General features: G+C 64.9%; 57 protein-coding genes, 1 tRNA gene and 1 pseudogene (2 of these 59 cut by a window edge). 40 read left to right on the forward strand and 19 right to left on the reverse strand.

Annotation, left to right across the window (positions count from 1 at the left end; genetic code table 11):
• Positions 1 to 714 carry the 5' portion of an aq_1923 C-terminal domain gene (locus tag DEM25_RS11515; protein ID WP_109765907.1) on the reverse strand. It extends 468 nt beyond the left edge of the window, so only the first 714 of its 1,182 coding nucleotides appear in the window; its start codon is at positions 712 to 714; the stop codon falls past the left edge of the window.
• Between the two features lie 224 nt (positions 715 to 938).
• Here DEM25_RS11515 and DEM25_RS11520 point away from each other — a divergent pair, with 224 nt between their 5' ends.
• The 3 genes from DEM25_RS11520 to DEM25_RS11530 all read left to right on the forward strand — a co-directional run bounded on the left by DEM25_RS11520 (position 939) and on the right by DEM25_RS11530 (position 3,495).
• Entirely contained in the window at positions 939 to 1,835 is an 897-nt protein-coding gene (locus DEM25_RS11520; protein WP_245412883.1) for an alpha/beta hydrolase, read from the forward strand.
• Between the two features lie 67 nt (positions 1,836 to 1,902).
• Positions 1,903 to 2,502 carry an MOSC domain-containing protein gene (locus DEM25_RS11525; protein ID WP_109765908.1) on the forward strand — a complete coding sequence of 200 codons (600 nt, stop codon included), beginning with the start codon at positions 1,903 to 1,905 and terminating at the stop codon, positions 2,500 to 2,502.
• Between the two features lie 81 nt (positions 2,503 to 2,583).
• On the forward strand, positions 2,584 to 3,495 hold the full coding sequence (locus DEM25_RS11530) for a DMT family transporter (protein WP_109765909.1): 912 nt from the start codon (positions 2,584 to 2,586) through the stop codon (positions 3,493 to 3,495).
• Positions 3,496 to 3,500: 5 nt separating this feature from the next.
• Here the strand turns inward: DEM25_RS11530 and DEM25_RS11535 are convergent, their stop codons facing one another.
• Entirely contained in the window at positions 3,501 to 3,827 is a 327-nt protein-coding gene (locus DEM25_RS11535) for a DUF2293 domain-containing protein (RefSeq protein WP_109766154.1), read from the reverse strand.
• Positions 3,828 to 3,916: 89 nt separating this feature from the next.
• On the opposite strand from DEM25_RS11535, the gene DEM25_RS11540 reads away from it, so the two are divergent.
• The 4 genes from DEM25_RS11540 to DEM25_RS11555 all read left to right on the forward strand — a co-directional run bounded on the left by DEM25_RS11540 (position 3,917) and on the right by DEM25_RS11555 (position 7,217).
• The gene (locus DEM25_RS11540) at positions 3,917 to 4,951 is read left to right on the forward strand and encodes an ArsR/SmtB family transcription factor (protein WP_245412905.1); all 1,035 of its coding nucleotides are present in this window, start codon (positions 3,917 to 3,919) and stop codon (positions 4,949 to 4,951) included.
• Positions 4,952 to 4,967: 16 nt separating this feature from the next.
• The gene (gene metF / locus DEM25_RS11545) at positions 4,968 to 5,879 is read left to right on the forward strand and encodes a methylenetetrahydrofolate reductase [NAD(P)H] (protein ID WP_109766156.1); all 912 of its coding nucleotides are present in this window, start codon (positions 4,968 to 4,970) and stop codon (positions 5,877 to 5,879) included.
• A 48-nt stretch (positions 5,880 to 5,927) separates the two neighbouring features.
• Positions 5,928 to 6,536 carry an FMN-dependent NADH-azoreductase gene (locus tag DEM25_RS11550; protein WP_196780365.1) on the forward strand — a complete coding sequence of 203 codons (609 nt, stop codon included), beginning with the start codon at positions 5,928 to 5,930 and terminating at the stop codon, positions 6,534 to 6,536.
• Positions 6,537 to 6,971: 435 nt separating this feature from the next.
• Positions 6,972 to 7,217, forward strand: coding sequence for a hypothetical protein (locus DEM25_RS11555; RefSeq protein WP_109765911.1), 246 nt, complete (start codon positions 6,972 to 6,974; stop codon positions 7,215 to 7,217).
• A gap of 8 nt (positions 7,218 to 7,225) precedes the next feature.
• Here DEM25_RS11555 and DEM25_RS11560 read toward each other — a convergent pair whose 3' ends face one another.
• Positions 7,226 to 8,032 carry a glycoside hydrolase family 25 protein gene (locus DEM25_RS11560; protein ID WP_109765912.1) on the reverse strand — a complete coding sequence of 269 codons (807 nt, stop codon included), beginning with the start codon at positions 8,030 to 8,032 and terminating at the stop codon, positions 7,226 to 7,228.
• A 136-nt stretch (positions 8,033 to 8,168) separates the two neighbouring features.
• Between DEM25_RS11560 and DEM25_RS11565 the strand changes: the two genes are divergently transcribed.
• A complete protein-coding gene (locus tag DEM25_RS11565; RefSeq protein WP_109765913.1) occupies positions 8,169 to 9,542 on the forward strand; it encodes a serine hydrolase domain-containing protein in 1,374 nt (457 codons plus the stop codon).
• Positions 9,543 to 9,601: 59 nt separating this feature from the next.
• On the opposite strand, the gene DEM25_RS11570 is transcribed toward DEM25_RS11565, so the two are convergent.
• The 4 genes from DEM25_RS11570 to DEM25_RS11585 all read right to left on the reverse strand — a co-directional run bounded on the left by DEM25_RS11570 (position 9,602) and on the right by DEM25_RS11585 (position 11,642).
• Positions 9,602 to 10,009, reverse strand: coding sequence for a curlin (locus tag DEM25_RS11570; RefSeq protein WP_109766157.1), 408 nt, complete (start codon positions 10,007 to 10,009; stop codon positions 9,602 to 9,604).
• 176 nt (positions 10,010 to 10,185) lie between these two features.
• On the reverse strand, positions 10,186 to 10,578 hold the full coding sequence (gene csgH, locus DEM25_RS11575) for a curli-like amyloid fiber formation chaperone CsgH (protein WP_109765914.1): 393 nt from the start codon (positions 10,576 to 10,578) through the stop codon (positions 10,186 to 10,188).
• A gap of 81 nt (positions 10,579 to 10,659) precedes the next feature.
• Positions 10,660 to 11,091, reverse strand: a complete 432-nt coding sequence (locus DEM25_RS11580; RefSeq protein WP_109765915.1) for a curlin — start codon at positions 11,089 to 11,091, stop codon at positions 10,660 to 10,662.
• Positions 11,092 to 11,258: 167 nt separating this feature from the next.
• On the reverse strand, positions 11,259 to 11,642 hold the full coding sequence (locus DEM25_RS11585; protein WP_158585251.1) for a MarR family winged helix-turn-helix transcriptional regulator: 384 nt from the start codon (positions 11,640 to 11,642) through the stop codon (positions 11,259 to 11,261).
• 255 nt (positions 11,643 to 11,897) lie between these two features.
• Between DEM25_RS11585 and DEM25_RS11590 the strand changes: the two genes are divergently transcribed.
• Both DEM25_RS11590 and DEM25_RS11595 read left to right on the forward strand, forming a co-directional pair.
• Complete coding sequence (locus DEM25_RS11590; protein WP_109765917.1) at positions 11,898 to 12,332, forward strand: EF-hand domain-containing protein; 435 nt, start codon at positions 11,898 to 11,900, stop codon at positions 12,330 to 12,332.
• 28 nt (positions 12,333 to 12,360) lie between these two features.
• A complete protein-coding gene (locus tag DEM25_RS11595; protein WP_109765918.1) occupies positions 12,361 to 12,912 on the forward strand; it encodes a cytochrome b in 552 nt (183 codons plus the stop codon).
• Positions 12,913 to 12,915: 3 nt separating this feature from the next.
• Here the strand turns inward: DEM25_RS11595 and DEM25_RS11600 are convergent, their stop codons facing one another.
• Positions 12,916 to 16,554, reverse strand: a complete 3,639-nt coding sequence (locus DEM25_RS11600; protein WP_109765919.1) for a hydantoinase B/oxoprolinase family protein — start codon at positions 16,552 to 16,554, stop codon at positions 12,916 to 12,918.
• Positions 16,555 to 16,743: 189 nt separating this feature from the next.
• Between DEM25_RS11600 and DEM25_RS11605 the strand changes: the two genes are divergently transcribed.
• Positions 16,744 to 17,577, forward strand: a complete 834-nt coding sequence (locus tag DEM25_RS11605) for an META domain-containing protein (protein WP_109765920.1) — start codon at positions 16,744 to 16,746, stop codon at positions 17,575 to 17,577.
• Here the strand turns inward: DEM25_RS11605 and DEM25_RS11610 are convergent.
• The gene (locus DEM25_RS11610) at positions 17,574 to 18,458 is read right to left on the reverse strand and encodes a DMT family transporter (RefSeq protein WP_109765921.1); all 885 of its coding nucleotides are present in this window, start codon (positions 18,456 to 18,458) and stop codon (positions 17,574 to 17,576) included. The genes DEM25_RS11605 and DEM25_RS11610 overlap by 4 nt on opposite strands.
• Before the next feature lie 104 nt (positions 18,459 to 18,562).
• On the opposite strand from DEM25_RS11610, the gene DEM25_RS11615 reads away from it, so the two are divergent.
• The 5 genes from DEM25_RS11615 to DEM25_RS11635 all read left to right on the forward strand — a co-directional run bounded on the left by DEM25_RS11615 (position 18,563) and on the right by DEM25_RS11635 (position 22,071).
• Entirely contained in the window at positions 18,563 to 19,273 is a 711-nt protein-coding gene (locus DEM25_RS11615; RefSeq protein WP_109765922.1) for a J domain-containing protein, read from the forward strand.
• Complete coding sequence (locus DEM25_RS11620; protein WP_109765923.1) at positions 19,270 to 20,049, forward strand: peptidoglycan recognition protein family protein; 780 nt, start codon at positions 19,270 to 19,272, stop codon at positions 20,047 to 20,049. Before DEM25_RS11615 ends, DEM25_RS11620 begins: the two co-directional genes overlap by 4 nt.
• Before the next feature lie 117 nt (positions 20,050 to 20,166).
• Positions 20,167 to 20,733, forward strand: coding sequence for a lytic transglycosylase domain-containing protein (locus DEM25_RS11625; protein WP_109765924.1), 567 nt, complete (start codon positions 20,167 to 20,169; stop codon positions 20,731 to 20,733).
• Positions 20,734 to 20,966: 233 nt separating this feature from the next.
• Complete coding sequence (locus tag DEM25_RS11630) at positions 20,967 to 21,275, forward strand: hypothetical protein (RefSeq protein ID WP_109765925.1); 309 nt, start codon at positions 20,967 to 20,969, stop codon at positions 21,273 to 21,275.
• Positions 21,276 to 21,387: 112 nt separating this feature from the next.
• Positions 21,388 to 22,071, forward strand: a complete 684-nt coding sequence (locus DEM25_RS11635) for a response regulator transcription factor (protein WP_109765926.1) — start codon at positions 21,388 to 21,390, stop codon at positions 22,069 to 22,071.
• Between the two features lie 24 nt (positions 22,072 to 22,095).
• On the opposite strand, the gene parC is transcribed toward DEM25_RS11635, so the two are convergent.
• On the reverse strand, positions 22,096 to 24,369 hold the full coding sequence (parC, locus tag DEM25_RS11640; protein ID WP_109765927.1) for a DNA topoisomerase IV subunit A: 2,274 nt from the start codon (positions 24,367 to 24,369) through the stop codon (positions 22,096 to 22,098).
• A gap of 92 nt (positions 24,370 to 24,461) precedes the next feature.
• Positions 24,462 to 24,878 carry a large conductance mechanosensitive channel protein MscL gene (gene mscL, locus DEM25_RS11645; protein WP_109766158.1) on the reverse strand — a complete coding sequence of 139 codons (417 nt, stop codon included), beginning with the start codon at positions 24,876 to 24,878 and terminating at the stop codon, positions 24,462 to 24,464.
• Between the two features lie 180 nt (positions 24,879 to 25,058).
• Between mscL and DEM25_RS11650 the strand changes: the two genes are divergently transcribed.
• The 3 genes from DEM25_RS11650 to DEM25_RS11660 all read left to right on the forward strand — a co-directional run bounded on the left by DEM25_RS11650 (position 25,059) and on the right by DEM25_RS11660 (position 30,529).
• Positions 25,059 to 28,565, forward strand: a complete 3,507-nt coding sequence (locus tag DEM25_RS11650; protein WP_109766159.1) for a PAS domain-containing hybrid sensor histidine kinase/response regulator — start codon at positions 25,059 to 25,061, stop codon at positions 28,563 to 28,565.
• Positions 28,566 to 28,701: 136 nt separating this feature from the next.
• On the forward strand, positions 28,702 to 29,721 hold the full coding sequence (locus tag DEM25_RS11655; RefSeq protein WP_109766160.1) for a glycoside hydrolase family 25 protein: 1,020 nt from the start codon (positions 28,702 to 28,704) through the stop codon (positions 29,719 to 29,721).
• A 94-nt stretch (positions 29,722 to 29,815) separates the two neighbouring features.
• A complete protein-coding gene (locus DEM25_RS11660) occupies positions 29,816 to 30,529 on the forward strand; it encodes a glutamine amidotransferase-related protein (RefSeq protein WP_147393316.1) in 714 nt (237 codons plus the stop codon).
• Here the strand turns inward: DEM25_RS11660 and DEM25_RS11665 are convergent.
• Positions 30,508 to 31,227, reverse strand: a complete 720-nt coding sequence (locus tag DEM25_RS11665; protein WP_245412884.1) for a GntR family transcriptional regulator — start codon at positions 31,225 to 31,227, stop codon at positions 30,508 to 30,510. The genes DEM25_RS11660 and DEM25_RS11665 overlap by 22 nt on opposite strands.
• Before the next feature lie 153 nt (positions 31,228 to 31,380).
• On the opposite strand from DEM25_RS11665, the gene DEM25_RS11670 reads away from it, so the two are divergent.
• From DEM25_RS11670 to DEM25_RS11680, 3 genes are read left to right on the forward strand one after another with little or no spacing between them, the layout of a single operon-like run.
• Positions 31,381 to 32,538 (forward strand): LLM class flavin-dependent oxidoreductase, encoded by a 1,158-nt coding sequence (locus DEM25_RS11670; protein ID WP_109765930.1) that lies wholly within the window; start codon positions 31,381 to 31,383, stop codon positions 32,536 to 32,538.
• On the forward strand, positions 32,538 to 33,446 hold the full coding sequence (locus tag DEM25_RS11675) for an aldo/keto reductase (RefSeq protein ID WP_109765931.1): 909 nt from the start codon (positions 32,538 to 32,540) through the stop codon (positions 33,444 to 33,446). The genes DEM25_RS11670 and DEM25_RS11675 overlap by 1 nt, the downstream gene beginning before the upstream one ends.
• A gap of 11 nt (positions 33,447 to 33,457) precedes the next feature.
• The gene (locus DEM25_RS11680; protein WP_109765932.1) at positions 33,458 to 33,955 is read left to right on the forward strand and encodes a flavin reductase family protein; all 498 of its coding nucleotides are present in this window, start codon (positions 33,458 to 33,460) and stop codon (positions 33,953 to 33,955) included.
• Here DEM25_RS11680 and DEM25_RS11685 read toward each other — a convergent pair.
• From DEM25_RS11685 to hemB, 4 genes are all read right to left on the reverse strand, one after another.
• Positions 33,931 to 34,818, reverse strand: a complete 888-nt coding sequence (locus DEM25_RS11685) for a DMT family transporter (protein WP_109766161.1) — start codon at positions 34,816 to 34,818, stop codon at positions 33,931 to 33,933. The two genes, DEM25_RS11680 and DEM25_RS11685, sit on opposite strands and share 25 nt — an antisense overlap.
• 41 nt (positions 34,819 to 34,859) lie before the next feature.
• Complete coding sequence (locus DEM25_RS11690) at positions 34,860 to 35,609, reverse strand: arginyltransferase (protein ID WP_109765933.1); 750 nt, start codon at positions 35,607 to 35,609, stop codon at positions 34,860 to 34,862.
• A gap of 91 nt (positions 35,610 to 35,700) precedes the next feature.
• A complete protein-coding gene (locus DEM25_RS11695) occupies positions 35,701 to 36,186 on the reverse strand; it encodes an RDD family protein (protein ID WP_109765934.1) in 486 nt (161 codons plus the stop codon).
• 46 nt (positions 36,187 to 36,232) lie between these two features.
• Positions 36,233 to 37,249 carry a porphobilinogen synthase gene (gene hemB / locus DEM25_RS11700; RefSeq protein ID WP_109765935.1) on the reverse strand — a complete coding sequence of 339 codons (1,017 nt, stop codon included), beginning with the start codon at positions 37,247 to 37,249 and terminating at the stop codon, positions 36,233 to 36,235.
• A gap of 122 nt (positions 37,250 to 37,371) precedes the next feature.
• On the opposite strand from hemB, the gene DEM25_RS11705 reads away from it, so the two are divergent.
• Positions 37,372 to 37,803 carry a DUF6163 family protein gene (locus tag DEM25_RS11705; RefSeq protein WP_109765936.1) on the forward strand — a complete coding sequence of 144 codons (432 nt, stop codon included), beginning with the start codon at positions 37,372 to 37,374 and terminating at the stop codon, positions 37,801 to 37,803.
• 188 nt (positions 37,804 to 37,991) lie between these two features.
• Positions 37,992 to 38,504, forward strand: a complete 513-nt coding sequence (gene ldtR, locus DEM25_RS11710) for a transcriptional regulator LdtR (protein ID WP_109765937.1) — start codon at positions 37,992 to 37,994, stop codon at positions 38,502 to 38,504.
• Positions 38,505 to 38,577: 73 nt separating this feature from the next.
• Here the strand turns inward: ldtR and DEM25_RS11715 are convergent, their stop codons facing one another.
• The gene (locus DEM25_RS11715; RefSeq protein ID WP_109765938.1) at positions 38,578 to 39,393 is read right to left on the reverse strand and encodes a DUF1295 domain-containing protein; all 816 of its coding nucleotides are present in this window, start codon (positions 39,391 to 39,393) and stop codon (positions 38,578 to 38,580) included.
• Between the two features lie 124 nt (positions 39,394 to 39,517).
• On the opposite strand from DEM25_RS11715, the gene DEM25_RS11720 reads away from it, so the two are divergent.
• The 9 genes from DEM25_RS11720 to DEM25_RS11760 all read left to right on the forward strand — a co-directional run bounded on the left by DEM25_RS11720 (position 39,518) and on the right by DEM25_RS11760 (position 49,014).
• Complete coding sequence (locus DEM25_RS11720; protein WP_109765939.1) at positions 39,518 to 40,792, forward strand: L,D-transpeptidase family protein; 1,275 nt, start codon at positions 39,518 to 39,520, stop codon at positions 40,790 to 40,792.
• A gap of 169 nt (positions 40,793 to 40,961) precedes the next feature.
• Entirely contained in the window at positions 40,962 to 42,278 is a 1,317-nt protein-coding gene (gene glyA, locus DEM25_RS11725) for a serine hydroxymethyltransferase (protein ID WP_109766162.1), read from the forward strand.
• A gap of 13 nt (positions 42,279 to 42,291) precedes the next feature.
• Complete coding sequence (gene nrdR / locus DEM25_RS11730) at positions 42,292 to 42,774, forward strand: transcriptional regulator NrdR (protein ID WP_109765940.1); 483 nt, start codon at positions 42,292 to 42,294, stop codon at positions 42,772 to 42,774.
• Positions 42,761 to 43,867, forward strand: coding sequence for a bifunctional diaminohydroxyphosphoribosylaminopyrimidine deaminase/5-amino-6-(5-phosphoribosylamino)uracil reductase RibD (gene ribD, locus DEM25_RS11735; protein WP_245412885.1), 1,107 nt, complete (start codon positions 42,761 to 42,763; stop codon positions 43,865 to 43,867). The genes nrdR and ribD overlap by 14 nt, the downstream gene beginning before the upstream one ends.
• Complete coding sequence (locus DEM25_RS11740) at positions 43,867 to 44,493, forward strand: riboflavin synthase (RefSeq protein ID WP_109765942.1); 627 nt, start codon at positions 43,867 to 43,869, stop codon at positions 44,491 to 44,493. Before ribD ends, DEM25_RS11740 begins: the two co-directional genes overlap by 1 nt.
• 34 nt (positions 44,494 to 44,527) lie before the next feature.
• Positions 44,528 to 44,971, forward strand: coding sequence for a 6,7-dimethyl-8-ribityllumazine synthase (locus tag DEM25_RS11745; protein ID WP_109765943.1), 444 nt, complete (start codon positions 44,528 to 44,530; stop codon positions 44,969 to 44,971).
• Positions 44,968 to 45,438 (forward strand): transcription antitermination factor NusB, encoded by a 471-nt coding sequence (nusB, locus tag DEM25_RS11750; protein WP_109765944.1) that lies wholly within the window; start codon positions 44,968 to 44,970, stop codon positions 45,436 to 45,438. Before DEM25_RS11745 ends, nusB begins: the two co-directional genes overlap by 4 nt.
• Before the next feature lie 19 nt (positions 45,439 to 45,457).
• Positions 45,458 to 46,711 carry an MFS transporter gene (locus DEM25_RS11755; RefSeq protein WP_109765945.1) on the forward strand — a complete coding sequence of 418 codons (1,254 nt, stop codon included), beginning with the start codon at positions 45,458 to 45,460 and terminating at the stop codon, positions 46,709 to 46,711.
• Positions 46,712 to 46,878: 167 nt separating this feature from the next.
• A complete protein-coding gene (locus DEM25_RS11760; protein WP_109765946.1) occupies positions 46,879 to 49,014 on the forward strand; it encodes a sodium-translocating pyrophosphatase in 2,136 nt (711 codons plus the stop codon).
• Between the two features lie 105 nt (positions 49,015 to 49,119).
• On the opposite strand, the gene DEM25_RS11765 is transcribed toward DEM25_RS11760, so the two are convergent.
• Positions 49,120 to 49,638, reverse strand: a complete 519-nt coding sequence (locus tag DEM25_RS11765; RefSeq protein ID WP_109766163.1) for an outer membrane protein assembly factor BamE — start codon at positions 49,636 to 49,638, stop codon at positions 49,120 to 49,122.
• Between the two features lie 109 nt (positions 49,639 to 49,747).
• On the opposite strand from DEM25_RS11765, the gene DEM25_RS11770 reads away from it, so the two are divergent.
• The 7 genes and pseudogenes from DEM25_RS11770 to DEM25_RS11800 all read left to right on the forward strand — a co-directional run bounded on the left by DEM25_RS11770 (position 49,748) and on the right by DEM25_RS11800 (position 54,151).
• Entirely contained in the window at positions 49,748 to 50,302 is a 555-nt protein-coding gene (locus DEM25_RS11770) for a ubiquinol-cytochrome C chaperone family protein (protein ID WP_109766164.1), read from the forward strand.
• On the forward strand, positions 50,299 to 50,865 hold the full coding sequence (locus DEM25_RS11775; RefSeq protein WP_109765947.1) for a YceD family protein: 567 nt from the start codon (positions 50,299 to 50,301) through the stop codon (positions 50,863 to 50,865). The genes DEM25_RS11770 and DEM25_RS11775 overlap by 4 nt, the downstream gene beginning before the upstream one ends.
• A 102-nt stretch (positions 50,866 to 50,967) precedes the next feature.
• A complete protein-coding gene (gene plsX, locus DEM25_RS11780) occupies positions 50,968 to 52,053 on the forward strand; it encodes a phosphate acyltransferase PlsX (protein ID WP_375567224.1) in 1,086 nt (361 codons plus the stop codon).
• Positions 52,050 to 53,021, forward strand: a complete 972-nt coding sequence (locus tag DEM25_RS11785; RefSeq protein WP_109765948.1) for a beta-ketoacyl-ACP synthase III — start codon at positions 52,050 to 52,052, stop codon at positions 53,019 to 53,021. The genes plsX and DEM25_RS11785 overlap by 4 nt, the downstream gene beginning before the upstream one ends.
• A 130-nt stretch (positions 53,022 to 53,151) precedes the next feature.
• Positions 53,152 to 53,457, forward strand: a pseudogene (locus tag DEM25_RS11790) (integration host factor subunit alpha); the annotation flags it as partial.
• Complete coding sequence (locus DEM25_RS11795) at positions 53,444 to 54,007, forward strand: MerR family transcriptional regulator (protein WP_109765950.1); 564 nt, start codon at positions 53,444 to 53,446, stop codon at positions 54,005 to 54,007. The pseudogene DEM25_RS11790 and the gene DEM25_RS11795, both read left to right, overlap by 14 nt.
• Before the next feature lie 67 nt (positions 54,008 to 54,074).
• Positions 54,075 to 54,151: transfer RNA gene (locus tag DEM25_RS11800), tRNA-Pro, on the forward strand.
• Between the two features lie 35 nt (positions 54,152 to 54,186).
• On the opposite strand, the gene DEM25_RS11805 is transcribed toward DEM25_RS11800, so the two are convergent.
• On the reverse strand, positions 54,187 to 55,086 hold the 3' portion of the coding sequence (locus tag DEM25_RS11805) for an O-antigen ligase family protein (RefSeq protein WP_342633482.1). It continues 339 nt past the right edge of the window; only the last 900 of its 1,239 coding nucleotides appear in the window; its start codon lies off the right edge, out of view — the gene reads right to left on this strand; it ends in the stop codon at positions 54,187 to 54,189.

The following is a 55,086-nucleotide window of genomic DNA, read 5'->3' on the forward strand; positions in this document are numbered from 1 at the left end:
GGCATCGTCGACGTCGTAGATCATCTCGTCGAGCGCGAGACGGCCGGTGCCGGTGTCCCAAGATCCCTTCGAAGTGACCGTGCCGCGCAGTTCCTCGTAGCCGAGCGCGGCCATGGTTTCGCGGGCCTGTGCCTCGGGCAGCTTGGTCATGTCGGCAACCATGCCGTCCACATTGGCATCGAACGTCATGACGCCGCCCGGCTCGTACCCGTCCATGGTCGTGCTGGCGCCTTCCATCGAGAAGATCGTGCCCTCGGCGTCCGAGATGGTCAGCGCGCCCGCTTGGGCCGATTCGAACAGGCCGGACCGCAGGATCGGATCGGACACTTGGGGGCCGGCAATCAGATAGTCATTGATCTCGCCGCCCTCGAACTCGACCGTCACGCCGTCCGTTGTTTGCGAGATCGGCGCAATGGCGATCCGGTCGACGAGATAGGAACCGCCATCTGCCTCGGTGACGTTCTCGAGCACATAGTCGCCCAGCGGGAACGGGTCGGTCTCCGGTGTCGCGCGCATCTTCAGGCCGGCAATCGCCACATCGTCACCATTGGTCTGAACACCCGCCGCTTCCAGCTTGATGCCCTGCAGCGCAAACTGCGTCGCCAGTTGCTCGAAGACATCGGCACCGTCGATATCGGCAAGGGCCGGCGGCGCGAATGCGGTCATTGTCAGCGCAATGGCCGATGCGGACAGCAGCGGGCGGGAAAAGATCATCGGTTTATCCTTCATTTGAACCAGAGGTGTGTCCTATCCGATCCCGATCCGGACCGGCTGTGCACAAGCACACACAGACTTGGCATGCGTCAACGCGATCTAAAGGGCGGAATCCAACACCAATATGGCAGCCATCGCGCCGCTTGTCTTTTGTGATGTGACACGGGCCGCAGGGAGGTTCCAACACTTGCCGCAAATCAGCTATAGGAAAAACGGTTGAACCCATGGGCGCACTTACTGAGATGAGCATCTTCCTGTCCGCACGCATCATGCCGGCCCTGCGGCCGGTTACGGTTTGGCTGGTGGCCGTCTTGGCTGTCGCCGTCGTGGCCCTGGCCGCCACGCCGCCGGCAAACGCGATGCGCACCATTGACGGGGTGACCTACTCGCAAGGGCTCAAGCTCGACGTGCACGTGCCGGAAAATGCGCGTCGCGGCCTGTTCGCCCGCAAGCATCCGGTGGTGCTGTACGTGCATGGCGGCGGCTGGGTGAAGGGGGACCGCAAGCGGGTCTTCTCGATGCCGCAATGGCTGACCTCGCGCGGCTACATCTTCGTTGCCATCGACTACCGCAAGGTGCCACGGACCGACATTGACGGCCAGGTGCGCGATGTGGAGGCGGCCATAAGCTGGGTCCGCCGCAACATTCGCCGCTACAATGGCGATCCGAACCGGGTGGTCCTCATGGGGCATTCCGCCGGCGCGCATCTGTCCGCACTCGTTGCAGCGCAGGGCAAGGCCAACGGGCTGCGCGGCGTAATCCCCAACGACGTGCAGGCCTACGATCTTCTGGCCTATGCAACCAAGCGCGGCTCGATCGGCCCGATGTTCGGCACGGCCTTCACCAACGAACCGCCCAACTGGATTCGCTGGTCGCCGGCCACCCATGCCAAGCGCAACGGACGCCTGCCGCCGCACCTGATCCTTTATTCGCGCAGCCAGGGCGAACGGCGCCGTTCGATCTCGATCGGCTATGCGAACCTGCTCAAGGGGCGCGGCACCGACGTGACCGTCTTCCACGGTACCGCCTATTCTCACGGCGCCATCGCGGCCCGGCTCGGCCGGCCGGGCGATCGTGCGACCGCCGCGATCGAGCAGTTTCTGGCACGGGTGACACGCTAGCCCTTGTCGACAGCCCTTTTCGGGTCGGCTACCAATCGGCATCAGCGGTTCGAACGGGAGATTCGCCATGGACACGGTGATGCCGGACATCCACCCCGCCAAGCGCATCGAGGCGCGCGTCAACGGCCTCTTCAAGGCGGCGGGCGACGATTTCGTCACAAGCCCCGTCGAGACGCTGGAACTGACGTTCGAGGGTGTTCCCGGCGATCTGCACGCCGGCATGACGCGGGGGTCAGGCGGTCGCGAACCCTGGTACGAGCGCGGCACCGAAATGCGCAACGAGCGGCAATTGTCGATCGTCGCCCGCGACGAGCTGGAAGCGGTCGCCGCCGACATGGAGCTGCCGATGATCGCCCCCGAATGGATCGGCGCCAACATGACGCTGGCCGGGGTGCCAATGCTGTCCATGCTGCCGGCCTCGACGCTTTTGTTCTTCGAGGGCGGCGCGACGGTCAAGATCGACATGCAGAACGGCCCGTGCCGAATCGCCGGCGACGCCATCGCCCGCCATGTGGGGCGCGAGGGCGACCAGCATATCGCGCTCGGCTTTCCCAAGATCGCCAAACGCCGCCGCGGCGTCGTCGCCTGGGTGGAAAAGCCGGGTACGGTCCGGATGGGCGAGAGCGTCCGCGTGCAGCTGCCCGAACAATGGGTTTATCCCGTCTAGCGACGCCGGGAGTCACCTGAGGCGGGATCGCAATGCGCGGGCGGACACTTGATCCGCTTGCGCCAAGAGGCAGGTCGTCGGATGAAACAGAAGGCAGACCCGGCGCGGGCCGACAGGGTGCCTTTCGCCGTCACGGTCATCGTCTTCACCGTGCTGATGCTGTCGCTGGGCGATGCGCTGATCAAGTTCGCCAGCGGCGAGTTCGTGATCTGGCAGATCTTCGTTCTGCGCTCGCTGATCGTGCTGCCGGTTCTGGTTGGCCTTTTGTGGTGGACCGCGCGCGATTCGCTTTCCCTGCCTCCGTCGCTGGGCTGGGCCATTATGCGCAGCGCCCTGCTGGTCGGCATGTGGATCGCCTATTATCTGGCGCTGCCGAGGCTCGATCTGTCCGTGGCAGCGGCGGTCTACTACACGCTACCCATCTTCATCACGCTGTTTTCGGCGTTGTTGATCGGCGACCGCATCAGAGCGGCAGGGTGGGGCGCGGTCTTTCTGGGCTTTGTCGGCGTGCTCCTGATTTTGCGCCCCGACGCGGGCGACTTCAACCCGTACGCCCTGCTGCCGCTGGTGGCCGCCATATTGTATGCGTTGGCAATGATCCTGACACGGACGCGGTGCCGCGCCGTCCATCCGCTGATGCTGTCCCTGCTTTTGAATGTCACCTTCGTCGTGGCCGGTCTGGTCGCCACGGCGGTGATTGGGCTGTCGGTCGTTGACACGCGAGACGGGTTCCTGCTGGGGCCCTGGGCCGCCATGGGGGCTGGCGAATGGGCTGCCATGGCGCTTCTTGCCTGTGCGATTCTTGTCGGCAGCGTCGGTGCCGCGATCGCCTATCAGAACGCGCCGCCGGCGGTGATCGGGACCTTCGATTTCGGCTATGTGGCCTTCGCGCTGGTCTGGGGATTCGTTTTCTTCGCCGAGGTGCCGGACGTCTGGTCGCTGACCGGCATGGCGCTGATCGTCATTGCCGGCGTGATCGCGCTGCGGCAATAGCCGGCCTATCCGTCCGCGCCGACACCGTCTTCGTCCGCATCGAGGAACCGCGTCGCCTGCCACCGCCGCAGCACCGCATTGACCTCGTCGAGCACGAAAAAGCGCGCCGCATCCCTGTCATAGCCCTCGTCGAGCAACGCGTCATAATCACTGTGCGTGTGCCTGATATGGGTGATGGTGGCGAGCCAGACGGCCCGTTGGGCCGGCAGGCCGCGCATGTGCGGTCGGGCGACCAGCGCCTTGATCGCCAGCGCGTCCTCAAGCGGCATCAGCGGCGCCAGCCTTTCAAGCGCTTGCGAGACGGCGGCCTGGCGCTTTGTCGTCATCGGCATGACCCGGCAGCGGAGCAGGGCACGCAATTTGCCGGCGATGTCGCATTTGCATATTGTCGGCGTCGCCGAAATGATATAAACATATGCTTATGTCTTTTTCGAACGACAATGAAACCCTGTTCGGCGTCGATGCGATGGTCGAGCACCTCAAGTCGGCCGCCGAGCCGAGCCGGCTGCGCATGCTCAAGCTCTTGGCGGAAGCGGATCTGACCGTGTCCGACCTCACCACGATCCTCGGCCAGTCGCAACCGCGCGTGTCGCGGCATCTCAAGCTGCTGCTCGAAGCACGGCTCATCCGGCGGCGCCAGGAAGGGTCCTGGGCGCTGTTCCGGCTGGCCCATGACAGCCCGCAGGGCGCGCTCGCCGCCGACATACTGACGCGCATCGATCCGGCCGATCCCGTTCTGGCGCGCGATGCCGAGCGGCTGGCCGACGTCAAGCGCCGCCGCCGCGACGAAGCGTCGGCCTATTTCTCCGCCAATGCCGAAAGCTGGGATTCGATCCGCTCGCTGCACGTGCCCGAGCGCAAGGTCGAGCAGGCGCTTGTTCGCCTTGCCGGTGACAGGCCGTTCAACGCGATGCTGGACATCGGCACGGGCACCGGTCGCATGCTCGAAGTGTTCGCCCCGCGTTTCCGCTCGGCGGTCGGGATCGACACCAATCGCAACATGCTCAACGTCGCGCGCGCCAATCTCGATGCGGCGGGTCTGGTCAATGCCGAGGTCCGGATGGGCGATGTGTTCAACATGCCCGTCGAGCGCGACGCATTCGATCTGGTGACCATCCATCAGGTGCTGCATTTCCTCGACGACCCTGCCGCGGCGGTGGCCCAGGCCGCGCGCAGTCTTGCGCCCGGCGGGCGTCTGATGATCATCGATTTCGCGCCGCACGATCTCGAGTTCCTGCGCGAGGAGCATCAGCATCACCGGCTCGGCTTCGACACCGAGACCGTCGCCTCATGGTTCGAAACCGCCGGCCTTGAGAACATCCGTGCCGAGGCGCTGCCGTCGGCCAAGAGCGATGGCGACGGCCAACTGACGGTGATGATCTGGTCGGCCGACGATCCGCGCTATGTCATTGCAGATGAAAACGGTCCCGCTCGGGACACAACGGAGGCGGCGTGAAAGCCGCGGCGACATCATGACCGGAAGTGTTTTTTCAAGGACCCAGCGCGTCGCCCTGAACGACGACATCCGTGTGTCTTTCGAATTCTTCCCGCCCAAGAACGAGGCGATGGCGGCAACACTTGCCGACACGATCGAGAAGCTCGCCCCGCTCAACGCCGATTTCGTCTCGGTGACCTATGGCGCGGGCGGCTCGACGCGCGAGCCGACGCAGCGGACGCTGGCCCATGTGCAAAAGCAGGGCGGCATGGACGCCGCCGCGCACATCACTTGCGTGGGATCGACGCGCGACGAGACCGATGCCGTCATCCGCGAATTCGCCGCGATGGGCATTCGCCGCTTCGTGGCGCTGCGCGGCGACCCGCAGACCGGCATGGGCACTCGCTACGTGCCGCATCCGGGCGGTTACGAGAATGCCGCGCATCTGGTGGCCGGCCTCAAGGCTTTCGGCGACTTCGACATTTCCGTCGCCGCCTATCCCGAAAAGCACCCAGAAAGCCCCGATTTCGCAACCGACATCGACATGCTCAAGCGCAAGGTCGACAATGGCGCGGCGCGCGCGATCACCCAGTTCTTTTTCGACAATGACGGCTATGAGCGCTTCGTCGAGCGTGTGCGGCGCGCCGGCATCTATGTGCCGATCGTGCCCGGTATCCTGCCGATCCACAATTTCCGCGCGGTCTCCAACTTCGCCGGCAGGTGCAAGACGCACATTCCGGCCTGGCTGGCCGAGCGGTTCGAGGGGCTGGAGAACGATCCGCAGACCCATGCGTTGATCGCATCGGCCATCGCCGCCGAACAGGTGCTTGATCTCGTCGATCGCGGCGTGCGCGATTTTCACTTCTACACCATGAACCGGCCCGATCTCGTCTTTGCCGTCTGCCGGCTGATCGGCGTGCGCGAAGAGCATGTCGATGCGGCCGCCTGAGCGCCGTTCACAATTCGCAGACATTGTGTTGCTGAATCCCGATCTTTCGTGAACGGCCAGAGTGGCTATCTCTCCGCCCATCGCCCGCACCCGGCGGGCCTAACGGAGATCAGAGCACGATGGCCCATATTCTTTCTGTCCAGTCGTCCGCGCGGAACGNTTGTTCGCGATCTGGCCGAACCGATCCCGCAACTCGACGAGAAATGGCTTGGCGCAAACTGGACGCCGGCCGAAGAGCGCAGCGACGAACAGGCGCGGGCGCTTGCCCTGTCGGACACGCTGATCAGCGAACTCGAAGCCGCCGACACGATCGTCATAGGCGTACCGCTCTACAATTTCTCCGTGCCCGCTGCGCTCAAGGCCTGGATCGACCAGGTCGCCCGCGCCGGACGCACCTTCCGCTACTCCGAGAACGGCCCGCAGGGGCTTCTTGAGGGCAAGCGCGCCTTTGTGGTCGTCGCCAGCGGCGGCGTGCCGGTTGGCAGTCCCGTCGATTTCGCGACGCCCTATATGCGCCAGGTGCTCGGTTTCATCGGCATCACGGATGTGACCGTGATCGCCGCCGACCGCCTCGTCCAGAATGCCGATGGAAGCCTCGCTGCCGCGCGCGCGGCGATTGCCGAGGCCGCTGGCGCACGCAGCGCAATGGCCGCCTGACATAAGCGGCCCAAACTCTCTGACGATTACGGGCCGTACGCGCGTTTCATCGCGCGTACGGCCGTGTTGTTTTGATTGTGTGGATTTACAGGACGCCGAATACCAGCGCGCCGACAAAGACAAAGGCTGCACACACAAGTACGACGTTCAAAGAGCGTGTCAGATCCATCGGGACCTCCCTCGTGTATTACCCCTTTAGTGTAGGTTCTGTGACGGGCCACGCAACACAAATCGTTGCTGCAATGCAACAGACAAGCGGGAAAAATCTGTCTCCATTTGGCACAACTGCCCGAAATTGCTGGGCGTGCGCGCCTGCTGCCGCTGTGGGAAAACTTTTGTTCCCGCGTGTGGACATCCGTGAAAGATGTCGCATTGACCGGGCCGGTGGCAGGTCTAGTTTCGAGACAGTGATCCTCGGCAATCGCAGGCCCGTCCATGCCCAAACTGATAAGGTTCGTGGTGATAAATTCCGCCATCGGCGTGTTGATCGGTTGGGCGATCGCCGCAAGCCTTCTGTGGATGAACATTTCCGGCCTTGGCGACATGTTCATGCATTCCGACGCCAAACCCGTTGTCATCGCCCTCTTGTTCATGAGCTTCGGCGTCACGTTCGGCTTCGCCTACCTGGCGACTGCGGTGATGCTGATGCCGACCGGCAAGGACGATTTCGACCGGTTGTAATCGGCTGGTTAGCGCGTTGCCACGTCCAGCCAGTCGCGCCACTGGTTGCGATTGCCGGCAAAGACGTTGATGTCGGTGTCGCCATTGACGCCCGGCACCAGGCCGGTGCCCGTATATTGCCAGAACGCCCAGTCGCGGCCCGGATAGGTCACGCGCGGATGCGCCTTGACAGAGCGTAGCCAGAAGACCTCCTCGTCCATGTGTCCGGCCAGATTGTCCCGGTGGAAATCGACGGTCGTATAGATGATCGGCCGCTTGCCGTAATGGCGCTCCAGCATGTTGAGAAAGATCGTCATCTCGCTGCGCACCGTGTCGGCCGGCGGACGCAGCCGGCAGGTCGGCGACTTGTGGTTCCACTCGACATCGAGCACATGCGGCAGCGCGCCGCGCTCGCGCGGCACGTTGCGGATGAACCAGCGCGCCTGCCGCCTGGCTGACGTGCAGAAATAATAGAAATGATAGGCGCTGCGCGGCATGCCCGCCCGGCGCGAATCGTGCCAGTTGCGCATGAAGGCGTCGTCGAGCATGTCGCCGCCTTCGGTCGCCTTGATGAAGGCGAACTCGATGCCTGCCCGGCGCACCGTGGGCCAGTCGATCACACCCTGCCATTTGGAGACATCGATCCCGTGCACCGGAAAGCCGAACGGCGCGCCGCCTTCCCATTCATGCACCGGATCGCTGTCGCCGTAGCGCGGCGTCGCCGCCGCATAGGTGGAATCAAGCGATTGGGTGAGCGCGGAATAGTCGACCTTGGTGCAGCCAGCGGCTGCCACGGCCATGATCGCGGCACAAATGAGCCCGGCCAGTCGCGTCATGAAAACGTCCGTTTGGTTGTCGCCCCGAAAACGGTTTATAGCGCCCAGCCGGGTGAAATCCAGCCTGTGCGCCGCAGTTGACCTTGCAGGCACCACCGTTAAACCTCCGTTAACCATAAATGAAGGCGCAACGCCGATGCGTATCCTCAAAGCCCTCGTTCTGATTGTGGCAGTGCTCGTGGCCGGAGGGTTCGGCTATCTGTTTTTCGCGCCGCCCGACCTCATTCGTGTCGGCGCCAACTATGCGGCCAAGATCGTCTGTTCGAACGTCTTCCTCGCCGGCCGCGATGCGCAGGAGGTGCTGACCGTCGATGTGCAGGCGCCCGGCCATCCGCTGCTGAGAATGATGCGCGTCGATGTGGACGAAGAGGCTGGCACCGTGCGCACCGGCCTGTTCGGGCTGATCGGCGGCGGGTTGGCGGTGCGCCGGCCGGGGCAGGGCTGTTCGTCGGTGCCCGAGGGCGGCGTGGATCGCCTGATCGAACGGCCGGCACCCAATCGCACAGCGCTCGCCACCGGTTCGATGTGGCCTGCCGGCAGCCAGGTGGAATTGCCGGTGAACGAGGCACTCGATGCCGTTCTTAACGATCCGGCGCTGACGGGCCCGGGCATGCGGGCGATCGTGATCGTCAAGGGCGGTGCGATCATCGGCGAGCGATATGCGGACGGGTTCGCACCCGACACGCCGCTTCTGGGCTGGTCGGTTTCCAAGACCGTGACCGGCGCGCTGATCGGCCGGGCGATCCGCGAGGGGCGGCTCGACCTCGATCAGACGGCCAGCTTCGAGGGCTGGGACGGCGACGGGCGCGGCGGCATCACCCTGCGCGACATGATGGGCATGGCGCCGGACCTTGCGTGGAACGAGGGCTATGGATCGGTCTCCGACGTCACGCGCATGCTCTATCTGGAGCGCGACATGGCCGGCTTCGTCGCCGGCCAGCCGCGCGACGATGATTCGCCCGAAGGTGTCGGCGATGTCTTCGAGTATTCCTCCGGCACCACCGTGCTTCTGTCGCGCCTGTGGCAGGATAGTTTCGACGATCCGGCCGAAGCGGTCTTTTGGCCCTATGCGGCGCTGTTCGACCCGCTCGGCATGACGAGCGCGGTGATGGAAATGGACGCATCGGGCACATTCGTCGGCTCGTCCTACATCTATGCGACCGCGCGCGACTGGGCGCGTTTCGGCCAGTTCATGCTGCAGCGCGGCGTCTGGAACGGACGGTCGCTGCTGCCGGTCGGCTTTGTCGACTGGATGGTGACGGCGCATCCGGCGTCCGATGGCGTCTATGGAAACGGGCAGGTGTGGCTTCGCGCTGCCAATGCCTGGATGGAGGGCGACAATCCGGACCTGCCCGGCGACGGCTTTTTCATGAACGGCCATGACGGCCAGTCCGTGTCGGTCATTCCGTCCGAGGATCTGGTCGTCGTCCGGCTGGGGCTGACGCCGACCGATCAGCGCTACAAGGTTGCCTATCTGATCGAGGCGGTGATCGGCGCGTTGGACCCCTAGGGTCAGGACCGCCGCCGAGGTGAGGTCGGCGGCGGCGCGGCTGTTGGCGGAAGAGGGGCCTACCAGCCGAACTGGAACGTCGCGCCGGTCTGGCCGCCGGACTGGCTGACATGGCCGCTCGTGCCTTGGCCGAACTGGAACAGGCCATGGGCGTTGCCGTTGCCGTTCTGCGTCAGCGTGCCTTCATGGCCGTTACCTTCCTGATGGACGATGCCCAGATTGCCCGAACCGTTCTGGATCAGGCCGGCCGCATTGCCGATGCCGTTCTGGGTGATCGAGCCGTTCTTGATGCCGTTGGCGATTGCAAAAAGGCCAAGCCCGGCGCGCATGGCATGTTCGGCATCGGCCGAGCCCGGCGCAATCGAGATCGAGACCGAGCCGCCGGCATGGGCCGGCGCCAGCGGGGCGAGGGTGCCTGCGGCGATGGCGGCGGCAGCGGCAAGGGCGGTAAGGCGGGTGCGGGTCATGGGATAGTCCTCCGATGGGTTTTGCGATGTTGAAGCCACCTTGCAGGCCATCGGCTGAACCGGTCTGGAACCGTCCGTTCATCGGGCGTTAACCAAGTTCCTTAACCCGCCGTAAACGAAAACAGCCCCGCCGATGGGGCGGGGCATTCCTGTTTACGGTGCGAGATGGGTGTCGGTCAGATCACTCCGCCGATCCGTTCGGCGCAGCGGTAGCGCTGGCCGTCCGCCTTGACGTCGAGTTCGACATCATAGGCGCCGCCGGCCGACAGCATCACCATGCCGAGCGTGGTCGGTCCGCTGGGGCCGGCATAAAAGCTCGAGCCCTGCGAGATGTTGGTGCTGCCGCCGCGTCCGACGCTTTTGACTGTGAACGTGTAGGTGCCGTTCACGTCGGTATCGGCATGCATGACGCCCTGAAGGCGCACCATGCCGCGCTGGTCGTCGGCCTGGATTTCGCAGCGCACGGGGTCGGCGTTGGCATTGTCGGTGTCGCTGGCTATGGCCGAGCAGCCGGTGGCCAGCGTTGCCGCCAGAAGTCCGGCGGCTGCCGTGAGACGTTTGTCGGTCATGTCGTTCTCCTTTCGTGGTGCGGGTTGGCCGGAGGAAGCGGTCCGCTCCCCCCGGCGCTCGCGATGGGCGTTTGCGTGCCGTTAGGGGCAGGTCTGGACGAAGGCGGCGACATTGCCGCTGCCGGCCTGGGTGACGTCGGCGTCGCACCCGTTGCCGACCTGGACACCGGCGGCGACGTTGCCGTTGCCGTCCTGGGTCAGGATTGCGTTGTGGTTGTCGCCGAACTGGCCGATGCCGCCGGCATTGCCATGGCCGTTCTGGCTGGTTTCGGCATTGTTGTTCCAGCCGCTTTGGCCGGTTGCGGCGGTGTTGTTGGAGCCGAACTGCTCAATGATCGTGTTGTTGAACACGCCGTCCTGGAAGACGCCGAGCTTGTTGTTCCAGCCGGTCTGGCCGCCGCCGGCGGAATTGCCGAAGCCGAACTGGTCGATGCTGACGTCGTTGGCCATGGCGGGAGCGGCGAAGGCCGAAGCGATGGCAACGGATGCTGCGATGATGAGTTTGCGGGACATGGACGTTCTCCTTTGACTTTGGTTTGCGACGCTCGTTTTCGAGGCGTTAACCATGTCTAGGAGAGGCGGGCGGAACCGCCGCTGAACCGGTCGTTCAGTTTGCGTTCACCATGTTCGGACGGCGGCCCTCGGTCCGGCGCCGGCGGTGAGAAACCGAAAAGCGGCTGTCAGATCGCGGCGGTCTCCACCACCGTTGCAAGAAGGCGCCGAAGCTCGCCCGCCTCCTTGTCGCCGAGCCCCTGCGTCAGGTCGGCATTGACCGCCTTGACGATCGCGAACATCGCCGGTGCCATATCCAGCGCCTTTTCGGTGGCGTGGATCTGGTGGGCGCGGCGTGAGGAGGGATGGGCGTCGCGCACCAGGAGCCCGTCCGCCTCAAGCCCGTCGATCGCCCGGCTGATCGCATAGGCCGGCATGGCGAACAGCCGCCCGATTTCGGCCTGGGTCATGCGCCCGTGCTCGATGACGGTCATCAGGATTGCGAATTGCTGTAGGGTGAGCCCGTGTTCGGCCAGCCGCGCATTCATTGCGTCGTCAAGCCGTCGCGCCAAGCGCTGTATCATCCATCCCATCGAGTTTTCGCGACTGAGACGCGCGCGCATCGAGATATCCATACTCCGGTTCTTTCAGATTGCGTCAGACTCACAACATTTGCAATTGCAACAGTTGCATATGCATGATAAGAGCTGTCCGTGACTTTAAACCCGGCGGCGCGGGCTGCCCCCAAAAGGAAATTCCCATGAAGACAGTTTCGCTTGCCATCGCCGTTTCACTGCTCGGCGCGGCCATGCCGGCCCTGGCCGCGGATGGAACGCCCGGTCGTGATGTGGCCGGTCACCTCGTTCAACGCGGTCGATGAGGATGCCAAGGGCTACGCCCACATGGGCGACATGGAGAAGTTCCGCCAAGGCGTCTTTGCCGGTATGGACTATGACAATGACGACCGCGTGGACTTCGCGGAGTTTTCCGCCTGGGATGTCGGCTTCGAAGAGGCTGCGGTGGAAGAAGGCAAGCCCGAGGCGATCTTCACCGCACGGCGCATTCTGTTCGCCCTGTGGGACCGCAACGGGGATGGCCAGTTGACCCAGTCAGAGCATCGCTTCGCGCTGTCGCAGGATTTTCGCCGCGCCGACATCGATGACGATTCGGTGCTCGATCAGGACGAATATCTGATCGGCTACAGCGTCAATCTCGTCATGCGCGCGGCGATCCGGCCCGACATTGACGTATCCGCACAATAACGCCAACCAAAGACCGGAGGCCATTGCCATGTCCGCACCGACCCAACCGACACGCTATCATCCCTTTTTGGTCACCCTGCACTGGCTGCTGGCGCTGATGATCGGCGTAGCCTTGTTCGCCGGGGGCGTTCTGCTTGCCGAAACGCCCAACTCCGATCCCGACAAGATCTTCATGCTGCGGGCGCACATGTCGATCGGTATCCTGATCCTGCTTCTGATGCTGGTTCGTCTGTTCGTCCGGCTGCGCACCAGCAAACCCGCCCACGCCGCCACCGGCAACCCGATGCTCGACAAGGCCGGCACCTGGACCCATTGGGCCTTCTATCTTTTCGTGATCCTGATGGCCGGCTCCGGAATCGGTATTTCGGTTCTGGCCGGCCTGCCGCCGATCGTCTTCGGCGGATCGGGCGATCCGCTGCCAGCCGATTTCTGGGCTTATCCGCCGCGCTATGCGCACGCTATCATCGGCAATCTTCTGCTGGCGCTGATCGTCCTGCACATCGCTGCCTTCGCCTGGCACCAATGGATCAGGAAGGACGGCCTTTTCCGCCGCATGTGGTTCGGCGACCGTCAGTCTTGACGCTCACGGGGCGGGTCGTGCCGCCCCGTAGCCGCCCGGCGTTGGCGTGGTCACGATCACCGCTTCGCCCTCCGTGACAGACGTCTGGTCGGCATGCTTGAGTTCTTCGAGCGTGCCGTCCAAGCGTCTGATCTCGGTCTTGCCCAACTGCCCGTCGCCGCCGCCGTCCAGCCCCTTGGGCGGCACCGTCCGGTGTGACGAGACAATGGCGCATTCCATTTCCTCGAGAAAGCGCAACACGCGCCGTGTGCCGTCGCCGCCGCGCCATGCGCCTTTGCCGCCCGAGCCGGGCCGGATCGAGAACTCCTCGACGACGATCGGATAGCGCATTTCGAGAATCTCCGGGTCCGTCATGCGGGTGTTGGTCATGTGCGTGTGCACGCCCGAGGCGCCGGCGAAGGCATGGCCGTCATTCATCACGCCCGCCGGCGATCCCGAACAGATCGTCTCATAGTTCTGGTGGCGCGCATTGCCGTAGGTCAGATTGTTCATCGTGCCCTGGGCATTGGCCAGAGCGCCCAGCGCCTGGAGCAGGCAGTTGGTCACGTGCTGGCTGGTCTCGGTGTTGCCGGCGACGACCGCTGCCGGATAGACGGGCTTGAGCATCGAGCCGTCCGGGATCACGATCCGGATCGGCTTGAGGCAGCCCGCATTCATGGGAATGCCTGCCTCAACCATCAGCCGGAACACATACAGCACCGCCGCCCGCGCCACCGGCTCGGGCGCGTTATAGTTGTTTTTCGCCATCGCCGAGGTGCCGGTGAAGTCGACGGTTGCTTCCCGCTTGTCGTGGTCGACGGAAATCCGCACCCTGATCTGCTGGCCGGTGTCGGTCGGATAGGTCGCCTCGCAATCGGCGAGCCTGTCGATCACCCGCCGCACGCTCTCTTCGGCATTGTCCTGCACGTGCTTCATATAGGCCTGAACGACCGGCAGCGTGAAATGGTCCACCATCCGGCGCAGTTCGGCGACACCCTTTTCGTTGGCCGCCACCTGGGCGACGATGTCGGCAAGGTTCTGCTGCGGATTGCGCGCCGGCCAGGCATGGCCGGTCATCAGATCGATGAACGCGTTCTCGCGCAGCGTTCCCCGGTCGACCAGCTTGAAATTATCGATCAGGACGCCTTCTTCGTCGACATGGGTGGCGCGCGGCGTCGCCGACCCCGGCGCCATTCCGCCGACATCGGCATGGTGTCCGCGCGAGGCGACGAAGAACAGGATGTCTTTTCCGGCATCATCGAACACCGGCGTCACGACGGTGATGTCCGGCAGGTGAGTCCCGCCATTATAGGGCGCGTTGAGCGCATAAACGTCGCCGGGCCGCATGTCGGGGTTCTGGCGGATGATCGATTCCACCGAGCGGTCCATCGAACCGAGGTGAACAGGCATATGCGGCGCATTGGCGACCAGGGCGCCCGAGGCGTCGAACACCGCGCAGGAGAAGTCGAGCCGCTCCTTTATGTTGACCGACGATGCCGTGTTCTGCAGCGTCACGCCCATCTGTTCGGCGATCGACATGAACAGGTTGTTGAACACTTCCAGCATCACCGGATCGGCGTCCGTGCCGACCGGGGCGGCCGTCGTCCGCGCCTCCACGCGGCGCATCACCACCGTGTCGCGTTCCGTCACCTGCGCTTCCCAGCCCGGTTCGACGATGATCGTCTGGTTGGCTTCGACGATCACCGCGGGCCCGGCGATCCGCGCGCCCGGGCCGGCGCCGTCCCTGTCGCGCCGGTAGACACCCGCCTCGCGCCATGCGCCGCCGGTGAACATGCGGCCCTGCTGCGCCGGTTCGGGCCGGTGCTCGGTTGCATCGTGCGCATCCAGCGGCGGTGTGTTGTCGGTCGAATCCTCACCCTCAAGACCCACGGCCTCGACCACCATCGCCCGCCCCGGGCTGATGAAGCCGAATTGCGCCTTGTGGGCCGTTTCGAACGCTGCGCGGGCAGCCACGATGTCGTCGCCGTCGAACGGCACTTCGAGGCTCGTATCGGTTCCGTCATAGCGGATGTGCAGCGTCGCACGGGTGGCGATCGCCTCACGGGAGACGCCCTGGGATTCGAGCTCTTGTTCAACCTCGGCGCCCAACCGATTCAAAAGAGTCTCGATTTCCGGTTTCGTCGCTTCTTCGAGCGGTTTGACAAGCGCGTGCTGGCGGGATGCGAACGTCCTCGACAGGCCGATGCCGTAAGCGGACAAAAGGCCCGACAGAGGATGGATCAGCACGGCGTCCATGCCCAGCGCATCGGCGACCAGACACGCATGCTGCCCGCCGGCGCCGCCGAAGCAGTTCAGCGCATATTCGGTCACGTCATAGCCGCGCTGCACGGAGATCTTCTTGATCGCATTGGCCATGTTTTCGACCGCGATCGTCAGGAACCCTTCGGCCACTTCCTCGGGCGCTCGTCCGTCGCCGATCAGGTCGGCCAGCGCGGCGAACTTGTCGCGCACGATGTCGGCGTTCAGCGGCTCGTCCCGGCCCGGCCCGAAGATCGCCGGAAAGAAGGCAGGGTCAAGCTTGCCGGTCATCACATTGGCGTCGGTCACCGTCAGCGGGCCGCCGCGGCGGTAGCAGGCGGGACCGGGATTGGCGCCGGCGCTGTCCGGCCCGGCCTGAAACCGCCCATCCTCATATTTTAGGATCGAGCCGCCGCCGGCAGCCACCGTATGGATGTCCATCATCGGCGCGCGGATGCGCACGCCCGCCACCTCGGTTTCGAACGCGCGTTCATAATCGGCGGCAAAATGCGCGACATCGGTCGACGTGCCGCCCATGTCGAATCCGATCACCTTGCCGAAGCCCTCGGCGCGCGCCGTCTCGACCATCCCGACCACGCCGCCGGCGGGTCCGGACAGGATCGCATCCTTGCCCTGGAAGGTTTCTGCCGCCGTCAGCCCGCCCGATGACATCATGAACTGAAGGCGGGTTTCGGCCTTGTCGGCGCCGATCCCCAGCTCCCCGGCCACCTGATCCACGTAGCGGCGCAGGATCGGCGACAGGTAGGCATCGACGACGGTCGTGTCGCCGCGTCCGACCAGCTTGGCGAGCGGCGAGACCTCATGGCTGACCGAGATCTGCGCAAAGCCCGTCTGGCGGGCGAGATCGGCCGCCGCCTGCTCGTGCGCCGGAAACGCCCAGGCATGCATGAACGCGATGGCGACGGCATCGATGCCCGCTTCGCGAGCCGCCGTCAGCCCCGGCCGCAGCCATTCGGGATCGAGCGCATGCTCGACCGTGCCGTCGGCCAGCACCCGTTCGGGCACTTCGATGACGTTCTCGTAGAGCTGCTCGGGCAGCACGATCTTTTTGGCGAAGATATCCGGCCGCGCCTGGTAGGCGATGCGCAGCGCGTCGCCGAAACCCTTGGTGATCAGCAACAGCGTCCGGTCGCCCTTGCGCTCGAGCAGCGCGTTGGTGGCGACCGTCGTGCCCATCCGCACCGTGCGCACCAGGCCGGGCGGCAGCGGTGCGCCGGGCTCAAGGTTCAAGAGATCACGAATGCCCTGCACGGCAGCATCGAGATAGGCTTCGGGATTTTCCGAAAGAAGCTTGTGGGCATGCAGCGCGCCGCCCGGATCACGACCGATCACATCGGTGAAGGTGCCGCCGCGATCGATCCAGAAATCCCACTGCCCAGACATTCTTGGTCCTCCGTTTCGCGTCCAGTCTTGGCGGAAATCGTCGTCAGCGGCAACCGGCGGATGGTCCGGGTTCCGTCGTCGACAGCCGCTCGTTTTGCAGTGCACATTTTTTGAACACAGTTGGCCGCAACCACATCGCGGCCCGGCGCGTTGCTGCCGGATGACTGGTCCAAAAGAGGATGACATCCCATGAAGAAGGCACTCATTTCATCGGTCAGCGTGCTGGCGCTTCTGGCGCTTGCCGCCTGCGGCGAAGACGAGGAAGCGGCTCGCGCGTCCGCCGAAACCGCCGTCGAGCAGGCGGCCAACGAAACCCGGGAAGCAGCAGAAGCAACGGGTGAAGCCGTTGCGGAAACCGCGCAGAATGCTGCAGATGCGGCGTCCGAGGTGGCCCAATCCGCAAGCGAAACGGCATCGCGGCTGGCGGACGACGCCACGCAGGCCGCTGAAGATGCCGCCGACACGGCCGCGCAAATGGCCGACGATGCCGGCGAAGCGGTGCAGCAGGCAGCCGAAGATGCGGGCGCCATGGCCGGCGAAGCCGGTGACGCGCTCCGCGACGCCGCCGGCAATCTCGCCGACGCAGCAAACGAGACAGCCGAAGGCGCGGGCCAAATGCTCGAAAATGCCGCCGAAGGGGCTGGCGAAGCGCTGGAAGGCATTGCGGACACCGCACAAAATGCTCTGGCGGCGGCCGGTCTGGCCGGTCCGCTCGCCGGCACGCGCTGGGTATCGCCCGACAGCGACACGGCGTTCGTCGCCTTCGATGCCGGCACCGTCTCCGGCAATGGCGGCTGCAACACCTTCACCGGCAGCTATGAGACCGGCGAGGACGGCGCCCTGACGGTCGGCCCGCTGGCATCGACCAGGAAAGCATGCGAGGCCGAGATCATGACGGCGGAGACTGCGTTCCTTGCGGCGCTGGGCTCGGCGAGCGCTTATTCGGTCGAGGGCGACACGTTGACGCTGAACGACGCCTCGGGCAGTCAGCTCATCGCGCTCAGCCGCGCGGCGCAGAACTAACCGATACGCGCGCGGCGGCCGAACCACACGGTCGCCGCAACCGCGCATGCGAAGATGAGCGTGCGCAGCGTCACGGTCTCGCCCAGAAGCCAGACTGACAGGCCGATGGTCACGAAGATCTGCATGAGCTGGATCTGACCGACGCGCGCGATCCCGCCAAGGGCAAGCCCCGCATTCCAGGCGAAAAATCCCAGAAACATCGAAAAGACGGCGTGATAGCCAAGCGCCAGCGCCGGCACCGGTTCGATGAAGGCGTATTCGGGCTCCCACAGGAACCAGGAGATCGCCAGATTGAACGGCAGGCAGGCGATCAGCACGCGGCAGATCACCTCCCAGCCCGGCATTGTCCTGGTCAGCTCCGCCATGATCACATAGCCGAGCGCGGCGGAGACCGCAGACGCCAACAGCCACAGATAGCCCGGATTGGAAAAGTCGCGCACGGCGCCGCCGTCCTGGCCGACGACGAACCAGACGACAAGGACCGAACCCGCAACGGCCCACGCCCAGAACACGGCGCCGGGCCGTTCGGCCGTCAGGAGCGCTGCGAACATGGCAGTTGCAAGCGGCAGGATGCCCAGAACCACGCCGCCATCGCTGGCCGGTACGCTGACCATGCCGAGCGATGAAAAGGCGGGGAAGCCGAACGTGACCATCGCGCCGGCCAGGAGCAGGCGCCAACTCGGCCGGAAGAGCCGCGTACGTCCGTGGGAAAGCAGAACGATGAGGGAAAGGACGCCTGCGACCACCGCCCGCGCCGAGGCGATGAACAGCGGGCCATAGACTTCGAGCGCAAAGACGGTGGCCGGAAGTGTCGCGCCGAAGATGACAATGCCCACCAGACCGAGCGCAAAGCCAAGCGGCACGTTTCTGTCCTGACTCATCGCTGTGACAAACCGCCTGGGCAAAGACCAGCCGGCCTTGTGTCACGACACCGGAAGGGGCGCAACGCCCTTACATTTGCGCGGCCATTGGACTATCAGGCGGCATGTCGATCTGGGTGCGCATCTCCGACTTCGTCTCCGGCACGGCGGGCCAGGCGCTCGGCGCGCTGGTGGAGCAGGTGCGCACCGTCTTCGAGGGCGATCCGGAAACCCGCGCCCGCGTTGCGTTCTCGGTCGCGATGATCGCGCTGTCGGCCAAGATGGCCAAGGCCGACGGTGTCGTCACCACCTCGGAGGTCGACGCATTCCGGGAGATCTTCGAGATCCCCGACGAGGAGGCAAAGCGCGTCGCCAGCCTCTACAATCTCGCCAAGCAGGATGTTGCGGGCTACCAGAGCTATGCCGCCCAACTGGCCGGCCTGTGCGGATCGGGCCAGCCCGATTGCCCGATGTTGCGCGACATTCTCGACGGCCTGTTCCACATCGCCAAGGCCGATGGCGTCATCCACCAAAAAGAGCTCGAGTTCCTTGCCGACGTGGCGGCCATCTTTGCGATTTCCGACGCCGAGTTCGACCGCATCCGCGCCCGCCATGTCGATGCGGGCGACGCAGACCCCTGGCGGGTTCTGGGCATCGCGCCCGGCACGCCGTTCGACGAGGCGCGGCAACGCTATCGCGAACTGGTCCGCGACAATCATCCCGACACGATGGCCGCGCGCGGTGTGCCGGCCGAGTTCCACGCCATCGCCCATGAGCGCGTCGCGGCGATCAATGCGGCCTGGGATGTCGTCGAACCGGAGTTGAAGCGGGCATGAGCGGGGACGCGGAGCCGACGACGTTTGCGCCTGACCATCCCGGTGCCATCGTACGCCCGTCGCCCAGTTTCGGCGAGCGCCGGGGCCGTGCGGGGCCCTCGCTGATCGTCCTGCACTATACCGGCATGGCAACCGGCGAGGCGGCGGAGAACTGGCTGTGCGCGCCCGAAAGCGAGGTGTCCAGCCACTACCTCGTGCATGAGGATGGCCGCATCGTGCAGATGGTCCGCGAGCAGGATCGCGCCTGGCACGCCGGCCGCTCGTTCTGGAAGGGCACCACCGATGTCAATTCGGCATCGGTCGGCATCGAGATCGTCAATGGCGGCCACGATTTCGGCCTGCCCGATTTTCCCGGCGTTCAGATCGCAGCGGTGATCGCGCTGACCCAAGATATCATGGCACGCCATGGCATGGGCAGGGATGTGGTGGTCGCCCATTCCGATGTGGCGCCGGGCCGCAAGCGCGATCCTGGCGAACGGTTTCCCTGGAATGGCTTGGCCGAGCGCGGCGTTGCACTCCATGTCGAGCCGGTACCGGTCGGCGGCGGCCGCTTTCTGGCTCCCGGAGACACGGGTGAGCCTGTCGCGGCGCTGCAGTCCATGCTGGCGCTCTACGGCTTTGATGCAAACGCCGACGGCGTCTTCGGCGAGGCGACACGCATCCAGGTCGAGGCGTTCCAGCGCCGGCACCGCCCGGCACAGGTCGATGGCATTGCCGACATGTCGACCATCGAGACGCTGAACCGCCTCTTGCGACTCTATCCGTCATTCTCTTGACGGACATCGGCGCGCGGATTGTTACCGCCTGTCGCGCAGATTGAATTGCTGCGGCGCACAAGTGCCGCATTCGCCAAGTCTGTCGCCCGTCAAACAGAAATAGACGGGATTTTTTCCATGAATGCAAAGATCGTGGGCCTTTTTGGCCTGATGGTGACGCTCGCCCTCGTTTCGGGCTGCGAGACAACGACGGTGCTCGACGGATCTGGGAGCGGCGATGAAGGCGCCGCCGGCACAGCCTCGATCGAGACGCCCGGGACGACCACGCTGGCGCTGCGCGCAGACAATCCGGTCACCGCGGCCGTGGCTGACGATCGCCCCTTCGCCGCGCTGATCGCCACGCATGCGGCGGCCAACGACGTGCCCGTCGATCTGGCCCATGCGGTGGTCTATTCGGAAAGCAGCTACCGACCGAACGCGCGCGGCGCGGCCGGCGAGATCGGCCTGATGCAAATCCGCCTCGGCACGGCGCGCATGCTCGGCTACACCGGTTCGGCCAAGGGGCTCTATGATCCCGAAACCAACATCCGCTACGGCATGAAATATCTTGGCGGCGCGCACGACCTGGCCGGCGGCTCCACCTGCGGCACGATCCTGCGCTACAATGCCGGCCATGCGGCGCGGCGGATGAATCCGGTCTCCCAGCGCTATTGCAACAAGGTGGCCCGCCTGCTGGACAATTAAAGGGATTTCGACGCTCGCCGCGCAGCAGCCGCCCAGGCGCCGGTACCGCAGCGTAAGCGGACGCTAACTCTTTGATGTCTCTTGATCTTTGCTTGCGCGGCGCATGTCTTGGCCGGCGAACGATCGGCAAATTCGATCCGCACAGCCGGCGGCTCCATTGATTTGGCGGGCCGCCGCCTAGCTATCCCAAGAAGGGTGCGCCGCCGGCGGCCCGGGCCATCGGGAGATCGATCATGGGTGTGTTGCGGGTGATGATTGCCGGGCTCGGCATCGGCTTTTTCGGACTGATCGTCTGGGCGTCTTTCGCCGCCGATTTCTGGGCGTCGTTCGATGCGATCGCCGCCGATCCATGGGGGCTGGTCACGCTCGCCGATCTCTATCTCGGTTTCGTCCTGACGGCGGTCGTGATCGCCGGCTTCGAGCGGGGTTTCCGCGCGGTGCTGTGGATCGTTCCCCTGCCGTTTCTGGGCAATGTGTGGGCCGTCATCTGGTTCGTGGTCCGGCTCCCCGAACTGTACCGCCGGCTCGTCCGCGCGCCCTGACGGGCCGACTTGACGGCGGCACCGTCCATACGTCTAATTGACGCGGCGTTTGTCGCGCGAGTCAGAACATGGACCCTTGGACGAACGCGGCAGTCGTTCGGGGAGGGCGGTAATGACAACGAAAATTTGCATAGCGGACGACCATCCATTGTTCCGAGATGCGATCAAATCGGCGCTGATGGGCCATATCAATGGCGGCCCGGCAACCACCGAGATGATCGAGGCGGGTGATTTCAACGAGGCAATCGCCGTCCTGGACCGGGAGACCGATCTCGATCTTCTGCTGCTCGACCTGACGATGCCCGGCGCCAGCGGGCTCTCGGCTCTGGTCGCGGTGCGCGCTTCTTATCCGGCAGTGCCGGTCGTTGTCGTGTCGGCGAGTGACGATCCCTCTACCGTACGCCGCGCGCTCGATCTTGGCGCCTCGGGCTTCATCTCCAAATCGGCCACCACAGAGGCCATCCGGTCCAGCGTCCAGACCGTTATCGACGGCGGGGTCGCGATGCCGGAAGGCATCGACCTTGGCAGCGAACACGATCCCGAGGTCGAGGACCTGATCGGCCGCATCCGAACGCTTACGCCGCAACAGGCGCGCGTGCTCGGCATGCTGGCCGAGGGACTGCTCAACAAGCAGATCGCCTATGAGCTCGGCGTCTCCGAAGCGACCATCAAGGCGCATGTGTCCGCGGTTCTGCAAAAGCTCAATGTCGACAGCCGCACGCAGGCCGTGATCCGCCTGTCGAAGATCGGCAGCGACATGCTGCGCGGCGACGAAGGCGGTGCCGCACCGGCCTGACCGGCTTCAGCGGGAAGGCATGGTTCAGCCGAACGTGCCCGTGCGCGGAAAGCCCTTGGGCACCATGCGCCCGGCGCCGGCGCGCACGCCCATCCACTCGGACAGCTCTTCCTTTGTCCGCGTGAAGGTGCGGCCGGAACTGTCCTGCCAGGTCAGGCCGTCTTCGATGGCGAACACCTTGGCGTCCTTTATGCCGCCATCCTTGTAGCGCTGCAGGCGGACACCCTTGCCGCGGCCCATCTCGGGCACCTGGTCGAGCGGGAAGACCAGAAGCTTGCGGTTTTCGCCGACGACGGCCACATGGTCCGGCGTTGCGCCGTCGCCGGCCTCGACGAAGCGACACAGCACCGCCTCGTCCGGCATCTTGACGTTCATGACCTGCTTGCCCTTGCGGGTGTTGGCCGAAACCTCGCTCTCGCCGACGATGAAACCGTTGCCCGCCGATGAGGCGACCAGCAATTTGCGCCCCGGCCTGTGCACGAAAGCGGTCACGATGTCCGCATCATTGTCCATGTCGACCATCAGCCGGATCGGTTCGCCATGGCCGCGACCGCCGGGCAATTTGTCGACGCCGATCGTGTAGAACTTGCCGGTCGTCGTGAAGACCAGCAGCTTGTCGGTCGTGTGCGCGGGAAAGGCGGTTCTGAGCTGGTCGCCTTCCTTGAAGGTCAGCCCGTCATAGTCGGAAAGGTGACCTTTCATCGCCCGCAGCCAGCCCTTGTCCGAGACGACGACGGTGACCGGTTCCTTTTCGATCATCGCCTGCTGGACCGCTTGCAGATCGATCTCCTGCGCCTCGCTGAAGTCCGTCCGGCGCGCCCCCAGTTCGGTGTCCTTGCCGAACCTGTCGCGCACTTTGCCGATCTCCCAGCCGACGGTCTTCCACTGGGCGTCCTCGGACGCGAGCAGCCGCTCGATCTGGTCCTTTTCCTCGGTCAACTGGTCGAACTCCTTGCGGATCTCGACCTCCTCGAGCTTGTTGAGGGCCCGCAGGCGCAGATTGAGGATCGCGTCCGCCTGTACCTCGGTCAGCTCGAACGTCTTGATCAGTTCCTTCTTCGGCTCGTCCTCGAAGCGGACAATGCGGATCACCTCGTCAAGGTTCAGATAGGCGATGAGGAAACCCGACAGCACTTCCAGCCGCTTTTCGATGTTGGCCAGCCTGTGCCTGGAGCGACGGATGAGCACATCGCGCCGGTGATCGAGCCATTCGCGCAGCACGTCGCGCAAGTTCATCACCTTGGGCACGATGCCGCCCGACAGGACGTTCATATTCAGCGGCTGACGGCTTTCCAGATCGGTCAGCTTGAACAGCGATTCCATCAAAAGGTCCGGATCGACCGCGCGCGATTTCGGTTCGAGCACGATGCGCACGTCTTCGGCGCTCTCGTCGCGCACATCGTCGAGCAGCGGCACCTTCCGGGCGATCAGCAGTTCGGCGATCTTCTCGATCAGCTTCGACTTCTGGACCTGGTAGGGGATCTCGGTGACGATGATGCGGTAGCCGCCGCGCCCGGTCTCCTCCTTGTGCCAGCGTGCGCGCACCCGAAAGCCCCCGCGCCCGGTCCTGTAGGCTTCCAGGATCTGGTCGCGCGGCTCGACGATGATGCCGCCGGTCGGAAGGTCGGGCCCCGGCACGAACTCGACCAGCTTTTCGATCGTCGCGTTGGGGAACTTGATCAGGTGCAGCGCCGCCTCGCACAGTTCGGCGGCATTGTGCGGCGGAATGGCCGTCGCCATGCCGACCGCGATGCCCGACGAGCCGTTGGCCAGAAGGTTCGGGAACGCGCCCGGCAGGACGACCGGTTCCTCGTCTTCCTCATTGTAGTTGGGACGGAAATCGACGGAGTCCTCGGTGATACCGTCCAGCAGCAGCGTGCCGACCTCCGTCATCCGCGCTTCGGTGTAGCGGTAGGCGGCGGCGTTGTCCCCGTCGATATTGCCGAAATTGCCTTGGCCGTCGACCAGCGGGTAGCGCACCGAGAAGTCCTGGGCGAGCCGCACCAGCGCGTCATAGATGGCCTGGTCGCCATGCGGATGGAAGTTGCCCATCACATCGCCGACGATCTTGGCGCACTTGCGATAGGCGCTCTGCGGATCGAGCTTCAAAAGCCGCATCACGTAGAGGATGCGCCGGTGGACCGGCTTCATGCCGTCGCGCGCATCGGGCAGGGCCCGGTGCATGATCGTCGACAGCGCATAGGCGAGATAACGCTCCTCGAGCGCCGACTTCAGATCGACGGGCTCGATTTCGCGGCCGGGTTCATCGCCGCCGGGCGGCTGGACGGGTTTTGACATGGATTTTGCCTACCGGCTCGGGCGATTCGCGGCAAGCCGACATGAAAAAGCCCCGCGCAGGGCAGGGCTTTCAGCAAACGATGCCGTTCCGGTCACTTCTTGAGAAGGTCGCGAATCTCGGTCAGCAGGACGACGTCCTCGGCCGGCGCGGGCGGTGCCGCTTCGGCTTCTTCTTCCTGCGAGCGTTTCATCTTGTTCACGGCGCGCACCATCAGGAAGATGATGAAGGCCAGGATGACGAAATTGATCACCGCCGTGATGAAGGCGCCATAGGCGAGCACGGCGCCCTGTTCCTTGGCGGCCTCCAGCGATGTGGCTGTTACTTCCGGCGCGAGCGCGACGAAGTAGTTGGAGAAATCCAGCCCGCCGAAAATCGCGCCGACGATCGGCATGATGACGTCGCCGGTCAGCGACGTGACGATTGCGCCGAACGCGGCACCGATGATCACGCCGACGGCGAGATCCATGACATTGCCCTTGGCAATGAACTCCTGAAATTCCTTGAGCATGTGCGCCCCCTTTTTTTGGTCTGCTCGAACGTGCGCGTCGGCGGACCAGTGCCGTCCCGCGCCGGCGGGTCCATACACCATGGCGTCCGATTGTGAAACGCATTATCGTCCGACCGTTGCGGCCGCCTGTTAGACAAGCCGGGTCGGCTCTGCTTGAATGCCGCAAGCGGGGAGTATCGCATGCCGGGCTGGCTGGTCGCGCTTGCGGCGTTCGGATATCTGGCCACTTTGTTTGCCGTTGCCGCCTATGGCGACCGCCGCGCGCGCGCGCTCCCGGTCGGCAGCCCGCGGCCGCTCATCTACGGGTTCAGCCTCGCCGTCTACTGCACGTCCTGGACGTTTTTCGGATCCATCGGCCTCGCCGCAAACAACGGCTTTGAGTTCTTCGCCATCTACCTGGGACCGATCCTCGTGTTCACGCTGGGCTACCGGCTGGTCCGGCGGGTCGTCCATCTGTCCAAATCCGAGCGGATTACCTCGATCGCCGACTTTCTGGGCGCGCGCTACGGCAAATCGATGCATGTGGCAGCGCTCGCCGCCTGCATCGCGGTGATCGGCACGGTCCCCTACATCGCTCTGCAACTGAAGGCGGTCAGCGACGCGGTCACGCTGATGGTCAGCCATTATGACGGCTCGATCGGCGCGCCGTCGACCCTGCCGATCGACGTCTCGCTGGTGGTCGCCATCTCGCTGCTGGCTTTTTCCATCCTGTTCGGCACGCGCCATGCCGATGCCACCGAGCACCAGGACGGGCTGATCACGGCGATTGCCGTTGAATCGATCGTCAAGCTGCTTGTCTTTGTCGGCGTCGGGCTGGTGATCCTGTTCTTCCTGTTCGGCGGGTTCGGCCCGGTGCGCGAGGCGTTTGGCGACAATGCTGCCGTCGCGCGTTCCCTCTCGAACGGCACATCCGGCGAAACATGGCTGGTGATGACGCTTTTGAGCGCCTGCGCGATCCTCATGCTGCCGCGCCAGTTCCACGTGACGGTCGTCGAACACCGGTCCGATGTCGAGCTTCGCCGTGCCCTCTGGCTGTTCCCTGCCTATCTGATCGCCATCAACCTGCTGGTCATGCCGATTGCCGTTTCGGGTCTGATCAATCTGGAGCCCGACGTGCCCGCCGACATGTATCTTCTGGCGCTTCCGCTCGCCGCCGATCAGGACTGGCTGGCGCTGATCACCTTTATCGGCGGGCTTTCGGCGGCCACGGCCATGGTGATCGTTGCCTCGGTCGCGCTGGCCATCATGGTCTCCAACGATCTTGTGCTGCCGGCCCTGTTGTGGCGCTTCAACGCGGCCGCGCGCACGGCGGCGGGCGACTGGTCGCGCATCATCCTGAACATCCGCCGCATCGCCATGGCGCTGATCATCCTGGCCGCCTTCGCCTATTACCGGCAGACCGACCACACCGCCCAACTCGCCTCGATCGGCCTTTTGTCTTTCGCCGCCATCGCCCAGTTCGCGCCGGCCTTCCTGATCGGCCTGATCTGGCGGGGCGCAAATGCGCGCGGCGCGTTCCTGGGCATGCTCGGCGGTTTTCTGGTCTGGGCCTACACGCTGCTGGTGCCCAATCTTGCCGGGGCCGACGCGGCGATCGTGCGCGAAGGCCTGTTCGGCATCGCCATGCTTCGGCCGAGCCAATTGTTCGGCGTCCAGTTCGAACCGCTCGTGCATGGCGTGTTCTGGTCGCTGGCGGTGAACATCGCGCTTCTGGTCGGCGGCTCGCTGTCGCGCACGCCGACGCCGCTCGAACGCATCCAGGCGGTCACCTTCGTGCCACGCGAGGCGCAGCAGTCGATCGGGCTCAAGCGGTTCCGTACGACGACGACGATCGACGAACTGAAGGAGTCGATCGCCCGCTATGTCAGCACCGCGCGCATGGAGCGCGCCTTCGAGGCGTTCGAACTGCGCGAGGGGCGAAAGCTGGTCGGATCGGACACGACCGACATATCGGTCGTCCGCTATGCCGAGCAGGTGCTGGCGAGCGCCATCGGCTCCTCGTCGGCACGGCTCGTCCTGTCGCTGCTGTTCGAAAAGGACGGCGCGTCGTCGCGCGAGACCGTGCGGCTTCTCGATGATGCGTCCGAAGCGCTCCAGCAGAACCGCGACCTTCTGCACAAGGCGCTGGACCAGATGGATCAGGGCATATCGGTGTTCAACAACGAGTACCGGCTGACCAACTGGAACGGCCAGTTCCGCAGGCTGCTCGGACTGCCGCCCGAAATGGGCAATTTCGGCATGCCGCTCAAGTCGATCACCGGCATGCTGGTCGAGGCCGGTCAGATCGATGCCGAGACCGAACGCGAGGTGGTCGAGAACGTCACCCGGTTCCGCAGGGCCTGGCAGCTGGCGCTGGCGCGCAGCGGCCGCATTCTCGAAATCCGCTCCAACCCGATGCCCGATGGCGGGCTGGTGATCACCTATACCGACATCACCGGCCGGGTGGAGGCGGACGAGGCGCTCAAACGCACCAAGGAAAGCCTGGAAATGCGGGTGCGGGCGCGCACCGCCGAACTGACCCGCGTCAACGAGGAACTGGCAGTCGCCCAGCGGAGCGCCGAAGAAGCCAATATCGGCAAGACGCGGTTCCTTGCCGCCGCCGGACACGACATCTCCCAGCCGCTGAACGCGGCCCGGCTCTACACCTCGTCGCTGGTCGAACGGATGGGCGGGCAGGGCGACAGCACCAACCGCGAGATCGCCCACAAGATCGACACGGCGCTGGAATCGGTCGAGCACATTATCGGCGCGGTTCTCGACATTTCGCGGCTTGATGCGGGCGCGCTGACGCCCAATCCGACGCGGTTCCCGGTCGCCGACCTGCTCCAGCAGGTGCAGTCGGACTTCGCGCTGATGGCCAAGGAAAAGGGGCTGGAGCTGACGGTGGTGCGCACCGGCGCCATCATCGAGACCGATCGCAACCTGCTGCGCCGGCTGTTGCAGAACCTGGTCTCCAACGCGATCAAATACACCCATGAGGGCCGCGTCCTGATCGGCGTGCGCCGGCGCAGCCATGACGCGGTCATCTGTGTCTACGACACCGGCATCGGCATTGCGCCAGACAAGGCGACGCGGGTGTTCGAGGAGTTCCAGCGCCTGTCGGACGGTGCGCGCATCGCCAGCGGGCTGGGGCTCGGCCTGTCGATCGTCGACCGTATCTCGCGCGTGTTGAGCCTCGAGGTGACGCTGGAATCGATCCCTGGCGCGGGCACGGCCTTCAAGGTCCCGGTCCCGGTCGTCGATGCCGCCGCGCCTGCGGTAACGGCGAAACCCGCGCCGGCGCAGGCCCGTCGCGCGCTGTTGACCGGCCTGACGATCGCCTGCATCGACAATGAGGAAACCATCCTGTCGGGCATGAGCGTGCTGCTGACGGGCTGGGGCGCGACGGTGATCGCCGCACCGCGCCGCGACATGCTGGCCAGAGCCCTGAACGATCATGGCGCCGACCCGCATGTCATCATCGCCGACTATCATCTCGATGACGGCACCGGCATGGAGGTGATCGCCGACATGCGCGCGCGCTATGGCGATGCGATCACCGCCGTCCTGATCACCGCCGACCGGTCCGGCGAACTGCGCGAACAGGCGTCGGCCGCCAATGTCCACCTGCTCAACAAGCCGCTCAAGCCGGCCGCGCTGCGCGCCATGCTGACCCAGGTGCCGATGCCGCGCATCGCCGCCGAATAAGGCGTCGCGACGGAAGTTTCGGCGGCGCCCCTGCCGTTAACCAATCCAATTTTCTCTTTCGCAGTAATTGACCGTTAACGTCGCGGGCCGGCGCGCCGCGCGCGCTGTCGTTTTCCTCGAACCCCGGTGTTCATTCATGCGTGGTCTTGTCGTCGCGGCTGGTCTTTGTGTGCTGTCCGCTCTGGTCCTGTCCGGCTGTTCGGCCTCCTCGGGCGTCGATGCGCTGGAGCTTGCCGGCCCCTCGGGCGAAGTGACGAGTTCGATCACGCCGCGCGCGCCGGTCCCTGGCGCAACGGTCCCGTCCGCCACCGCCTTGGCACCGTCGGCGGTTGCGGTCTCCGAACCGGCCTTCGAGGCGGCTGATGAAGCGCGCGTGACGCCTGCACCGGTCGACGTGGCGCTTGCGCGTCCCGAAAACCCGGCCGGACCCGCCGCACGTCCGGAAAACCGGCGCCGCATATATGCGCCCCGGTTCGGCGATGCCAAGCCGGTCAATTTCGGCCGCGCCTCGCCCGACAAATTCGCTGTTCATGGCGTCGATGTCTCGCACTGGCAGCAGGAGATCGACTGGCCGGCCCTGCGCACCCAGGGCGCCAACTTCGCCTTCATCAAGGCGACGGAGGGCGGCAAGCATGTCGACCGGCTGTTCCGCCGCAACTGGGACGCGGCCCGCGCCGCCGGCATTCCGACCGGCGCCTACCATTTCTTTTTCTGGTGCCGCTCGGCGGCCGAACAGGCCGACTGGTTCATCCGCCATGTGCCCAAACAGCCCGGTGCGCTGCCGCCGGTTCTCGATGTGGAATGGTACGGCAACAAGCGCTCCTGTCCGCGCAAGCCCCCGCGCTCGACCGTGCTCGCCAAGATGCGGGTCTTCTCCGAACGCATCGAAGCCCATTACGGGCAGAAGCCGATCATCTACACGACGCCCGACTTCTACGAGGACAATCTGCGCGGCCAGTTCAAGGACCATGCGTTCTGGCTGCGCTCGGTCGCCGCCCATCCCCGCGAACGTTATCCGAACCGGGGCTTTGCCTTCTGGCAATATTCGGGAACCGGCACGGCGCGCCGCGGCGTCGAAACGCAGATCGATCTGAACGTCTTCAACGGCACCGAAGAGGGCTGGCACAGCTGGCTGGCACAGAACCTGTCCCGTTGAGGCATCGGCGATGAGGTGGCCGTCAACCGAATCCCGTTGACGAAAGCGCCGCTTGGCTGCAACGCAGCGTTCAGCCAATGATGGAACTGTTCGCTTGCCTGCAAGACCTCTCTATGTGATCGAGCACTGGGCCGTGGCGGAGCCTGATGCGGGGCGGCGGCACCTGATCGCCCACGGTCACGATGTGCGCGTGGTCGAGCCATGGCGTGGCGAGACGCTGCCGGTTCTGACCGGCGACGAGGCCGGCGTGATGATCATGGGCGGCCCGCAAATGGTCACTGACCTCGCTGTCTATCCGTACCTTTCGGCGGAATGCGCCCTGATCGAGCAGGCGATGGCAAAGTCGGTGCCGTTGGTCGGCGTTTGCCTGGGCTCGCAACTGATCGCCCATGTTCTGGGCGCATCGGTCGATTTCAACCCCGAGGGGCGCATGGCGATGGGCTTCTACCCGCTGGACGTGACGTCGGCGGGCCGCGACATCTTTGACGGGCCGCTGATGGCGCTCAGCGGCAATCAGCAGGGTTGGACCGTGCCGCCCGGCGCGACGATGCTTTCCCATGGCAACCCGGCGCTGACACCGAACCAAGCGTTTCGCACCGGCGACACGACGATCGGGTTCCAGTTCCACCCCGAAGTGACGCGGACGATCCTCGATCAATGGCAAACCGAGTTCGCCGGCCTCATCGGCCGGTCGGGAACGCAGTCCAAGAGTGAACAGGATGACGGGTTCGCCCGCCACGATGCGGTGCTCAAGGCTTGGTACTTCGATTTTCTGGACCGGTGGTTTCAAACCCACCTGGCCACATAGGCCACCGTGTCCGGGTCGAACCAGTTGCGTGAATACTCCTCGATCGTGCCGGCATTGCCCCATGAAATGCGCTCGACATGGCCGAGCTGCGCACCTTGCCGGAACGGACTGTCCGGCGGCGCGAAGTCCGGGCAGGAGGCAACGGACACCCGGTCTTCGACGCGGGCGATCCAGAAACCCAGGTTCTGCCGGTAGAACAGATGCATCGACTCGTTGATTGACTCGACATCGAGGTTCGCCGCATGGCGCGCATCGAACCAGATCTCCTCCAGCGCCGCCGGTGTCTCGCCGAGAAAACGCAGCCGGCGGACGCGCCAGGCGTCGGCGGACGTGCCATCGCCGAGCCGCGGCGCGAAATCCGGATGCGGCACTTTATCGAGCGATAGGATGCGCGCGGTTGGCAGGCCGGCGCCGTCCTTCAGTTCCAGATGGAAGAATTCGTAGATCGCGCCGGTTTTGGCCTTGGCCCGCACATAGGTCCCCGAACCCTGCCGGCGCTCCAGAAGTCCGCGGGCTTCGAGTTCCGCCAGCGCCTTGCGCAACGTGCCCACCGCCACGCCCAGGCTACCCGCAAGTTCGATCTCCGTGGGCAGCCGGGTCCCGTCGGGCCAGATGCCGGCGGCGATCTCGCGGGTCAGCAGTTCGGAAATCTGGATGTAGAGCGGTAGCGCGCCGCCCCGGACCGGTTTTTCCGCCACTTGAGCGTCCCCCCTGGCGGCGACCATAGGCTGTTGAAAAAGCGCTGTCACCGCTTCAATTCATTCACTATTGATACATATAGGCGCGGATGTTAGCTGTCTTTGAGATGTGCCGCTCATGCGGCCGAAACTGTCAGTCGGGAGCAATCGTCAATGACCGTCGTGCCGGTAAAGAGCGCCGATCTGGATGCGGCGGAAGTCGCCTGGTTCGCGCCGATCTGTTCCGATGATTATCGTTTTCTGGGCGTACCGGACGGCGATCTGCGATCGTCGTTCGAACACACCAGCGAAATCGTCCGCACCGCCGACACGCTCGGCTACCGCAACATCTTGTGTCCGTCGTCCTATCAGGTCGGCCAGGACACGTGGAGCTTCGTCTCGGCGATGGCGCCGCTGACAGAGAACATCAACATGCTGGCGGCGATCCGCTGCGGCGAGGTGCATCCGGCGATGCTGGCGCGCGCGGTGGCGACCGTCGACCATGTCATGAAGGGCCGGCTGACGCTGAATGTCATCTCGTCCAACCAGCCGGGCGAGGAGGCATCGAGCGAACTGCGCTATCGCCGCTCCACCGAAGTCGTCGAAATCCTGCGGCAGGCCTGGACCCGCGACGAGATCGACTATGAGGGCGAGATCTACCGGCTCAAGGGTCTGAACACCGATCCGGTGCGTCCCTACCAGCAAAATGGCGGCCCGCTTTTGTATTTCGGCGGCTATTCGCCCGATGCGGTCGAATTGTGCGGCCACCATTGCGATGTCTATCTGATGTGGCCCGAGCCCGAGGAACTGCTCGCCGAGCGCATGAAGACCGTCCATGCGCGCGCCGAGGCCCATGGCAGGGTGCTCGATTACGGCCTGCGCGTGCATGTGATCGTGCGCGACACGGAGGCCGAAGCACGCGATTATGCCGACGAACTCGTCTCGCGCCTCGATGACGGCAAGGGCGACGAGATTCGGGGGCGCGCGCTGGATGCCAAGACCTACGGCGTGTCGCTGCAGGCCGCCAATCGCGACAATGCCGATGAGTTCGGCTTCGTCGAGCCGCATCTGTGGACCGGGATCGGACGTGCCCGGTCGGGCTGCGGCGCAGCGCTTGTCGGTTCGGCCGACCAGGTGATGGAGAAGATAGAGCGCTACCGCAAGATGGGCATCCGCGCCTTCATCTTTTCCGGCTATCCGCATCTGGATGAGTGCGTCAATTTCGGGCAGAAGGTCTTGCCGCACTTGCAAACCTGCTCGCTGCCCCATGTTTACGGGCGCGTGCCCGAGCAAACACCCGCCACGCCGCTGGGGGTTGGAGAAAGACGCTGATGGAGACCATCGAATTCGGCCATGGCGTGCCGCCAATGAGCCGGCTCATCTACGGTGTCTGGAGATTGGCCGGCGATCATGACCAGTCGCTGAGCCATGTCGTCGAAAAGGTCGAGGCGTGTCTCGATCAGGGCATCACCACCTTCGATCATGCCGACATCTACGGCGACTATGAATGTGAGGCCATCTTCGGGCGCGCCCTGCATGGCCACACTTCGCTCAAGCAAAAGATGCAGATCGTCACCAAATGCGACATCATGCTGATGTCGCCGGGCAAGTTTCCGCGCCGCCGGGTCAAGCACTATGACACCTCCGCCGCCCACATCCGCGATTCGGTCGACAATTCCCTTGCCAGGATCGGCGTCGATGTCATCGACATGTTGCTGATACACCGGCCCGACCCGCTGATGGACCATCACGAGACGGGCGCCGCGCTCGATGCGCTGGTGGACGAGGGCAAGGTGCGCGGCGTCGGTGTTTCGAACTTCATGCCGTGGGACATCGACCTGCTGCAATCGGCCATGAAGCACCCGCTTCTGACCAACCAGATCGAGATCAGTCTGCTGAACCCGTCCGCTTTCACCGACGGGCAGGTCGCCAAGGCACAGATGGATGGAATGCCGCTGATGGCCTGGTCGCCTCTGGGCGGCGGCGCATTGTTCATGCCCGGCAGCGAGGTGGGCAAGCGCACCATGCCGCGGCTGACCGCAATCGGCGCCGATTTCGGCGTTGCGGCCGAGGCCGTGGCGCTGGCCTGGCTGATGGCGCATCCCGCGCGGATCATGCCGGTCGTGGGCACGAATTCGCTCAAGCGCATCGCCAACATTGCCGATGCGCTCAAGGTCACGCTCGATCGCGAAACCTGGTTCGAGCTGTGGACCCTGGCCCAGGGCAAGGAAGTCCCTTGAGAGGAAAGCCGATGAACGCCGATGCCCACCTCAACCTGACCGCGCTCGAGACGGCCGAGCTCAAGCGGGCGATGGGCTGTTTCGCCACTGGCGTCACCATCGCCGCGACCCACCACGAAGGCGCCGACCACGGCATGACGTGCAACTCGTTCAACACGGTCTCGCTCGATCCGGCGATGGTGCTCTGGTCGATCAGGAAGCAGAGCGCCAGCCGCGCGGCGTTCCTGGAGAGCGGCGGCTACACGATCTCGGTGCTCGGCGCCGGGCAGCGCGACCTTGCCGAGCGCTTCACCCGCGGGCTGCCGCAGGAACGGTTCGATGGTGTCGGCTCGGAAAGGCTGCCGAGCGGCCGGCCGCGCATTGCCGATGCCATTGCCTGGTTCGACTGCGCAATCGAACACGTATTGAGCGCCGGCGATCACGATGTTCTGGTCGGCCGGGTGCTGTCATTTGCAGCCGCGCCGGACGCGCCGCTGCTTTATGTTCACGGTGACTTCGCCGACGGCTGAACCCGCCGTCCATGGACCCGCAATTGCCACAGCGCATGCGCGCCCAGCGCTCCGATCAGAAGGGCGCCGCCGATCAGCACGGCCGGGCGCGGCGCTTCGGAGAAGATCAGCCAGACCCAGACCGGCGCCAGCACGGTTTCGAGCAGATAGAACATGCTCACCTCGGGCGCGGAGATGTATCTCGGCCCCGTCGCCAGGCACCAATAGGCGATCGGCAGCAGCACCATGCCGTTGAAGACATGCCAGGCCGCATTGTCGACGCGCACCGGCTCGCCGAGCGAGCCGAGCACCGCCAGTCCCAGGACCGTCGGCACGATGCCGCCGATCATCGGCGCAAAGCCGACATCGGCCTTGGCGGCGCGCGACAGCGTGATCACGGCGGCGATGAGCAGCGCGGCGGCCATCGCGCACGCATCGCCGAAAAGGCTGCCGGCCTGCAAACCGTCCGAGACGATGATGCCCACCGCCAGGACCATGACCGCGATCGTCAGAAGCGTCGCGCGCGACGGCCGTTCGCCCAGGAACGTCCACGCCGTCATTGCGGTGAACGCCGGCGTGAACGCGATGATGAAGGCGACATTGGCCGCGCTCGTGTTCTTGACCGCGATCACGAAGGCGACGACGGTCAGCCCGTAGAGCGCCGCGATGACCACGCCTATACGGCCCGGCAGCAGCGTGATCGTGCGGCCGGTCAGCCATTGGGCGATCTGCTTGATCAGGAGCGCGGCGATGAAGGCACTGCCCGCGCGCACCGCCATCGCCGACCAGGCGTCGCCCCCGCCCAGCTTGATCATCGGAATGTCGAAGCTCAGCGCGACGCCGCCGATGGCGGTCAGCAGCAATCCTTTGGCGTGCCGGGTCATCGGGCCAGTTGCGCGGCAGCCCGCCAAGGTGTCAAGCCGCGTCAGCCCTCATGGCGTTCCCAGCCATTGCCGGTCAGGTGCTCCTGGGGCAGAAAGCGCGTCTTGTATTCCATCTTCCGCGATCCGGCGACCCAATAGCCCAGATAGACATGGGCGAGTCCCTGCTTTCGGGCCCGCTCGATATGGTCGAGGATCATCCATGTGCCGAGCGACCGGTGGTCCTCGTCCGGGTCGAAGAACGAATAGACCATCGAATAGCCGTCGCTCATCATGTCCGACAGGGCAACGCCGACCAGCGGCCCTTCGCCCTGTCCGGTGACGAAACTGTCCGCGCCGCGCCTGCGATATTCGATGACGCGCGATTTGACATGCGTGTCCTCGACCATCATCGCATAGTCGAGCACGGTCATGTCGCTCATGCCGCCGCCCGAATGGCGCGCGTCGAGATAACGGCGGAACAGCGAATATTGCTCGCTGGATGGTTCGGCGGTGTATTCGGTGCCGATCAGATCGCGATTGCGCCGGTTGATGCGCTGCATCGAGCGGGTCGGCCGGAACTCGTCGGCCAGAATGCGCACTGAGATGCAGGCGCGGCACGTTTCGCAGGCCGGACGATAGGCGATGTTCTGGCTGCGGCGGAAGCCGCCCAGCGTCAGAAGATCGTTCATTTCGGAGGCCTTTTCACCCACCAGATGGGTGAAAACCTTGCGCTCGAACTGCCCGTCCAGATAGGGGCACGGCGCCGGCGACGTCAAAAAGAACTGGGGCGCTTTGGCGCTGTGTTTCGTCATCACCCGCAACAGCCGCTGTCGAAAACGCGTCGGTTGCGCCGGATCGCGGAGGCGCGGCGGCGCGTCCGCTCAAGCTACCAAAAAACCGCCGCTACGCAACGGCCAGAAATCGTTCCGTGCGCACCACGGTCGTGCCGAGCGCCAGATCGTGCAGCAGCCGCTTGTGGCGGGTGAACAGGGCCACCAGCACGATAAAGGGCGTCAGAATCACATTGGCTGCCCAGAACAGCACCGCGTGGACGATCGCCGTCATCCAGTCGATCGGCTGGCCGTCATAGCGCACCAGCCGGATGCCGGCCATACGCATGCCGAGCGTGGCCTGTTCGGGACCGCCGACCGTCCATGCGATGTAGGAAAGGGCGACCAGCGGGGCGAGGACCGCATAGAGCAGCCAGGCGATGCCGAACGTGACGACGCCGAGAAGTCCGACCACGGGCACAGCGAGCGCCACAAGCAGAATGACCAGCGCATAATCGACCGCGAACGCCAGAACACGCCGCGTCCGGACGCCCTCGAAAAGCCGCCAATCGTCGAAACCGGCCGGAGCCGTTGAAATGATCGTGTCCGTCTGTGTCATGGTCTTAACATGGCGGTGCGCATCGCCCGCTTCAAGCGATGGCCCTTCATCGGTTCAAGATGCGGGCGACCCGCGGCGCGAAATAGGTCAGGATGCCGTCGCAGCCGGCCCGCTTGAAGGCGGCGAGCTTTTCCATCATCACCCGTTCGCCGTCGATCCAGCCATTGGCGGCGGCCGCCTCGATCATCGCGTATTCGCCCGAAACCTGGTAGGCATAGACGGGCGCACGCAGCTCTGTCTTGATCCGCCAGCACACGTCCAGATAGGGCAGGGCGGGCTTGACCATCAGCATGTCGGCGCCCTCGACAAGATCCTGCTCGGCTTCGCGCAGTGCCTCGTCCGTATTGGCCGGATCCACATAATAGGTCTTCTTGTCGCCCTTCAGCAGTCCGCCGGTGCCGATCGCCTCGCGATAGGGGCCGTAGCAGGCCGAGGCGAACTTGGCCGTATAGGACATGATCGCCACATCCTGGTGCCCGGCCGCATCCAGCGCGTCGCGGATCGCGCCGATCCGTCCGTCCATCATGTCCGAGGGCGCGATGATATCGGCGCCGGCGTCCGCCTGCTTGACGGCCGCACGGGCGATGATGTCGACGGTCTCGTCATTGACGATGATGCCGTCGCGCAGCACGCCGTCATGGCCGTGGTCGGTGAACGGATCGAGCGCCGGATCGGTGATGATGCCGATGCCGGGCACCGCCTGCTTGATGGCCGCCGTCACGCGGTTGATGATGTTGTCGGCATCCAGCGCGTGGCTTCCGGTCTGGTCCTTGCGGTCCATGGGGATGTTGGCAAAGGTCGCGATGGCCGGAATGCCCAGCTTGTGCGCCTCTTCGGCGGCGGCGACAGCACGGTCAAGTGTCAGCCGTTCGACACCGGGCATGGCGCCGATGGCCTCGGCCGTATCCTCGCCTTCCATGATGAAGATCGGCCAGATCAGATCGTCGACGCCAAGGCGGGTCTCGCGAACGAGCCGGCGCGCCCAGTCGGCCTTGCGCATCCGGCGCAGGCGCCGGCCGCCGGTGATCTCGTCAACGCTGCGTTTGGGCCCGGTTCCGCTCATCGCTGTTCAACTCCCCCGTTTGGACGTCTGGCGTGTTCGCGGTTTACAACCCGCTTTGCCTTTCGCAAACCATTACGTTAGGCAATTGTCCGTCAGATGTCGGGCCGAACGGGTGGCGCTCCATGGTCATTGCCGAGACGGGATTGCAGCAGCCGCGCAAGGGCGCGGTCGAGCGCGTCTTCGGCTTTTTCCTGCGCATTTTGGCGCTCTACGCCCTGATCTCCGGCCTGGTCTACTGGGCCGGGCTGACGGGGATCGCCGGGGACGGCGCCTGGCGTTTCGATCTCCTGGCGCTGCCCGTACGCATCGTATTCACGACGCTGGCGGTCCTGATGCCGGCCGCCGCGCTGGGTCTTTGGCTGACCACGCGCTGGGGTGTGGTGTTGTGGGTTCTGGCGGCGACCGCCGAGATCGGCGCCTACATGTTCCTTTCAGACATCTTTTCCGAGCGGGCGGGTATCGCCAGCATCAACATGATCGGCCTTGTCGTTCTGATCCTGATGGCCGGAGCCACGCTGATCGAACGGCGGGCGGCGCGTCTGGCCGCCCATTGACGGGTTCAGGCCCGGTCCCGAAACGCTCCAAAGCAAGCGCACGACTTGACTCTCCGTTAAGGACAAAGCCGTTTTGCGCCGCCGCAACACTGCGTTAACGCTCCAAATTAATGAGCATTTTAGCGGCATTGCGTAGGTTGCCCACATCAAAGGCGGGAAACATCGCCGACCAAACCTGTGAGGCAGTCATGATCAACCAGTCCAATATTGTGGGCCAACCGCGCGTGGAATCGGACGCCGATTCCCTCAGGCGTCTTTATCACGAGACGCTGCAGCTTGTGGAAAGGCTGCACCGGCGTCTTCAGGATGTCGTCAAGGACGAGTTCGACCGTTCGGGCCGCGACGACATCAACGCCGTTCAGGCCATTTTGCTGTTCAACATTGGCGACAGCGAACTGACGGCCGGCGAACTGCGGTCCCGCGGCTACTATCTGGGCTCGAACGTGTCCTACAACGTCAAGAAGCTGGCGCAGGACGGGTTCATCCACCACAAGAAATCCAAGGCCGACAAGCGCTCGGTGCGTATCTCGCTGACCGAGAAGGGGCGCGAAGTAGCCGACGCGGTCGCTGATCTTTACGAACGTCACATCGTCTCGATCGAAGCGGTGGGCGGCATCGATGCTGACGAGTTCAACCGCATGAACCGGGCCATGCAACGCCTCGACCGCTTCTGGAACGACACGATCCTCTACCGCCTTTGAGGCGCAAGACTGTCGGGGCGCAAGAAAAAAGGCCGGGTTTCGTGCCCGGCCTTTGCCGTCTTGTGAAACGAAATCACTCGGCAGGCAGTTTCTGCCTTCCGCGCGCGCGCCGCGGCCGGCCGATCAGTGCCGGCACCCGTTCCATGTAGGCCGCATAGCCCGGTCGGCTGCGCAGCATGTGCTGCTCGGTCAGGGGCATGGACACGCCGGCCATCACCGCCGTCAGGATCGCCGGGCCGGTAAGGGCAATGAGACTGCCCGACACGGCGAACGCGGCGATGCCGAGACCCCACCACAGGATGATCTCGCCGACATAGTTGGGGTGGCGGCTGATACCCCAGAGTCCATTCCGCACGATGCCGGTTTCCGGTGCCGTCGAGCCAAGCGCCCTCTTGCCGTTCGCCAGTTGGATATCGGCGATCCATTCGATGGCGAACCCCAGCGCGAACACCGCCATGCCGGCCCAGAACAGCCCCGCGGACACTGTTTCGGCGCCATCGGCGCGAAACGCCACATGCAGCGGCGCGGCAATCAGCCACAACAGCACCGCCTGCAGCAGGAACACCTTGAACAGGCTGGCCCACCACCAGGTCGGCCCGCCGCTTTCGCGCATCGCGCGATACCGGCCGTCCTCGCGTACCGCGCCGTGGTGGCGGTGGACGAGGTGACCGGCCAGCCGCGCCGACCAGATGACGACCGCAGCCAGAATGATCCACTGATAGGACGTCGAGACGCCGTGCATGGCGGCATGCACCAGCGCGATGACGGAAAATCCCGGTCCCCAGTAATAGTCGATGACCCCGGCATCCTCGGTCATGACATTAATCAGCCATATTCCTGTGAAAGCCAAACAGCTTATTGCAAGCGTTATGGTCAGGGAGGCATCCATCGAATGGACCTTTCAGACTGTAGGGAACCGACCTACATGGTTTCCTGTTTGTTAAGCGGGCGGGGCTAAAACTCTGGCGCGAGGCGAACCCTTGAGGCGACAGAGACAATTACGCGGGTTGGGCATGAACGGATTTAAATCGACGACGAGGCGCGGATTTTTGCGCGCATCCGGCGCCGCTGGCGCATTGGCGGCAACGGCGGGCGCTGCGGCCGCCCAGTCCTCGATCATGGAGATTTTGCAGTCTTCCGAACGCGGCAACTGGGACGACCAGTTCGATGCGGCTGGTACACGCGTCAGCCGGGTGGCCAACACGCGCGTTCCGATCCTCAGCCAGGAAACCGCATTCCACGTCGAAGGGGCGATCGGCGACTACCAGCGCATCGTCGCCGCCGGCGGCTGGCCCCGCGTCAACGCGACCAAAGCTCTGAAGGTCGGCGTTCAGGACAATTCGGTGCGCGAACTGCGCCGGCGCCTGATCGTGTCCGGCGATCTGCCGCGCAATGCGGGCGACAGCGCCACGTTCGATACATTCCTTGACGGCGCGCTCAAGCGCTTCCAGGCCCGCCATGGCATGACCGCCGACGGCGTTGTCGGCAATTACACGCTCGCCGCGCTCAATGTGAGCGCCCCGGTCAGGCTCGGCCAGCTCGAGACCAATCTGGTGCGCCTGCGTTCCATGTCCGGCTATCTGGGCGACCGCTACGTCATGGTGAACATTCCGGCGGCCTCGATCGAAGCGGTCGAAAACGACCGTGTCGCACTGCGCCACAAGGCGATCGTCGGCAAGACCGACCGGCAGACGCCGATCCTGTCCTCGCGTATCCATGAGGTCATCCTCAATCCCTATTGGACCGCACCCAAGTCGATCATCCGCAAGGATATCATTCCGCTGATGCGTCAGGACCCCACCTATCTGACACGCAACAAGATCCGCCTGTTCGACGGTCAGGGCAACGAGGTGCCGCCGGAAGCGGTCAACTGGTCGACCGAAGAGGCCGTGGAACTGCGCTTCCGCCAGGATCCCGGCCTCATCAACGCGATGTCTTCGACCAAGATCAATTTCCACAATCCGCATGCCGTCTACATGCACGACACGCCGCAGCAGAGCCTGTTCGGCAAGTTCATGCGGTTTGAATCCTCGGGTTGCGTGCGCGTGCACAACATTCAGGAACTGACCCTGTGGCTCCTGGAATCGACGCCGGGCTGGGATCGCCGCCAGCTTGAACAGGTGGTCGAATCGGGTGTGAACACCGAAATCCCGATCGAGGTTCAGGTGCCGGTCTATTTCGTCTACATTTCGGCATGGGCGTCCGAAGACCGGCTCGTCCATTTCCGCGACGACATCTACAATCGCGACGGTGTGGACGCGCTGCAATTGTCGTCCACCGCACTCTGACGGCGCGCAGCCGAAGCACGAAACCGATCGAGGGGCCCGCGGGCCCCTTTTTCATTGGCGCGGCAATTGTTCACATGACGGCAGCCGATGTCCGTGCGGGACATGACAGGGGCGGGGCGCCATGGTATTGCGCCGCTTTCGGAGCCAAACCCACGCCGAGGACACGCCCATGTCGCAGGACAGCGCCGCCGCCACCGCCTTTGCCGATGCCTTTTTCAGCCAGGATCTGACGGCCCGCGATGCCGGGATCGCCGATGCGATCGGCAAGGAACTGCGCCGCCAGCAGCAGGAGATCGAACTGATCGCCTCGGAAAACATCGTCAGCCGCGCCGTGCTGGAAGCGCAGGGCTCGGTGATGACCAACAAATATGCCGAGGGCTATCCGGGCCGCCGCTACTATGGCGGCTGTCAGTATGTCGATATCGCCGAAAACCTGGCGATCGAGCGGGCGACCGAACTGTTCGGCTGCGGCTTTGCCAACGTCCAGCCCAATTCCGGCAGCCAGGCCAACCAGTCCGTCATGCTCGCGCTGGCAGCGCCGGGCGACACGATCCTCGGCATGAGCCTTGATGCCGGCGGTCACCTGACCCATGGCGCTCGGCCCAACATGTCGGGCAAATGGTTCAACGCGATCCAGTACGGCCTCGATCTGGAAACCGGCCTGATCGATTATGACCAGGTGGCGAAACTGGCCGAAGAGCACAAGCCGCGCCTGATCATTGCCGGCGGTTCGGCCTATTCGCGGATCATCGATTTCGCACGGTTCCGGGAAATCGCAGATTCGGTCGGCGCGCATCTTTGGGTCGACATGGCCCATTTTGCGGGACTGGTCGCGGCGGGCATCCATCCCAGCCCCTTCCCGCATGCCCATGTGGCGACGACGACGACGCACAAGACGTTGCGCGGCCCGCGCGGCGGCATGGTGCTGACCAATGACGAGGCGATCGCCAAGAAGATCAATTCCGCCGTCTTCCCCGGCCTTCAGGGCGGCCCGCTCATGCACGTGATCGCCGCAAAAGCCGTGGCCTTCGGCGAGGCGCTGCAACCCGATTTCCAGGGCTATATGAGTGCGGTGGCCGAAAACGCCAAGGTCTTGGCCCAGACGGTGATCGAGGGCGGCATGCAGATCGTCTCCGGCGGCACCGACACCCATTTGATGCTGGTCGACCTGCGGCCCAAGGGCGTCACCGGCAAGGCGGCAGAGGCCGCTCTCGGCCGGGCGTTCATCACCTGCAACAAAAACGGTGTTCCGAACGATCCCCAAAAGCCGACCATCACCTCGGGCATTCGCCTCGGCACGCCGGCGGCGACCACGCGCGGCTTCGGACCGGCCGAATTCCGCCAGGTCGGCCAGATGATCGTGCGGATCGTCGATGGCCTGGCGCAGGCCGGCGAAGACGGCGACAATTCCGGCATCGAGAGCGCCGTCAAGGAAGACGTGCTCGCCCTGACGGCGCGCTTTCCGATCTACCCGCATCTGAACTGAGGAGCCGAGCGCGTTGCGCTGCCCGTTCTGTCACACCGAAAACACGGCCGTCAAAGACAGCCGTCCCGCCGAGGACGGCACCGTCATCCGCAGGCGCCGCGTCTGCGCCGATTGCGGCGGCCGGTTCACCACCTTCGAGCGGGTCCAGTTGCGCGAACTGTTCGTCGTCAAGAAGAACGGCCGCAAGGTTCCGTTCGACCGCGACAAGCTGGCACGCTCCTTCGAGGTCGCGCTGCGCAAGCGGCCTGTCGACCCCGAACGCGTCGAGCGCGCCGTCTCGGCCATCGTGCGCCAGCTTGAAAGCTCCGGCGAACAGGACGTCCACGCCGACGAGATCGGCACGATGGTGATGGAAGCGCTCAAGCGCATGGACGAGGTCGCCTTCGTGCGCTTTGCCTCGGTCTACAAGGATTTCCGCGATCCGCAGGACTTCAAGGATCTGCTGGGCGAGATCGCGGGCCCCATTGCCGATGTCGAACCCGATGCCGCCGAGTGACCAAAGCCTGACGGTGGATGACCGCCGGTTTCTCGATGCGGCGTTGCGGCTTGCCCGGCGCCATCTGGGCCGAACGGGAACCAACCCGTCCGTCGCCACGCTGATCGTCAACGACGGCGCCATCGTCGGCCGCGGGATCACGGCCCCTGGCGGGCGGCCCCATGCCGAGACCATCGCGCTGGACGAGGCGGGTGCGGCGGCGCGCGGCGCCACCGCCTATGTCACGCTCGAGCCCTGCGCTCATCATGGCCGCACGCCGCCCTGCGCCGAGGCGCTCGTCTCCGCCGGCGTGGCGCGCGTCATCGCCGCCGTCTCGGACCCCGACGACCGCGTGGCGGGCAAAGGCTATGCCATCCTGCGCGCGGCTGGGATCGAGGTTCTGGCCGATTGCGATCCGGTCGGCGCGCGCGACGTGCTGGGCGCCTATCTGACCCGGTCGTCGAAAAAGCGCGCACAGGTGACCCTCAAACTGGCCGTCTCCGCCGACGGCATGGTCGGACGGCACGGCGCAGGTCAGGTCGCAATCACCGGCCCGGTCGCCCGGGCGCAGTCGCACATAATGCGTGCCGAACATGACGCGATTCTCGTCGGCATCGGGACGGTCCTTGAAGACGATCCGGAGCTGACCTGCCGGCTGGAAGGCCTCGAGGACAGATCGCCCCGCCGCATCGTGCTCGACAGCCATGCCCGCCTGCCGGTCGAATCGCGTCTCGTTGCAACGGCGGGGCGGGCGCCGGTCCATGTCGCAACCCTCCATCCGCAGTCCGAACGGGCGCGGGCCCTCGTCGAAAAGGGCGTTCGGATCATCGCCGGCGAAAGCCACGACAGCCGCATCGCGCTGCCCGAACTGCTGGAAGACCTTGCCGCGATCGGTGTCGCGAGCGTCCTCGTCGAGGGCGGGGCAGAGGTTGCAGACGCCTTCCTGCGCGAAGGGCTCGCCGACCGCATCGCGCTTTTTGAAAGCAATGTTGTCGTCGGCGAAGGTGGCATTGCCGCCCCGTTCTCGAGCGGTCGTCTGCCGGACGGATTTGCGATCCGGCGCCGCGCGGTCTATGGCCCCGACCGGTTCATGCTGCTGGAGCGCCAGGACTGATGTTCACTGGTATCGTCACCGACATTGGCGAAGTGGCCGCCGTGACCGACTTGCCCGAGGGCCGGCGGTTTCGCATCGCCACGGCCTATGAGCCGGCGACCATCGACATCGGCGCGTCGATCGCCTGTTCGGGGGTCTGCCTGACCGTGGTCGCACTCCCCGAAGAAGGCGCAAATGCCCGCTGGTTCGAGGTCGAGGCCTGGGAGGAGGCCCTGCGCCTGACGACGGCCGGCGCCTGGGCGACAGGAACACGGCTCAATCTGGAGCGCGCGCTGAAGGCCGGCGACGAATATGGCGGGCACATGGTGTCGGGTCATGTCGATGCGATGGCGACCATTGCCGAAACCAGGCCCGAAGGCGATGCGACGCGCTTCATCATCGAGGCGCCCGAGGCGCTTATGAAGTTCATCGCGCCCAAGGGATCGGTGGCGCTCGACGGCACGTCGCTGACCGTCAATGGCGTCGACGCCAACCGGTTCGACGTCCTGCTGATCCGCCATTCGCTCGACGTCACCACCTGGGGCCAGAGCCGTGCCGGCGACCGGATCAACCTCGAGATCGATCCGATCGCGCGTTATGTCGCGCACTATGCCGACCGTCTTGCGGCTGCCGAAAAAGAGGCGTAGGGCTCCGGCCTGACCTCTTTGAGACCGGTATCCCATGAGCTCTGAAAAAGCGCATCTCCTGATCGTTGAAGCACGGTTTTATGACGACATGTCCGACGCGCTGCTCGCCGGCGCGATCAGCGCCATCGAGGACGCGGGCGCAACCTACGACATCGTCACCGTGCCCGGCGCGCTCGAAGTGCCCGCGGCGATCGCCTTCGCGCAGGACGGCCGGACGCGCTATGACGGCTATGTTGCGCTCGGCATGGTCATTCGCGGCGAAACCTATCATTTCGAGTTGGTCTGCAACGAATCCGCGCGCGGCCTGACCGATCTCGCCGTGAACCACAAGCTCGCCATCGGCAATGGCATCATGACCGTCGAGAACGAGGAGCAGGGCTGGGCCCGCGCCGACAAGACCCGCAAGGACAAGGGCGGCGCTGCAGCGAGAGCCGCGCTGGCCATGATCGCGCTGCGTGCAAGGCTCGACGTGCGATGAACGCCAGCGCCTCCAAAACCAAGGCTGCCAACAAACGCGGCGTGGCGCGCCTCGGCGCGGTGCAGGCGCTCTACCAGATGGACATGTCCGGCGCCGGCGTGCTTGAAACCGCCGCCGAATATGAAACCTTTCGCCTCGGCAAGGAGATCGACGGCTTCCAGTATCGCGACGCCGATCCCGCCTGGTTCCGGGCGATCCTTTCGGGAGTGGTCGCCGAACAGACCCGGATCGATCCGGTTGTCCGTGACGCGCTGACCGAGGACTGGCCGCTGTCGCGCCTCGACGGGACGTTGCGCGCGGTTCTGAGGGCCGGCGCTTGGGAACTGCTCCATCGCAAGGATGTGCCGGTGCCGGTCATCGTCACCGAATATGTCGATGTGGCGCATGCGTTCTTCGACGAGGGCGAGGAGCCGCGCATGGTCAATGCGGTGCTCGACCGCATCGCCCGCCAGCATCGACAACAATAAAAGGACAGGCGCGAGACCGATGACCGCAAGCGCAGCCCAGGACCTTGTGACCGCCAAGCGCACCACGCTGACCATCGCCACCTCGCAGGCGATCGTTGGCGCGGCGGCGCCGGTCGCCATCTCGCTGGGCGGGCTCGCCGGCCATTATCTTCTGGGCGCCGACAAGACGCTGGCGACACTGCCCGTGACAGGCTTCAACATCGGCGTTGCGCTTGGCGCTCTGCCCGCAGCCATGCTGATGCGCGCCGTCGGCCGCCGCAACGGCTTCGTTTCGGGCGCCATGGTCACCGCGCTTGGCGGCGCGATCGCCGCACTCGGCCTGTTCCAAACAAGTTTCATCCTTTTCGCGACCGGACTTCTGGTCATCGGCCTTGGCGGCGCATTCGTCCAGCAATACCGGTTCGCCGCCGCCGACGCGTCTCCCAAGCTGTTCAAGCCCAAGGCGATCTCTTGGGTGCTGGGCGGCGGTGTCTTCGCCGCGATCATCGGGCCGCAGGCGGTCATCCACACCAAGGACATGTTCGCGCCGGTCGAATTCGCCGGCGCCTTCGTGGCGGTCATCGGGCTGGGTCTTCTCGGCGCGGCGATTTTGTCGACGCTCAAGATCAAGGATCACGTCGAGACCGATCCGGCCAACATTCCCACCGGGCCGGAGCGTTCGCTTGGCGCCATCATCGCCCAGCCGCGCTTTGTCGTCGCTTTCGTCTGCGGCGTGACGACCTATGCGCTGATGAGCTTTTTGATGACCGGCGCGCCGCTCGCCATGGTGGGCTGCGGGTTTTCCACCGAAGAAGCAACGCTCGGCATCTCCTGGCATGTCATGGCCATGTTCGCGCCCAGCTTCGTCACGGGCAATCTGATCGCCCGGTTCGGCAAGGAGACGATCGTCGCCACCGGGCTTCTCATCCTGATCGCATGTGGTCTGGTGGCTTTGTCGGGCATTGCGCTCTGGCAGTTCTGGCTGGCGCTGATCCTGCTCGGCGTCGGCTGGAACTTCGGCTTCATCGGCGCCACCGCCATGCTGACCGAAACCTATACGCCCGCCGAAAAGAACAAGGTGCAGGGTGTGCACGATTTCGCCCTTTTCGGCACGGTCGCCTTCGCCTCGCTGATGTCGGGGGCGACGCTCAATCTGTTCGGCGGCCAGGTGGAGCTGGGCTGGGCGGCGCTCAACTGGATCCTGCTGCCGGTCGCCGCGGTCTGCCTGGTCGTCCTTGCGATCTTCGTCCTTCACGATCGCCGCGCCGCCTCGGAGGCCGCCCACCACCCGTGATGCGCACGGCCCGTTTTACAACCATTTGGGAATAGGGCGCCTGGTGCCTTGACCCCCAAACGCCCATTCTGCATAGACGACGCCGATGCGGGCCCGTCCGGGTGCCGCAATTCAGAATTGATCCGATCCGCCGGGGGACCTTGGGCGGAACTTCAGGAGGAAAATCGATGATACTTCTCGCCGTTATTGCCTGCGGCCTTGTATCGATTGTCTATGCGATCTGGGCCACCCAGTCGGTGCTTGCAGCCGACCAGGGCAACGAGCGCATGCAGGAAATCGCCGGCGCGATCCGCGAGGGCGCACAGGCCTATCTGAACCGGCAATACACCACCATCGCCATCGTCGGCGCCGTGGTCTGCGCCATTACCTGGGTGCTTCTGGGCGCAACGGCGGCCATCGGCTTCCTGATCGGCGCGGTGCTTTCGGGCGTCGCCGGCTATATCGGCATGTTCGTGTCGGTCCGCGCCAATGTGCGCACCGCCCAGGCCGCCGCCCACTCGCTGTCGGGCGGTCTGGACATCGCCTTCAAGTCGGGCGCGATCACCGGCATGCTGGTGGCCGGCCTCGCGCTGCTCGGCGTTGCGATCTACTACTATGTCCTGACCGACATGATGGGCCTTTCGCCCGAAAGCCGCACCGTCATCGATGCGCTCGTCGCGCTGGGCTTCGGTGCATCGCTGATCTCGATCTTCGCGCGTCTCGGCGGCGGCATTTTCACCAAGGGTGCCGATGTCGGCGGCGATCTGGTCGGCAAGGTCGAAGCGGGCATTCCCGAGGACGATCCGCGCAACCCGGCAACCATCGCCGACAATGTGGGCGACAATGTCGGCGACTGTGCCGGCATGGCCGCCGACCTGTTCGAGACCTATGCGGTGACCGTCGTCGCCACCATGGTGCTTGGCGCGATCTTCTTTGCCGGCACCGACGTGCTGGCTTCGGTCATGCTCTATCCGCTGGCCATCGGCGCCGCGTGCCTTCTGACCTCGATCATCGGTACCTTCTTCGTGCGTCTGGGCACCAACGGCTCGATCATGGGCGCGCTCTACAAGGGCCTGATCGCGACCGGCATCCTCACCGTCTTCGGCCTTGGCGCGGCGACCTCGCTGACCGTCGGCTGGGGCGAGATCGGCGAAGTTGCCGGCAAGACCATCGAGGGCCGGTATCTGTTCTACTGCGGCCTGATCGGTCTCGTCGTCACCGGCCTGATCGTCATCATCACCGAATACTACACCGGCACCAACAAGCGTCCGGTCAACTCGATCAGCCAGGCATCGGTGACCGGCCACGGCACCAACGTCATCCAGGGTCTGGCCGTTTCGCTTGAATCGACCGCACTGCCGGCCATCGTCATCGTCGCCGGCATCATCTCCACGTTCCAGCTTGGCGGCCTGTTCGGTACCGGCATCGCGGTCACCGTGATGCTCGGCCTCGCCGGCATGATCGTCGCGCTCGACGCATTCGGTCCGGTCACCGACAATGCTGGCGGCATTGCGGAAATGGCCGGTCTCGACCCGGAAGTGCGCAAGTCCACCGACGCGCTCGATGCGGTCGGCAACACCACCAAGGCTGTCACCAAGGGCTATGCCATCGGTTCGGCCGGCCTCGGCGCGCTGGTCCTGTTTGCAGCCTATTCGAACGATCTGACCTACTTCGTCGCCAATCCGGACACCTACAGCTACTTCTCCGATGTTGGCGAGATCTCGTTCGATCTGTCCAACCCCTATGTCGTTGCCGGCCTTTTGTTCGGCGGCCTGATTCCGTACCTGTTCGGCGGCATCGCGATGACCGCCGTCGGCAGGGCCGGGAGCGCGGTGGTCGAGGAAGTGCGTCGTCAGTTCCGCGAAAAGCCGGGCATCATGGAAGGCACCGAGCGCCCGGACTATGCCCGCGCGGTCGACATGCTGACCAAGGCCGCGATCAAGGAGATGATCGTGCCGTCGCTGCTGCCGGTTCTGGCGCCGCTTGTTGTCTATTTCGGCGTGCTGCTGATCTCGGGCTCGAAAGCCTCGGCCTTTGCCGCGGTCGGCGCGATGCTGCTCGGCGTGATCGTCAACGGCCTGTTCGTCGCCATCTCGATGACCTCGGGCGGCGGCGCCTGGGACAATGCGAAGAAGTCGTTCGAAGACGGCTTCATCGACAAGGACGGCGTCAAGCACGAAAAGGGTTCGGAAGCCCACAAGGCGTCCGTGACCGGCGACACGGTCGGCGATCCCTACAAGGACACCGCCGGCCCGGCCGTCAACCCGGCGATCAAGATCACCAACATCGTCGCACTGCTGCTGCTGGCGGTTCTCGCCCACTAGCGGGCATTGCGACCCGACACGAAAAACCCGCGCGGAGCGATCCGCGCGGGTTTTTCTTTGAATCTGATAGTTGCCCTTGGGGCGACGGCCCGAACCGGCGGCTGCCTACCGCCCGCCGCGCAAGATGGATTCCGCCGAAGGCCCGCCGATCGAGCCGGACAGGATTTGCGCCAGGAACGTCTGGTCGCGGCCGCCGGTCGGCGTCGTGCGTGTGATGAAGTCGAACACGCGGCCATCCTGAAGGCCGTAATCGGCGATCCGCTCGACCGTGCTCTCTTCGTTGAAATAGACCGCCAGAACCCTCTGGTCCACCAGGCGCGGCTTGAGAAACTGCGCGCGCCGCTCACGCGTCTGGGAGATGTAGTAGAACACCTCATTGTCGAACGTCTCGGTCGTGGTCGGCGTGCCGAGCGTCAGCAGCACCTGGTCGCGGCTCGATCCGGGCGGCACCAGCGCCAGCGTCTGTTCGTCGACGACATAGCCCTGCTTGAACGTTTCGGACATGTTGAGCACATCGCTCGTCGACGCATTGCACGCCGACAGGGCCGTTGCCGCAGCCAACACGAGGGCCACGCCGGCAAAAGAGCGGCCATGCGCCTTGAATTTTCGAGCCGTCACATTCATCTCCTTGGCCGTCAATACCCGGCCGCGCTGGAAATCACCCGGTAACCCAGCTATGGCCGCCGTGCAAGCCGTCGGCCGTTCGCCGCCGGAACCCGTTCTGGATAAGCGCATGATTGTGTCACTGTTTCGGCGAAAGGGCCAAAACGCCAACCGGATCATCGTCGACCGGGTGTTCCGGCATGTCGTCGATGCCGCACGGCAGCCGGTTCTCTATGCCGATTGGGGCATCCCCGATACGCCGCTTGGCCGTTATGAATCGCTCGGCCTGCACATGATCGTGCTGCTGCACCGCACGCGCGACAGCAGCGAACCGCTGCAGGCCCTGGCCCAGGATGTGCTCGACGAGTTCTTCAAGGACGTCGATCACTCGATCCGGGAGCTAGGCGTCGGCGACGTCGGCGTTCCCAAGCGCATGAAGAAGCTTGCCCGCATGTTTTATGGCCGCATGGGACCCTACTGGGAGGCGATGGATGCCGGCGATGCCGGGGCGCTGGCAGCCGCGCTCGGCCGCAACATCATGCCCGGCGATGCCGCAACCGCCGATTTCAGGGCCGATGCGATCGCCCGTTACATGCTGGCCGCCGCCAAGGCGCTCGCCGCCCGGGACGATGCGACGCTGCTCACCGGCGATGTGGCCTTCCCCGATGCCGGGGCGGTGGCATGAGCATGCCCGCTGCCGGCAGTTCGCCGGTTTCCCACGCCATCAACGTGTCCGTGCTTCCTCAAAAGGGGCGCGACGAGACGATCGCAGCCGATGGGGCGCAGTTGGAACAGTTGGCCGCCGCGCACGGTCTGCTGGCTGCCGACAGTTTCAAGGCCACCGTCCATGTCCGGCGGTGGCAGCGTGACGGCGTCCGCCTGACCGGCCGGGTCAGCGCGCGCGTCACCCAGCAATGCGTCGTCTCGCTCGAGCCGGTCGCCGCGACCGTCGAAGCCGAGATCGACGCGATCTATGTGCCCCAGGGTTCGGCGCTGGAAAGGCGCATGGAACCGGGCGAGGGCGGCGATCTGATCATCGATGCCGAGGGGCCGGACCTGCCCGAACCGTTCGAGCCGCCCATGCTCGATATCGGCGCGGTGACCGAGGAATTTTTCGCGCTCGCACTCGATCCCTATCCCCGCGCGCCAGGCGTTGCACCACCTTCCGAAAAGGCCGTCGAGCCGGCCGAAGAGCGGGAAAACCCGTTTGCCGCGCTCAAGGCGTTGCGCCAGAAGGGCGATGGCTAGGAACGCCAAATTGCCGGTTGAGCGGACGATCATTATCGCTATGGTGCCGCACGCTGCGGCCGGCCCCCACGCCGCGCCCGGCCCGGACACGCGCGAAACAGGATGAGCAACACGGTGATAACGGTATCGGTGGATGCGATGGGCGGCGACCACGGCCCTTCGGTCGTCATCCCTGGCGCGGCGATCTCGCTGTCGCGGCATCCCGGCATGCGCTTCCTGCTGTTCGGCAAGAAGGACGAGATCGAGGCGGCGCTTGCCGGCCATCCCAAACTGCGCGAGGCCAGCACGATCGTTCATTGCGATGTCGCCGTCAAAATGGACGACAAGCCCAGCCAGGCCCTGCGGAACGGGCGCTGGAAGTCGTCCATGTGGAAGGCGATCGAGGCGGTCAAGTCGGGCGAGGCCGATGTGTGCGTTTCGGCGGGAAACACCGGCGCGCTGATGGCCATGTCGCGCTTTTGCCTGCGCACGATGGCCGATATTGAGCGTCCCGCCATCGCCGCCATCTGGCCGACGCTGCGGGGCGAATCGATCGTGCTCGATGTCGGCGCGACCATCGGCGCCAACGCGCTGCAACTGGTCGATTTCTCGGTGATGGGCGCGGCAATGGCGCGCGCATTGATCGAGGTCGAGCGTCCGACCGTCGGCCTGCTCAATGTTGGCGTCGAGGAGATCAAGGGACAGGAAGAGGTCAAGGAAGCCGGGCGCCTCCTGCGTGAGGCCGATCTCGACGGGCTCGACTATCACGGCTTTGTCGAAGGCGACGATCTGGGCCGCGGCACGGTCGATGTCGTCGTCACGGAGGGCTTCTCCGGGAACATCGCGCTGAAGACCGCCGAGGGCACCGCGCGCCAGATCGGCGAATATCTGCGCGCGGCGATGAGCCGGACGCTGATGGCGCGCCTCGGTTACGTTCTGGCGCGCGGCGCCTTCCGTCGTCTCAGCGACCGGATGGACCCGCGCAAGGTCAATGGCGGCGTCTTCCTGGGCCTGAACGGCATCGTCGTCAAAAGCCATGGCGGCACCGACGATGAAGGCTTTGCCGCCGCCGTCGACATGGCCCATGACATGGTGCGCAACGGTCTGGTCGACAAGATCCACCACGACATTCACCTGTTCCACGACGGTCCTGGCCGTGGCGGTCCGGAAGAAGACGGCGAAGACGCTCGGCCCAAGGCAGCACAATGATAAGATCAGCCATCACCGGCGTCGGCTCCGCATTGCCGAAACGGGTCGTTCCGAACACCGAACTCGAGGCCAAGCTCGAAACCTCCGACGCATGGATCAGGCAGCGCACGGGCATCACGCAGCGCTATATCGCCGGCGACGACGAAACCAGCGCGTCTCTGGGAGAAGCCGCTGCGCGCGCGGCGCTCGACGATGCCGGCCGGACCCCCGACGATATCGACCTGATCATCGTCGCCACTTCGACGCCCGACAACACGTTTCCGGCCACGGCCGTCAACATCCAGAACCGGCTTGGCATGCACCATGGCGCCGCGTTCGACATCCAGGCCGTATGCACCGGCTTCATCTACGCGCTGACCACCGCCGACACCTACATCAGGGCCGGACTGGCGCGGCGTGTCCTGGTGATCGGCGCGGAGACGTTCTCGCGCATTCTCGACTGGACCGACCGGCGTACCGCCGTGCTCTTCGGCGATGGCGCCGGCGCCGTTGTCGTCGAGGAGGCCGCCGGCGTCGGGCTGACATCGGACACGGGCATTCTGGCGGCCCATCTGCGTTCGGACGGCCGGCACAAGGACAAGCTCTATGTCGATGGCGGGCCGTCGACGACGGGCACCACCGGCCATCTGCGCATGGAGGGCCGCGAAGTGTTCAAGCACGCCGTCGGCATGATCACCGACGTGATCGAACAATCCTTCGCCACAGCCGGCATTTCGGGCGACCAGATCGACTGGTTCGTGCCGCACCAGGCCAATCGCCGGATCATCGAAGCATCGGCGAAGAAGCTCGGCATTCCCGAAGACAAGGTCGTCATCACGGTCGACCGGCACGGCAACACGTCCGCCGCCTCGGTCCCGTTGGCGCTTTCCGTTGCCGTCGCCGATGGCCGCATCAAGCGCGGCGATCTGGTTCTGCTTGAGGCGATGGGCGGCGGATTCACCTGGGGCGCATTGTTGGTGCGCTGGTGACCGCACCTTTCTTCCGCGCTTCGTCTGTTCCTTCCGTCCCGCGGATCACGGGGCATTTGCTTGATTTACAAGGCCTTTGGCGATACGATTTTTTTGGCTCTGATTTTGTGCGCTTCGGAAAGACAGCTTGATGGGGGAGAAAACGGTCACACGGTCTGACCTGACCGAAGCCGTCTACCGCAAGGTGGGCCTGTCACGTACCGAGTCTGCCGCCCTCGTCGAAATGGTCATCAACGAAATTTGCGACGCCGTCGTGCGGGGCGAAACGGTCAAGCTGTCGTCGTTCGCCACCTTTCAGGTGCGCTCCAAGACCGAGCGGATCGGCCGCAATCCCAAGACCGGTGAGGAAGTGCCGATTTCGCCGCGTCGCGTGGTGACGNGCAAATGGCCAGGCCGCCGCTGTCGACAGGTGAAGCACGACCATGACGGACAAGAGCCCCGACGCGTTCCGCACCATTTCCGAAGTCGCCGACGATCTGGACCTGCCGCAGCATGTGCTGCGTTTCTGGGAGACGCGCTTTTCGCAGATCAAGCCGCTCAAACGCGGTGGCGGCCGGCGCTATTACCGGCCGACCGATGTGGACCTGCTGCGCGGCATAAGGCATCTGCTCTATGAGGAAGGCTACACGATCAAGGGTGTGCAGAAGATCCTGCGCGAGAACGGCATCCAGTTCGCCATCGCCATCGGAACGGGCGACATGTCGGCGCTTGAGGAGATGACCCGCCGCAATGCCGAAGCGCGCCAGGCCGAGGCGGAAACCGAAGCGGCCGCGCCGCAGGCGGGCGCCGACGCACCGCCTGCCCAGGCCGACGCCGATGTCGTGGTTGGCCATGCACGGCCGCGCGGCCGCGGCCTGTTCGGGCTTGGCGGCAAGGGTGGCGAAAGCGGCGAAGGGGCCGATCTGTCGCGCGACAACCGCACATTGCTCCAGGAAGCCCTGTTCGATCTTCTCGAGTGCAAGCGGCTTCTCGACCAGACGCGGTAGGCGGCCCTTCGATCGCGCATTGAGGGCTTGTGCGCGCCGCTGCGCGCCACTATAGCTCTGCCACGGTCGGAGCGTAGCGCAGCCCGGTAGCGCACTACACTGGGGGTGTAGGGGTCGTGGGTTCGAATCCCGCCGCTCCGACCAGTCTTTTCTCTGTCAGATGTGGTCGGTTTCGCGCGCTATGCCGTTGCGTGCCGCAGCGTAAGGCCGACTTCACGCTGATGCCGCGCTTCCAGCGCGATGCAGCCCCAGATCACGCCGAAGATCAGAAACAGGTGCCGCCAGCGGTCGGTGTCAATGACGTTGCCGATCAGGGCGTGCCCGAAAAAGACGATCAGCGCGCACACGAGGATGGGCTGCCATGGCCGGTCGCGGAAGACGATCCTGAGGCCCGCGCCCAGCGTCCAGACGACCAGCGTGACGTAGCTGGCAAAGCCGAGCCAGGAATAGTCGAACAGCGCCTTGAGCCAGATATTGTGGGTGTCGGCGCCGAACCGCTCCCCGAACTCGAGCGGGCCGATGCCGAACGGGTGTTCGGTGGCCTTCATGTAGCCGATCAGATGGTTGGCGAACCGTCCGGACTGGCCGCTGTCATAGTCCTGCAGCCGTGCCCGCTCGATCAGCATCTCGCGCACGGCCTCGATCTGGATGGCGATCAGAAGCGCGATCACCACCGCGACGAAGGCCGTGGCGGCCAATGCCGCGATGCGCAGGCGGAACCGGTGCGAGGGCGATGCAATCAGAAGGAACGCGGTCAGAAGCAGGGCGCACAGGACGAACAGGCCCCAACCGGCGCGCGAGAACGACAGGAAGATCGCAAACGACAGGACGATCAGCATGGGCAGCCGCCACAGCGCGCCTTCGAGCGACCGGGTGAGCACGCCGTGCAGGCAGTAGATCGCGGGCAAGGCGAGGAACGGCGCAAACACGTTCGGATCCTGAAAGGCGCCCATGGCCCGGCCGTAGCGGGTGAACAGGTCGGCGCCAGGCACCAAATTGAAATAGCCGACAATGCCCAAAAGCCCGGTCAGGACGGCGGCCGTGAGATAGCCGTTCATGATGATCTCGGCGCGCCGGCC

Origin of the sequence: Oceaniradius stylonematis (assembly GCF_003149475.2) — a bacterium.
Taxonomy (GTDB): domain Bacteria; phylum Pseudomonadota; class Alphaproteobacteria; order Rhizobiales; family Rhizobiaceae; genus Roseitalea; species Roseitalea stylonematis.

Bases quoted from the DNA above. Each gene is read 5' to 3' on its own strand.
- DEM25_RS11520 (WP_245412883.1), top strand. From the start codon at position 939: ATGGGCGCACTTACTGAGATGAGCATCTTCCTGTCCGCACGCATCATG.
- DEM25_RS11525 (WP_109765908.1), top strand. From the start codon at position 1,903: ATGGACACGGTGATGCCGGACATCCACCCCGCCAAGCGCATCGAGGCG.
- DEM25_RS11530 (WP_109765909.1), top strand. From the start codon at position 2,584: ATGAAACAGAAGGCAGACCCGGCGCGGGCCGACAGGGTGCCTTTCGCC.
- DEM25_RS11535 (WP_109766154.1), bottom strand. From the start codon at position 3,827: ATGCCGATGACGACAAAGCGCCAGGCCGCCGTCTCGCAAGCGCTTGAA.
- DEM25_RS11540 (WP_245412905.1), top strand. From the start codon at position 3,917: ATGTCTTTTTCGAACGACAATGAAACCCTGTTCGGCGTCGATGCGATG.
- metF (WP_109766156.1), top strand. From the start codon at position 4,968: ATGACCGGAAGTGTTTTTTCAAGGACCCAGCGCGTCGCCCTGAACGAC.
- DEM25_RS11555 (WP_109765911.1), top strand. From the start codon at position 6,972: ATGCCCAAACTGATAAGGTTCGTGGTGATAAATTCCGCCATCGGCGTG.
- DEM25_RS11560 (WP_109765912.1), bottom strand. From the start codon at position 8,032: ATGACGCGACTGGCCGGGCTCATTTGTGCCGCGATCATGGCCGTGGCA.
- DEM25_RS11565 (WP_109765913.1), top strand. From the start codon at position 8,169: ATGCGTATCCTCAAAGCCCTCGTTCTGATTGTGGCAGTGCTCGTGGCC.
- DEM25_RS11570 (WP_109766157.1), bottom strand. From the start codon at position 10,009: ATGACCCGCACCCGCCTTACCGCCCTTGCCGCTGCCGCCGCCATCGCC.
- csgH (WP_109765914.1), bottom strand. From the start codon at position 10,578: ATGACCGACAAACGTCTCACGGCAGCCGCCGGACTTCTGGCGGCAACG.
- DEM25_RS11580 (WP_109765915.1), bottom strand. From the start codon at position 11,091: ATGTCCCGCAAACTCATCATCGCAGCATCCGTTGCCATCGCTTCGGCC.
- DEM25_RS11590 (WP_109765917.1), top strand. From the start codon at position 11,898: ATGGAACGCCCGGTCGTGATGTGGCCGGTCACCTCGTTCAACGCGGTC.
- DEM25_RS11595 (WP_109765918.1), top strand. From the start codon at position 12,361: ATGTCCGCACCGACCCAACCGACACGCTATCATCCCTTTTTGGTCACC.
- DEM25_RS11600 (WP_109765919.1), bottom strand. From the start codon at position 16,554: ATGTCTGGGCAGTGGGATTTCTGGATCGATCGCGGCGGCACCTTCACC.
- DEM25_RS11605 (WP_109765920.1), top strand. From the start codon at position 16,744: ATGAAGAAGGCACTCATTTCATCGGTCAGCGTGCTGGCGCTTCTGGCG.
- DEM25_RS11610 (WP_109765921.1), bottom strand. From the start codon at position 18,458: ATGAGTCAGGACAGAAACGTGCCGCTTGGCTTTGCGCTCGGTCTGGTG.
- DEM25_RS11615 (WP_109765922.1), top strand. From the start codon at position 18,563: ATGTCGATCTGGGTGCGCATCTCCGACTTCGTCTCCGGCACGGCGGGC.
- DEM25_RS11620 (WP_109765923.1), top strand. From the start codon at position 19,270: ATGAGCGGGGACGCGGAGCCGACGACGTTTGCGCCTGACCATCCCGGT.
- DEM25_RS11625 (WP_109765924.1), top strand. From the start codon at position 20,167: ATGAATGCAAAGATCGTGGGCCTTTTTGGCCTGATGGTGACGCTCGCC.
- DEM25_RS11630 (WP_109765925.1), top strand. From the start codon at position 20,967: ATGGGTGTGTTGCGGGTGATGATTGCCGGGCTCGGCATCGGCTTTTTC.
- DEM25_RS11635 (WP_109765926.1), top strand. From the start codon at position 21,388: ATGACAACGAAAATTTGCATAGCGGACGACCATCCATTGTTCCGAGAT.
- parC (WP_109765927.1), bottom strand. From the start codon at position 24,369: ATGTCAAAACCCGTCCAGCCGCCCGGCGGCGATGAACCCGGCCGCGAA.
- mscL (WP_109766158.1), bottom strand. From the start codon at position 24,878: ATGCTCAAGGAATTTCAGGAGTTCATTGCCAAGGGCAATGTCATGGAT.
- DEM25_RS11650 (WP_109766159.1), top strand. From the start codon at position 25,059: ATGCCGGGCTGGCTGGTCGCGCTTGCGGCGTTCGGATATCTGGCCACT.
- DEM25_RS11655 (WP_109766160.1), top strand. From the start codon at position 28,702: ATGCGTGGTCTTGTCGTCGCGGCTGGTCTTTGTGTGCTGTCCGCTCTG.
- DEM25_RS11670 (WP_109765930.1), top strand. From the start codon at position 31,381: ATGACCGTCGTGCCGGTAAAGAGCGCCGATCTGGATGCGGCGGAAGTC.
- DEM25_RS11675 (WP_109765931.1), top strand. From the start codon at position 32,538: ATGGAGACCATCGAATTCGGCCATGGCGTGCCGCCAATGAGCCGGCTC.
- DEM25_RS11680 (WP_109765932.1), top strand. From the start codon at position 33,458: ATGAACGCCGATGCCCACCTCAACCTGACCGCGCTCGAGACGGCCGAG.
- DEM25_RS11685 (WP_109766161.1), bottom strand. From the start codon at position 34,818: ATGACCCGGCACGCCAAAGGATTGCTGCTGACCGCCATCGGCGGCGTC.
- DEM25_RS11690 (WP_109765933.1), bottom strand. From the start codon at position 35,609: ATGACGAAACACAGCGCCAAAGCGCCCCAGTTCTTTTTGACGTCGCCG.
- DEM25_RS11695 (WP_109765934.1), bottom strand. From the start codon at position 36,186: ATGACACAGACGGACACGATCATTTCAACGGCTCCGGCCGGTTTCGAC.
- hemB (WP_109765935.1), bottom strand. From the start codon at position 37,249: ATGAGCGGAACCGGGCCCAAACGCAGCGTTGACGAGATCACCGGCGGC.
- DEM25_RS11705 (WP_109765936.1), top strand. From the start codon at position 37,372: ATGGTCATTGCCGAGACGGGATTGCAGCAGCCGCGCAAGGGCGCGGTC.
- ldtR (WP_109765937.1), top strand. From the start codon at position 37,992: ATGATCAACCAGTCCAATATTGTGGGCCAACCGCGCGTGGAATCGGAC.
- DEM25_RS11715 (WP_109765938.1), bottom strand. From the start codon at position 39,393: ATGGATGCCTCCCTGACCATAACGCTTGCAATAAGCTGTTTGGCTTTC.
- DEM25_RS11720 (WP_109765939.1), top strand. From the start codon at position 39,518: ATGAACGGATTTAAATCGACGACGAGGCGCGGATTTTTGCGCGCATCC.
- glyA (WP_109766162.1), top strand. From the start codon at position 40,962: ATGTCGCAGGACAGCGCCGCCGCCACCGCCTTTGCCGATGCCTTTTTC.
- ribD (WP_245412885.1), top strand. From the start codon at position 42,761: ATGCCGCCGAGTGACCAAAGCCTGACGGTGGATGACCGCCGGTTTCTC.
- DEM25_RS11740 (WP_109765942.1), top strand. From the start codon at position 43,867: ATGTTCACTGGTATCGTCACCGACATTGGCGAAGTGGCCGCCGTGACC.
- DEM25_RS11745 (WP_109765943.1), top strand. From the start codon at position 44,528: ATGAGCTCTGAAAAAGCGCATCTCCTGATCGTTGAAGCACGGTTTTAT.
- nusB (WP_109765944.1), top strand. From the start codon at position 44,968: ATGAACGCCAGCGCCTCCAAAACCAAGGCTGCCAACAAACGCGGCGTG.
- DEM25_RS11755 (WP_109765945.1), top strand. From the start codon at position 45,458: ATGACCGCAAGCGCAGCCCAGGACCTTGTGACCGCCAAGCGCACCACG.
- DEM25_RS11760 (WP_109765946.1), top strand. From the start codon at position 46,879: ATGATACTTCTCGCCGTTATTGCCTGCGGCCTTGTATCGATTGTCTAT.
- DEM25_RS11765 (WP_109766163.1), bottom strand. From the start codon at position 49,638: ATGAATGTGACGGCTCGAAAATTCAAGGCGCATGGCCGCTCTTTTGCC.
- DEM25_RS11770 (WP_109766164.1), top strand. From the start codon at position 49,748: ATGATTGTGTCACTGTTTCGGCGAAAGGGCCAAAACGCCAACCGGATC.
- DEM25_RS11775 (WP_109765947.1), top strand. From the start codon at position 50,299: ATGAGCATGCCCGCTGCCGGCAGTTCGCCGGTTTCCCACGCCATCAAC.
- plsX (WP_375567224.1), top strand. From the start codon at position 50,968: ATGAGCAACACGGTGATAACGGTATCGGTGGATGCGATGGGCGGCGAC.
- DEM25_RS11785 (WP_109765948.1), top strand. From the start codon at position 52,050: ATGATAAGATCAGCCATCACCGGCGTCGGCTCCGCATTGCCGAAACGG.
- DEM25_RS11795 (WP_109765950.1), top strand. From the start codon at position 53,444: ATGACGGACAAGAGCCCCGACGCGTTCCGCACCATTTCCGAAGTCGCC.